Genomic DNA, 55063 nt, shown 5'->3' with positions numbered 1-55063 from the left:
GGTTGCGGCAGCGACTCCTGCGCGTGCAAGTCGGACGGGTGATTGGCGGCCTGCTCAAAGGAGAAAGCTCGGCAGACAAGGACCAGCGGACACGGCCACTATCGCATGCCGCGTACCCCCCTGGCTCGGTTCGCCAGATCTCGCAGACATCCCTTGGAAGGGGGCAAGCTGCCCAACACGCAACGATGGAATAGGGTGGAGCGCCGAGTTTACGCGGCACCCTGGCAAGCCAGGCTTATGGCTATTGACATATTGGGACGACATTCACGGGCACATCCCGTAGCCGCAGGCTAAAGCCTGTGGCTACAGATGCCAACTAAAGGATGCCAACTCATTCTGTCAATAGCCTTCAGCCTCGCCACGGAGAACCGGTAATCCACTCGCCGTGTTTCTTACCATCCGGGGTTCACCATCGCCTACAATAAAGTCCACATTGCGCGACGAAAGGAAATCTCGGCGCGTCGTACTCAGGTGACCTCATGTCCATAGCGCCAACCCCTTCCAAACTCGAAGAGATGATCCGCATGCTCGACCAAGCCGTCAAGGGCTCCGGCGAGACCGGCTGCTGCCTGCGCGTTAAAGAGGTGCTCGAGCACATCGTCGCCACTGGCGAGTCGTTTCTGGATCCTCACTTCTTGGAGCCTGTCCCCGGCCGCTACGCCCGCCGGCTGGTTCACAAGGACCCCGACGGCGCCTACACGGTGCTCGCGATGGTGTGGGGCGAAGGCCAGGGCACACCCCTGCATGACCACGCCGGCAAGTGGTGCTGTGAGATCGTCTATCAGGGCCGCATCAAGGTCGTGCAGTACGACCTAACAACGGACATTGAGGCGCCCGTGCTCACCTTTGACCAGCAAGGCACGATCTATGCCGGCGTTGGCGAAGCTGGAGCGCTGATTCCGCCGTTCGAGTACCACAGCATCGAGAACGCAACGGAGAACGGCGCCGCAGTCACCATTCACGTCTACGCCGGCGAGCTGACCTGGTGCCATACCTTCCACCCGGTCGATGGCGGCTTCAGGATGGAGCGCCGCGAGCTCTGCTACACGGATTGACCCACCTGAGCCCAATGCCACACGTGCGGGGGGCCCGCGCACCAGGGGTTGCTCAACGCCGCCCTACGCCCGGATCGTTTCGCCGAACTCCTCGAACACCGGCAAGTACATCTGCCAATCCTCGTTCGTTCGCGCCCGCAGGTAGACCGGAAGCGAAAGATATGGCACGAAGTGCGGCCGCTTGGGCCGCTTGTGCAGCGGCATATGAGCCTGAGAAGGCGTCTTGTCGCCCTTTTTCAGGTTGCACTTGCGGCAGCATGCCACCAGGTTGTCCCAGGTGTGCGGCCCGCCAGCCCATCGAGGCACGACGTGGTCGATCGTCAGGTCCTTGTGCCGAACGCCGCAATACTGGCATGTGTAGTTGTCGCGCGCCAGCACCGAATGCCGCGAGAGCCGAAGCTCAGGCATCGGCCGCTTCACCGGGTAGCGCATCTTCAGCACGCTGGGCGCCCTAACTCCGCCGCGCGTCGTTTGAACGGGAACTTCGCGCGGGTGCACGACTTCTGCCTTGCCGAGCAGCATCAACGCCATGGCGCGCCGAATGTTGCACACATTCAGCGGCTCATAGTTATGGTTCAACAGCAAGACCTCCAAACTCGTCACGCGCTCACTTCCCTACCATTATCCTTCGCCCCTAAAGCGAAACAGCCCGCACGCATACGCGCGCGGGCTGCCCCGGGGGCGGTCCCATTGGCGCGTATGATCGTGTCCGCCCACGTGGGCGGATGGCACAGATATCTTGACGGCGCTCGTTTCGTCATGGCGAAGCAGATTCGGTGGGCTCAAACAAGCCCATCGACTCTATGGACGTGCCTCGAACCGAAAAAGCACGAGGCGTTCCGTTCAGTTTACGCTAAGAAGTGATCTCAAACCAACTCCGATCGGTTTCAAAGAGCCGAACTCGCTCCAACTTGGCAGGAATCTGGCCGTCGAGCGCCCTCCAAATCTCCGCCGCGACGACCTCGGAGGTGGTGATCTTGCCCTGGAATTCCGGAAGGTCTGAGTTCAAGTGGTGATGGTCGTAGCGCTCGACCACCCGCTCGTTCACGGCCGCGTCCAGCGCCATGAGGTCCACCATCATGCCGGTCCGCTCGTCCAAGTCGCCGCTGACCGTCACCTCCAGTTTGTAGTTGTGGCCGTGCCCGCTGGGGTTGGCGCACTTTCCATAGAGCTCCAGGTTTCGCTCGGCAGAAAGGCCTTCGGCATACAGGCGGTGCGAGGCCGCGAATTCGTAGGTCCGGGTCAAGGTCATCGTTTCACTTCCATCTTGATTGCTCCACTCCCCCCAGAGTTCGGGAGTCTCCACAAGGCGCAGTTGAACCAAATGGACTCCGTCATTCAACTCGGCAAGGATTACGTCCCGAAAGTGGAGCAACAGGTGCTCCAGCGTCGGCGGCCGGTTCGCAAACGATGGGACTTCGTCGTTGATGCTCTTCTGATCGAACTTGGCGACGATGCAGTCATCGAGCATGGCGTCGAGGGTCTTGATGTTCACCACCATGCCCGTCGTTGGGTCCACCTGGCCCTCAAATCCGGCCTCGAGCACGTAGTTGTGGCCGTGGTTGTGGGGCGAAGCCCACCTGCCGAACAGGGACCTGTTGCCCTGCTCGTCGAGGCCCCGCAACCAATAGCGGTGCCCCGATGAAAACCCGACCTTCCTGACCAAACGAACGCGCATATGAGTGGACCCAAGGTACCCGCACAGGGCTAAACTTGCCTGAAATGGGCGGGGAACTGACGGCATCGAAGGCAAAGCGCGTTGCGTTGGCGCTCGCGATGCTCCATGCCGTGCTCGCTCTGATCTACGCCGCGATCACCCCTTACTGTACGCCTGGAGTCACCAATGGGCAGCGACTACCGGACATCGGCGCGCCGGACGAATATGCCCATGCAGCCTTCGTGAGGCACCTTTCCCAGGGAAGGGGGCTGCCAGTGCTGCGGCCCGGATATCAGGCGGACGTACCGAATTACGAGAGCCACCAGCCGCCGCTCTTCTATGCGCTGGATGCAGTGTGGGGTCGCATGCTTGGAGTCAGCGACCCCATGGACCCCAGCTCCGGGCTGAAGATGCGCTCGCTGAATGCCCTCTTCGGGGCACTGACGGTTTTCGGCGTGTTCTGGCTTGCGCTCTGGACTCTGGGGTCCAATTCGACAGCGCTCCTTGCGGCGGCGCTTGTCGCACTCCTACCGATGCTCTGCGCGCTCGATGGCGCGCTCAGCAATGACCCGCTCTCGATCTGCCTGGCGACTTGGATCTTGGCTCTGACGGCGCGGTGGCGAGTTCAACTAACGACTCCTCGATTGCTCGGGCTCGGAGCGCTCCTCGGCCTCGCGCTTCTCACCAAGTCGTCGGGACTGCTTCTCTTTCCTGTGGTCTTCCTCGCTTTGCTCTCGGTGAAGCCAGCCGCAAGCGAATCCTCGAAATGGCCCAAACGCCTCGCGATTGCCGGTGTTGCCCCCGCGCTGGGCTCGCTTGTCGCGTTGCCCTGGCTCCTTCGCAACCAGACCCTCTACGGCGACCTCCTGGGGCTCAAGGCGTTCCACGCGACATTCGAACGGCAGGTCGATCCTCAGGCGGTCTTCTCGGGTCTGCGCCCGTTTGGGCACTGGGTCTACGTCCTCAGTGCCGGCACGCTCCAGTCCTCGGTCGGCGAGTTCGGATACATGGACATCCACCTTCCCTACGAAGTCTATGTGCCGCTGTTTCTCTTGCTCGTCGTCGGGCTCGTGGCGGGGGTCTTTTCTAGCTTGAGGCACCTCGACAGGCCCACTTGGCTGGTGTGGCTCCTCTACTCCGCCTTGCTGCTTGCTGGCTATGTGTCCTATAACCTATGGCAGGTTCAGCCCCAAGCGCGGTATCTCTTCCCTGCCATTGGGATCCTTGCCATTTGGATCGTCCTGGGGCTTCAGAGGGTTCATAAGAGGCTGCCGATGGTGCTGATTGCCGGCCTTGCGATCGCCAACGTCTTTGCCCTCGGCATTCTGCCAACGGCCTTTGCGGCAAGGGTGGAGGCTGCGAGGACCCTTCAGTAGGCCGAACGGGCGGAAAGGAGCTAGCGAGGTGATGGCCGCATCGAGCCCTGCCAGGCCCAACGGGCCGAAAGGATAAAGCGAAGGGCTTCGCCCTGGATTCCGTCTAGTACCAAATCCTCCCAAGCTCTGAAAGGGCGCAAAGCGACACCCGGTCAAACATAGACGATCAGGGTTTTCTTCAACCCACCTTCGCTTCTTTCTTAAAGCACTCGTCCGATTGCCCGGGATACGCTTCAAGCAGGCGCTCTTTGTTGTAGATAAAGTCCTCTACCTTGTAGTCGGCAAGCTCAAAATCCTGTCGGAGCACGATCGCCCCCGTCGGGCAGGCCTCCTGGCAATAGCCGCAGAAGATGCACCGGAGCATATTGATTTCGTATCGGACCGCATAGCGCTCACCCGGAGAAAACCGCGCTGCGTCGGTGTTTTCGGCAGCCACCACGTTGATGCACTTGGCAGGACAGGCGCCCGCGCACAGCGAGCAGCCAATGCACTTCTCAAGGCCGTCCTCATGCTTGGTCAGGAAGTGGCGCCAGCGGGTGCGCTCGGGCAGATCGCGCTTTTCCTCTGGGTAGCCGATGGTTACCTTTTCGTGGCGTAGGCGCTTGCCAGTGATCTTCATGCCCTTAACGATGGGCATCACGATGTCCTTCCAAATGCCTACAGACATGGCGCCTCCTGGGAAAGGAGAAATGAGTGACGGTGGCTAGAATGGCTGGGAGGGTGTGAATCGTCCAGATCAACTCTCACATTTCTTACAACTTTCACAACGCTCACCATTCTCACCAAGTCCCCTCTTCTCACGCTTCCACCTCTTCCAGGGTCCTCGGAGTCAGTTCGACCAGCCTCAGCTCGCTCATCGAGCTGTGCTGCTGCTTCTTGATCTTCTCTTGAAGCTTCAGCACGCCATAGATCAGCGCATCCGGCGAGGGCGGACATCCGGGCACATAAACGTCCACGGGTACCACCTGGTCGGCACCCTGCACGATCGCGTAGTTGTTATAGACGCCGCCGGAACTCGCACAGGCGCCCATACTGATGACCCACTTGGGCTCGGGCATCTGGTCATAAATCTGCCGAAGAACCGGCGCCATCTTTTTGCTGAGCCTGCCCGCGATGATCATCACGTCGGCCTGTCTTGGAGTCGCTCGAAAGGCTTCGGAGCCGAACCGCGCCAGGTCAAATCTCGCCGCAACCGTGCTCATCATTTCGATTGCGCAGCAGGCGAGGCCGAAGGTCAGCGGCCAAAGGGCGTTGGCCCTTGCTTGTTTGATGAGCAGATCGACGCTGGTCACGACGACATTGCCCCCGCGCTCGGCGCCGCCGATGGGGGGTGAGGAACTGTCGTGAAGAACGAGGGTTTCAACGCGTTTTGGCATGCGGACTCCGAATCTGGATTCTACCGTCTCGTACGTTGGAAAGGACTAAGCCGAGGGAAACGGTGGTTTTCAGGTTTTCGGGTTGTCAGGTTTTCAGGTGTTCAGGTTGTCAGGACGGAGATTCCCGACTTGATGCTGCTGGTACTTCTGAAACTGGACGTCGTTTCTCAGTGTGCCCTCGAAAAGCAAGACGTCGGAGATCTCACAAATGGCCGTCCCACCTCAAGGCCCGAATCCCTGCAACCTCAAACACCCGAAAACCTGAACACCTGAAAACCCGACAACCTGCTCACCAAGACACCACTGAACATGCTCTCCCAGGTACCCTTTCCCCGCTCAATGCGCACGGCCGATTGGACGCGACGCATCTTTCTACAAGATGAGGCCGGCGGACTTCACGTCCGCCCCACGGAAGGGGTCACGGAGTGGGCATCGCTCACGGAAGAGGCCCGTCCGGCGTTGCTTGCCGCCTCTTACCTGCAGAAGCCCCGGAAGGTCCTCGTCGTCACCTCCAACTACGATCGATGCCTGCGCTGGCAGTCCAAGCTTCAGCTTTGCGGAGTCCCTGAGATCGACATCCACCAGCTTCCCAGCGGTCTCTCGGCGCTCTTTGAGGACGCCAACCCCGAGCACTTCGCGCTTTCCGACCGAATCGGCGCGATTGAGGCCTTGGCCGCCGATGCGCCCTGCGTCGTGATCACGACGGCGGTTGCCGTGCTTGAGCGCACCCTGCCCAAGTCCATCCTTCAAGAGGCGTTTGTCGAGCTCAAACCCGGGATGTCCACCGAACCCGAAAAGCTCGTCAGGCGCTTGGCGCGGTTGGGCTACGAGCGCCAAGAACCGGTGCGCCAGCCGGGCCACTTCAGCCGTCGAGGCGGCATCCTGGACCTCTTCGCCATGGGGCGTGATTTGCCGATCCGCATCGAGTTCTTTGGCGACGAGATCGAGAGCATTCGGCAGTTCGACCCGACCTCGCAGCGTTCTGTCGGGGCGATTCCGGCCCTGCGGCTCGCGCCCTCGCGTGAAACGCTCTACCCGAAGGACATCGCGGAGTTCGGCGCGCTGATGCGGCACGCCCTCGAACAGGAAGCGCCGAACCTCTCCGCCGAGGCCGGCAAGAACCTGGAGGAACTGGTTGAGAGCGACATCGAGGCGCTGGGAAAGAAGGTGTACTTCGATCGCCTGGATCTCTATCGTCCGTGGATCCACCCGGATGCCCAAGGCGCCGTTCACCTGCTCGAGGAAACCGATCTGCTGGTGCTCGAGGAGCCCTCGGAACTCGACGCGTTTGGCGCTCGCGGTTTCGAGGAATTGGGGCAAGCGCTGGATGCCAGGACCGATCGTGGCGAGATCCTGCGTAGTTTCGCCAACGATTTCATGGAGCCGGTTGAGAGTCTCGGAGCGTTCTCGAATGTGCTGGCGCTCACCTCGATGAACGACACTCCGGACTGGCTGGAAGTTGAACACCGTCGGGATTGGGGTTCGGCGAGCCTGCAGGCCTACCGCGGCAATCCAAGCGCCCTGGCCCAGACCCTCAAGAACTGGAAGAAAGAACAACTGTTCTGCATCATCTGCACCGACCAGCCCAATCGGGCCAAGTCAGTTCTTGGCGGAGCAGACGTGTTTCCGGTGGAGCTTCCCTCGCAAGCGGACCCGTCTGACAAGTCCGACAGGTCCGACAAGTCAAACAGGTCAATCGGAGCCGCTAAGCCCACTCTCCCCCCCGGCTTCTACCTTTCCCACGGAAACCTCGCGGGCGGGTTCGTCTTCCCCGAACAAAAGGTCGCCTTTCTCACCGACGCGGAGATTTTCGGCGTCGGCCGGCTCCGGCTGCCTCAAAAGCGCTTCCTTGAAGGCGCACCGATCGCCACCCTGCTCGACCTCAAACCGGGCGACTATGTCGTGCACATCCAGTTCGGCATCGGCATCTATCGCGGCCTCGCCAAGCGAGAGGTGGACGGCGTCGAGAAGGAGTTCCTCTACATCGAGTACGAAGCGCCGGACAAGCTCTTCGTTCCTGCAGACCAGCTCGACCGCGTCCAGAAGTACCTCAACCCCGGCGACGCCCACCCCAAGCTCAACCGTCTCCGGGGCCAGGAATGGCAAAGAACCATCTCCAAGGCCAAGGAGAATGCCCGGGCCTTTGCCGCGGACCTGGTGAAGCTGTACGCCCAGCGGACCCTCATCCAGCGCAGGCCTTACGGCCCGGACACGCCCTGGCAGGGCGAACTGGAGTCAACGTTCCCATGGGTCGAGACGCCGAGCCAGCTTCTCGCCGTGCAGCAGGTGAAATGCGACCTAAGAAATGACTTTCCGATGGACCGCCTGGTCTGCGGCGACGTGGGGTTCGGCAAAACCGAAGTGGCGATCCGAGCGGCCTTCAAGGTCGTCCAAGAGGGCCGGCAAGTTTCTGTACTCTGCCCCACGACCATCCTCTCAGAGCAGCATTTTCGCAACTTCGAGGAGCGCATGGGGCCTTTTGGAACCAAGATCGGCTTACTCAACCGCTTTGTCAAGAGCTCCCGGCGCTGCGAGACCTTAAAGGAAGCCGAAGCCGGCAAGCTCGACATCCTCATTGGAACCCATGCCGTGCTCAGCGAGGGCGTCAAATTCAGGGAGCTTGGCCTGCTCGTCGTGGACGAGGAACAGAAATTTGGCGTGAAGCAGAAGGAGCAGATCAAGAAGCTCAAGACCGCCGTCGATGTACTCACGCTCTCCGCGACCCCCATCCCGCGCACCCTCAGCATGGCCTTGATGGACATCCGGCAGATGTCGCTCATCAACGACCCACCGCCGGGCCGGCTGCCGATTCGCACTTTCCTGCGGACCTACAGCCACGAAGTGGTCCGGGAGGCGATTCTGCGAGAACTCTCGCGAGGCGGCCAGACGTTCTTCGTCTACAACCGGGTCGAGGGCATCTATCACGTCGCCGAACGCCTGCGAAAACTGGTGCCCACCGCTCGCATCGCCGTTGGCCATGGCCAAATGCACGAGCACGAGCTCGAGCAGGTGATGATGGCCTTCATCCACGGCGAAGTGGACGTGCTCGTCAGCACCACAATCGTAGAGAGCGGCCTGGACATTTCCAATGTCAACACGCTCATCGTCGAGAATGCCGATCGCTTTGGGCTGTCGCAGCTCTATCAGCTCAGGGGGCGCGTGGGTCGCTCGGACCGCCAGGCTTACGCCTACTTCCTCTACCAGTCCAACCGTGAAATCTCGGATCAGGCACTTCAGAGGCTCCAGGCGCTGCAGGAGTTCACCGCTTTGGGTTCGGGCTATTCGCTCGCCTTTCGGGACCTTCAGATTCGCGGCGCGGGCGACCTTTTGGGCGCCAAACAGCATGGCGCGATGGCGACGGTCGGCTACGAGCTCTACACGCAACTCATCCAGGAGGCGGTGGCTCAGCACAAAGCGTCTCTCCTTGGTTCGCTTCAGGCCACCCGTGGGGCAGACGCTCAGTCTGCCATCGACGATGCTGAGGCCATGGCAGCCCAGATGGAGCCTTTGCCGCTACTCGATCTGCCCGTGCCCGCGCTCCTTCCAGACTCCTACATCACCGACCAGGCCCAGCGGCTCTACTACTACCAGCGCCTGATGGCAAGCAAGGACGAGGCCTCGCTCACCGAGGCTCAAGGCGAGATCGAAGACCGCTATGGGCACCCGCCCGAGCCCGCCCGAAACGCCTTTGACGTCATGCGGCTCAGAATGACGATGCGGCGTCTGGGGATATCAAAGATCGACGGCCACGACGGGCGCCTGTCGGTTGGCTTCAAGGACCGGCAAAAGGTGCCCCCAATGGCGCTCTCACTTCTCGGCAAAAGGAACCGGGAGTGCTATCTGACCCGAGATAGCCTCATCTGGCCCGTTACCGGAAGCGCGATCACAGCCACTGAGCGGATGCTGAACGCCTACGAGCGCTGCCTCGACGAGGTCCGCGAGGCGGCGAAGCACGATTAGGCCACGTCCCACTGTCCGCTCGGCCAGACTCGACCGGACGGCCTAACGAAGCGAAGGCCAACGCCCTGGTGCATCGCTCACCGACGAAACAGCCTCTCCAAAACGAATTGGGGACGCCGAATCGGCGTCCCCAATGCTCAAGCTTAAGCCTGACTGCCCCTAGTCGTAGCTGGGCTTCTTCAGCCAGGACTTCGGCACCGGCTTCACACCGCTGGAAACCGCCGCAAACTCGGGACTCTTCAAGACCTTCGTCGAAACGAGCATCTTCACGATGCCGCTCTCGGTCTTCACGCGTACGACCTGCAGGTTCGGCAACTGCGTACGGTTCTTCTTCGGAGCCCGGAACTTCCACGCGCCCGAGTGCCTATGGCGAATGTGCTTCGCACTGTTGCCTTTCTTTCCGCTGACTTGACAAATTCTGGCCATGACTCAATTCCTATCGGACGCTCCCGGCGCGAGCCTCATAGGATACTCGCTGGGCCCCCGCGTTCGCAAGGTGCCGTCCGGACTATTGATCGCCTCTTACTTGGCGGCTTTCCCCTTGGCAGCCTTCTTCGGCTTCTCCGCCACTGGTGCCTCGACCTCGGCCTCCACCACGGCGCTGGCATCCGACTCGACTTCGATCGGGGCCTCGAATTCGGCTACGGCCGCCACTTCCACAGGGAATTCCACCTCGACTTCGGGCTCCGCAACCGCGACGGGCTCCTCTTCCACCTTCGCCTTCGCTCTGGATGCGGCTCGCTTCTTGGTGGTCGAGCCCATCTCGACACCGACGGCCCCATCGGAGAAGTTGGCCTTCACCTTGATCCTCCTGGCCAACTCGCCGCCGCTGATGGTGTTCCAGTTCGCTCGCTCCAGCGCCCACTGCCAACCAATGTCGGTCGGGGAATAGACAAACTCGACGCCGCCTTGCAGCAGCTCGCTGAGGGTGGCCTGAAGGTCCTTCCGCTCCTTCAGTCTGGCCTCTCCCGCGCTGTAATTCGGCGAAAGCCCCACGTTCAACTGCACGGGCTCCTCCTCCGGGCTGGTCTTGGTCTTCTTGACCGGCTCGGCGCTCTCCTGAATCTGGTCGATCTCGGTCACGAGCGCCTTGGTCAGCTTGTCGTAGTCTTCGGGCCAGCGGTATTGGTTCCCGTCGTAAAGCGCCACCGCATGTCGGCCCGTGAGCACGAGGGCAGAGGCGAGCAGCGCCACATCGGTCGGGCGCATTTTCGGATAGGTCTTGCGGACCTGTTCGACGGCAGCTTCAAGCTTGGTCAGATGGCAAGTAAACAAACTTCGGGACTCCCTGCGGCGCTCGATATGGGTCCGGCGAGAAGCGCCGGAAGTTGCGCCATAATCGCATAGTTTACCCGTTAGGAGGCTAATCCGTGAATCCTAAGCTCTGGACCTTGGCGCTTCTCGCGCTTCTTCTCTCCCTTTTCGTGGCCGGCTGTTCCTCTGGGAGCGGCGACACGGCGTCCGGCACCGGCCCTGCCGATGGAGGCGCCAAGAAGCTCAAAGTCGGCATCGTGTTCGACAAAGGCGGACGCGGCGACAAGTCCTTCAACGACAGCGCCTGGAGGGGCATCGAGCGCGCGAAAAACGAGCTCGGGATCGAAGAGGCAATGGTCGAGAGCAAAGCCGACAACGAATATGAAGGCAACCTGACCGCCATGGCCGACAAGGGCTGCGACCTGGTCTTCGCGATCGGCTACGCGATGAAGGACGCCGTATCGGCGGTCGCCAAGAACTACCCCAAGATCAAATTCGCGCTGGTGGATGACGTGGCGGCGGGCGACAACGTCCGTTCCCTCACCTTCAAGGAGGAAGAAGGCAGCTTCCTGGTCGGTTATCTTGCCGGCCTGATGACGACCTCGAACAAGGTGGGCTTTGTGGGCGGCATGCAGTCGGACCTGATCACCAAGTTCTATGCGGGCTACGTCGCAGGTGTCAAGACTGCCAATCCTGCCGCCGAGGTTCTGCCGGCCAAGTACACGGGTAACTGGGACAACCCCGACACCGCCAAGGTCGCGGCAAACGTGCTCTTCGGGGGTGGCGCGGACGTGGTCTATCACGCTGCGGGCAAGGCTGGGCTCGGCGTGATCAACGCGGCCCAGGACAACAAGAAGTACGCCATCGGCGTGGATAGCGATCAGGACGACCTCGCACAGGGCTTCGTGCTCACCAGCATGATCAAACGCGTGGACGAGTCGGTCTTCAAGACGATCCAAGACCTCAAGGACGGCAAATTCACGAACGGCCAGATGGTCTTTGGGCTCAAGGACGGCGGCGTCGGCACTTCAGAGATGAAGTTCACGAAGGACAAGATCGGCAAAGAGAAGCTGGATAAGCTCGCCAAGGTCAGCGACGACATCAAGTCGGGGACCCTGGTGGTACCCGCCACGCAGAAAGAACTCGAAGCCTACTTGGCGACGGCCAAGTAGGGCGTAGCCCACCGGCGCCCACGTGATGCACAGCGACAGGATTGCGGTCTGGCTTGATACCGACCCGGGGTCGGACATCGATGATGCGCTGGCACTGGCCTACCTCCTGGCTCAGCCACGTTGCGAGCTGCTTGGAGTGTCCACCGTCAGCGGCGACACGCGCAAGCGCGCTGCGATCGTTCGTCACTTGTGCAATCTGGCCGGGCGCGGGGATGTGCCCGTTCTGGCCGGGCTCTCCAAACCGCTGGGTTCCGGGCCTGGCCAACCGGAAGTGCCCCACTTCGAAGCCTTGCCCCCTTCTGCGAAGGGGATGGAACCAGACGCCGAGGACGCTGTTGACGGGCTGTATCGGCGGCTATCGGAGCGCCCCGGCGAGGTGACCCTGCTTGCTATCGGCCCGATGACCAATGTCGGCACTCTCTTTCAACGTTATCCCGACGCGCCCAGACTGCTTAAGGAAATCGTGCTCATGTGCGGGGCGTTCCGCTCACGGATGGATCGGGAAGTGCCCGAGGTAGAGCACAACGTTCGATGCGATCCCGATGCGGCAAGGGCCCTCTTCGAGCGGGCAACCGAAGGGTCCATCCATGCGGTGGGGCTCGACGTCACGCTCGATTGCCGGCTCTCGGAGGCGGAGTGCCGGGCTCGGTTCGCAGCCGGTGGCCCGTTGCTGCAAGCGACCCTGGAGATGGCAGAGGTCTGGTTCAGGGGCGCGCCTCAGATCATCTTTCACGACCCCTTGGCTGCCGCCTTGCTGTTCGCACCGCAAGTTGGGGAGTTCGGACGCGGTGACGTTTCCGTGGATGTTGGGGGGGCGCAATGGCCCGGCAAGACCCATTGGACGCGCAATCCGAAAGGGCGGCAATTCGTGGCAGATGACGTGAACCCACACGCCTTCTTCACCCACTATTTCGAAACGGTGGGGGGCTAAACTCGATGCCAATGGAGCCAGGCAAACGGGTTTTCAGCGAGCAAGAGGTCTCCGAGATCATTCGCCGGGCGGCAGAGCTTCAAGAGGGGTCCGCCAGTTCGTCCTCGGAGTATCGGCCCGGCGTGACGCGGCAGGAGCTTGAGCGTGCCGCCGCCGAGGTTGGGGTCTCGCCCCAGTTCTTGCAGCAAGCCATCCAGGAAAAGCTCGCAGGCGTGCAGCAGGGTCAGGCTGGGGGACTTGCCCCGGAAGTGGAACGCGTCGTGGAAGGCGAACTCGATCCTGCCGATTACGACGTGGTCGTCGAGCAACTCCCCTTGAGAAGCTCGCGCAAGTTCCCGGTGAGCCAGATCGGGCGGAGCATGCAGGCGCGCGCCATGACCGGTTCAGGGCTGGCAAGCGTGTCGCTTCACTCGCGAAACGGACGCACAAGGATCCGGGTCAAGCCAGTTCTGGTATTCGAGGCGTTGGGCTCGTTCTATCCTGCGTTCTTACTGTCCATCATTGCAGGTGCACCGATGGCCGACGCCGGACATGGCGCATTGGCTGCGGGAATCGTGGCTGCTGCGTGGACTCTGGCCACCGCCGGGTTTTTCACATGGACCCGCAAGTCCCGCACGAACGCGACAAAGCTCGCGGATCGGATCGAGGCGATCGTCGCGGAAGAACTTGAGAATCAAGCGCGAAAGAGGCTGGAGACTGCAACGCCGGCCACCGCAACGAAAGTGGAAGAACGGCTTCAGACAGGACTGAGCGGCGAGTAACGCGTGCAAGGCCGGGCCACATGGCTCCTCCATTGCGGAGTCAGGGCGGCCCCGCGATGGCATATCCAGGTGCCTTTCGCCGCAGACAGTTCTTTGTTCACCGTCTCACCGACTCGCCCCTCACCCACTCTCTGTCTCAGTGCCCGACGGAGCCCTGCCTATTCACGACCCTAAACGAGTCGGCGGCCTTCACCAGCGCCCAGTCGCCCTGCTTCTTGACCACTTGCGCCTGACCCACGACGCTTCCCTTGCCCAATGGCACCCAGATCGGCTTGTTCGCAAAGCGAGCCGGGACGTTGAACACGTAGGAGTCGGGCTCCTCGGAGGCTAGAACGATCGCTTTGGGGTAGTCCGCCGCCGAGGTTGAGCCGGTCAGCTTGATCGAGCGTGCAAAGACGTTTGCCGGCAGCGTGGACTCGGCGTACAGCGCCAACCCCATGTAAGCGTCCATTCCCCTCTGTCCAGTCTTTGAGAGCTCCGAGCGGTCGGGGCCGTTGAGCGCGGCGACGTCGGCGAGGGGATCCACCTTCTGCTTGACGTACTTGTCCAGGTCGGCCAGCGAGGCGCCCATCGCGTCCACTTCCTTCAGCTTGCCGCCGGCCATCAGGTCGCGTAGCCACCGGAGGTAAAGGCGCTCGCCCAAGTACCCGTTTGCCCAGTCCTCGGGCTGAACGAACCCTCCGATCGTCGGCAGCGTGGCGTGGCCGTACTCGTGCGCCACTTCCCTCGCCATCTCCAGAGGATCGGAAAACGACGGGATCGCATAGATGTAGATGGTGTTGACCTTCTTTGGCGCCCCTTCGGGCGTCGTCTCTTGACGGTCTTCGGCAATGAGCTGTTCCCCGCCTGCCTTGCCGCCGAACGCCAGGTAGACGTCGATGATCCCGAAGTTCAGGTTCGGGTTGTGGTCCATCTTGAGCCGGCGGTAGTTCAAGTCCCAGAGGCGCATCATCATCCGAACCACCTGCTCGGCAACGTCGCCGACCTCGCGGCGCTGCTGCTCGAACACGCGCACCCTTGGCCTGAAGCTCTGCGAACCTTCTGGCTTAGCCAGCCCAGGGAAACCCCATTCGTACTCCCAGCTCCATTTGGGGCAAAGCTTGGCTCGGCTCAGCCGCTCGCCGGGCACCTGGATTTGCGTGCGCGGCTCGCCGCCATCGAAGTTCGGCAGGCCGAGGACCTTGGTGTCCTGGTCTTGCTGCGCTGGCGTGAGGGCCGGGGCAGCGCCCGCCCAGGCCACCGAGAGCAAAGCTGAAGCCAACCACCCCACCATCGCTCAGTGCCCCTCGTTTTCGAGGTACCTCTCTGCCTCGATCGCCGCCATGCAGCCCGTTCCCGCGGCCGTGATGGCCTGCCGGAACACATGATCCATCACGTCGCCACAGGCAAAAACGCCCGGAATCTTGGTCTTGGTAGACCAAGACGACGTGCTCAAGTATCCGAGTTCATCCATATCGAGTTGGCCCTTGAAGAGCTCGCTGTTCGGCTTGTGCCCGATCGCCACAAAGACGCCGTCGATCGGCATCTCTTGGGTCGAGCCGTCCAGGGTGCTCCTTACCCTTACGCCGGTTACTCGTTTGACGGGTTCCACCACCCCCATGATTTCGTCGATTTCGGTGTTCAGCAGAAAGTCGATCTTGGGGTTCGCCGCGGCGCGGTCCTGCATGATCTTGCTGGCCCGAAAACCCTCCCTGCGGTGCACGATCGTGACCCGCGAGCAGAACCGAGTCAGGAAGTTCGCCTCCTCCATGGCCGTATCGCCACCTCCCACCACGAAAACGTGCTTTTCCCGGTAGAAAGCCCCATCGCAGGTGGCGCAGGCGCTAACACCGTAGCCGCCGAACTCCTGCTCGCCCTTCGCGCCGATCCACTTGGCCTCCGCGCCGGTCGCGATGATCACCGTCCGGCCCAGGTAAAGCTCGTCGTCGCACCAGACCTTGAACGGCCTCGCCGAAAGGTCCACCTTGGTCACCAATTTCCACTGGACGGCCGCGCCAAAACGCGTAGCCTGCCGCTCGAAGAGGGGCATGAGGTCCGGGCCCATGATGCCGTCGGGAAAACCCGGGTAGTTCTCGACCTCTGTAGTGATGGTGAGCTGGCCACCGGGCTGTAGACCCGCGAATACGATCGGGGCCAGGTTGGCCCTGGCGGTGTAAAGGGCGGCGGTGTAGCCCGCTGGGCCCGAGCCGACGATGAGCACGTTATGAACGGTTTGAGTCGATTCCATGTTGACCTTTGCGACCTTCTACGTGGGAAAGAACGAAGGGTTCCGGTACCGGAAGGGGAAGCTGGGCTATTGGGTGCACACCCGCCCGGATTGCCAGAATTGTGCCGCGATGCGATGATTGATACCCTGAATAGGCGGGAAAAGGCGTATAGTGAAGATCGGGATGGGAACTGAGGCTCCGAGCGCGCCCGCCGAACCGGTGGGCGTCTATACGGTGATCATGGCGACGGTCGAGCAAATGGCGTCGATCGCTTGGCAGAAACTCGGCCTTCAGCCGGACTTTCTGACCGGCAGAATCCACAAGGATCTGAGCGAAGCCAAGGTCGCGATCGACATCACCACCCACCTGGCATCTTTTCTAGAGCCGAAACTGGATGAGGAGGATAAACGTCGTCTTCATAACCTCATCCGTGACCTTCGAACCAACTTCGTCCAGCAAAGCAAGGAGACCACAACGGCATGATCAAACCCCAGACCGTTGGTACTGGATCGCGCAGCCACTCGAAGAGAGACGAGGCTGCTCTACACGCGGGCCGGCTTAGCCGACGCCTCGCGGATGCGGCCGCCGAAGCGGAGTCGGCCATCTGCCAGGTCGTCGAGACCGATCCGCAGACCACGCAGTCGGTGGCGCTATCTCGCTTTGCCGACGCTTTCGGGGCGTTTCTTGAGACAATCCAGGAATCTGGGCGCTACGGCCCCACCGCCGAGCTCTCGGCGAAGTACGACGTGCTCCGCGAAGAGCTCTCCAACGACTATCCTGCCCTTCAGCCCGCGTTGGCGGCGCGAGTGGACCCGCTCGAGGAGCGTCGGGCACTTTCGTTCGACTTTCATGGGCTATGGAGCGACCCGTTCGAAACCCTCCTCGCAACCGAGAGTCTGGGTGAAGCTCTTGACAGGCCCTCCAGGCTTACGGCGCGAGAGGCCCTCCGGGCCGTCAAGGCCATCGAAAAGCTCTGGGAAGCATCGGAAGGCCTGAGTCACGACTGACCGAGATGCGACAGACCTTTCGGAAGGCCGACTTTCGATCACTCGAAGCTACGTGGAACACATTCTATCCGCCCCGATACCGGGTGGATGCCGAGGCCATCGAACGGCATACGGTAGGGTGCCAGCTCTTTGATTGGGGCGCTTCCATGATCGATTCCGTCGAGAACCGGGCGCTCGCCTTAGTTGCGATCAAGAGATCGGCGACCCCAAAGTGCTTCGCCGGCATGGACCCGGACCAGGCTCACCTGAGCGCCGTGGCCTACTTGGACCCCTCGGATGGCGTCGATCTCTTTGCCGACGTGAAGCGGACCCTCAAGAACCGGGGGTTCACCAAGATCGTGGTCGGGCAGGACATCGACCACTTTTTTTCGGGGTGCCCAGACGACTGCTGCAACCTCAAGAGCTTCCTAATGATCGAGGGTTTTGAAGAGGGCGGCGAAAACGTGGACCTGGAACGAGACCTTGGGGACTACGTGCCCCCCGCGGGCAGCTTGGACCCTCTTGGCGCATGGCCCGGCAGCGATTTGCCAGCCATGGATAGGCCCTCTGTAGCTGAGATGAGGCCCAAAGACCGTGAAATGCTTTTAGCCTTCCTCCACAGAGAGTTTCCTGGACGCTGGACCCACGACACGATGTCCAAACTGGAGCGCGAGGCGTGCACGGACTTTGTGTATCTGCTGTGGGTCGATGGCAAGGTGGAGGGATTCGCGTCCACCCAGAACTGGACCCATGTGTCGCCATGCTGCGGAGCGGTCTGGCACCTGGACCTGGGCGAGCACTGGGGCGCACTGGGCCCGATCGGAGTTTCGGCATCGGTGCGAGGCCGGGGCCTTGGCAATGCCCTCCTCGGAGCGGCTCTCCAGGGCCTGCACCTGCGAGGAGTCCGTCGGACCATCATCGACTGGACAGGCCTGGTGGACTTCTATGGCGGCCACGGGTTCGAAGTCGCCCGCCGGCACAGGTCCTACGAGTTGGCTCTCTAAACCCCTTCGTCGTTTGGCTCGTTAATGAGGAGCGGGGTTGGGGGTGGAGACCCGGCCCCGGAAGTAAGTGGCTCGTCTAAAACTCCACGACCCCCACAGAGAAACCCTTTGGGCCTGTGCCGCAGACGACCCCACTAGCTGACAAATCGCCGTTCGCTAGAACCTAACGACGCTCCCTCTTTCGCGGCCCTCTCCCAGGCTCATCGCCTCGAGGTAGCAGCCAAAATCGCTCCTCATCACCAGATAGATCGGATACCGAGTGTCCACGGTCAGCGTACTTGGGGACGCCTGGCCGCCACCGCCTCGGCTTCGCGCTCGCTGAGCCAACTGCTCGTTTGTGGGCGCTTCCTCAAGCAAAGCCAGTCGCTCCTGGATCAGCCTCGTTTGCTGGGGACCGAGCGCGAATCGCGTTGATGCCCCCTGCTCCCGGAACGCCTCGGATAGCTGGTAGTCGGAGACAAGATTCAGCGCAGCCTGCACCAGTCGGGCATCGCTTGCCTGCCTCCTGGACAGGTCCTTCCCTTCTCGTGAGTCCAGGAACGCCCTGACCGTGGCCTTTGCGCGGGTGCGAAATTCGATGGGTTCGAAGTCGAGTCGATATTCCGATTTGCTGGCAGACAGCCTCGCGCCGGCGACCTTAGCCACATAGTTCAGGAACTCGACCTCGGGAAGGTCCTTGATCGCGGCCATCATCGGAAGGTCTCTATAGACCCAGTGGACGCTGATCGGCCGCGAGAACATGGCTGATTGAAGCGCCCCAACAGTGATGCACTTGCCCTTCTCCGTGGCGAGCGTGACCACGCCATCTTTGAGGGCCTCCTCCGGAAACGGAGCGGGGCTATAGCCCGATGGCTTTGGGCCGATTATGGGTGGAGCAAACAGATGCCGCGAGATCTTGCCGGGATGGACCGCCAATCGCGTGCCGCCTGCCACCTTGAGGCCCGTCGCGGCCTTGACCGCGTCGGCCAGCTGGTCTGGCTTGCCGGGATCGAGTCTGAGCGCTGGATATTGAACGCGTTCGAATGCGCAGACGATGGCGCTCGACTTTCCGGCCTTCGCCAATGATTCGGCAAGAGCCGTGGCGTCGCCGCCCGGAAACTCGGCTGCCTGAAGCAGTGCTGCTGCGAGGCAAAGGGTGGTCATCATAGCCTCCGGCATCCGTTTGGACGCCCACAAGCCATGACGCGTTGGTGCTCAGGCCGTTTCGGTTGCCGTAGAAGACCTAAAGGGGCCAAGCTCGCGTCGCGCTGCGAGGCGTATACTATACATTGTTGTCATGATTGCCCGAATCGTCCAAGCCATCAAGCGAACCCCACCGCCCAACCCGGCGGTTCCCGCGGCGCTGATGGAGTCGGTCAAGGAGGCGATGCGCGACGTCCAGGCATACGCACGGTCGCACGGCGGCCGCATCGACCTGGTCTCGGTGGATGAGCACGGCACGGTGCGGGTCAAGTTCCGAGGCGCCTGTGCGGGCTGCCCGATGTCTTCGGTGACCTTGCGTCTTGGCGTCGAGGAGCGCCTAAAAGCCCTTGCGCCCGGTGTCCGCGAGGTTATCGCGGTCTAGTTTCGAAGTTCACCGGCACTTCCTCGCTCGCCCTCAATCACCCTTCTTTTTGCCAGTTCATGTAGGGGCTCCATTCGGAGCTGGGCGTGTGCGTGAGCTCGGCGAGCCGCGCCAAAAACAGCCCGACTGCATCGCCAAACTCGTGCGGCGTCAGGGTCTGGCTCCCCGAAGTGGCCAATGGGCTAACCTTGCCTACAAAGCCCCACTTGATCAGGATTTCAAGCTGCTTGCGCGCCGCCGTGCCCGCTTTCAAGCTCAGCAGCTTCTTATCGTAGGAAATCATCGGCGGGGTGAACTTGAACTTGCCCTTGCAGAGGGTGAAAACGCGCCCCATCTCGGAGGCTATCGCGTCGGTCTTCGCCGCAGAGGACCCTCCAGCGACCCGCGCCGGAGTTTTCTTCGATTTCAGGATCACCCGCTGCACGGCGGTCTCGACCTTCAGGAACACGTCGGAGAACTCGTCGCGCGAGATCGGCTTGGCGTCCAACGGCCCCGATCCCGTACCCTCCTTGTGGGCAAACTTCCCCGTCTGAAGCCCGTCTTGGGCTGGTTGAGCAAGGTTTAGCCCAGACGTCCCGCCTGGGATGCCCAGGCTGAAAGAAAGGAATCCAGAGAACTGAATGCCCCGTCCCTCAACAGTCCCGAGCGGAGTTCCCCAAGCCGTCCCAAACGCGATCAGCGCCGTTGCCAAGATCAAGAGAATTCGCATGGTGCACTTGGTCGCCGCGCCCCGCAGGAGGGCCGGCCCCGTATTTATTATGGGCATTCCCTATCAAGACGTCACTCGGGCCCTAAATGGTACTGACGGCGCCGCTGTTTCGAATGTCGTCCAGACCCTCAAGCGCGCGCCCGGTGCCGATGGCGACGCAATGGAGCGCGTTCTCTGCGACCCGAACCGGAATATCGGTGACGCTCTGCAGCAGGCGGTCGAGCCCCCGAAGCAACGCCCCTCCCCCAGTCAAGGTGATTCCGCGCTCGATGATGTCGCTCGCGAGTTCTGGGGGTGTTTCTTCCAGCACCGCGCAGAGCTTTTCGGCGATCTGCCGCACCGGCTCCAGGAGCGCTTCACGGACCTCGTCGCTGGTGACCTCGACGGTCTTGGGAAGACCGGCAACCAAGTCTCGGCCCCGGACCTCCATCCTCAGCTCCTGCTGGAGCGGATAGGCCGAGCCGATCTTGATCTTGATCTCCTCCGCCGTCGGCTCGCCGATCATCAGGTTGTAGGCGTTGCGGACATGCTTAATGATCGCCTCGTCCATTTTGTTGCCGCCAATCCGAATGGACTGAGAGAGCACCAAGCCCCCCAGGCTGATCACGGCGATGTCGGTGGTGCCGCCGCCGATGTCGACCACCATGTTGCCGCCCGCGCTGGCGATCGGAAGCCCCGCCCCAAACGCCGCCGCCATCGGCTCTTCAATGGTCATCGCCTGGCCCGCGCCGGCCTCCTGGGCAGCCTGGATGACGGCACGCCGCTCGACGTTGGTCACCCCGCTGGGCACGCAGATGAGCACCGTTGGCTTGAAGATCATCCTTCGCCCGCAGACCTTCCTCAAGAGGAATTCGAGCATCTTGAGGGTCGTGGTGTAGTCGGCGATGACGCCATCCTTCAGTGGGCGGATCGCCTGGATGTTGCAGGGAGTTCTGCCGATCATGTCGCGCGACGCGACGCCGACCTCAAGCACCTTGCCGTTTTGCACGTTGATGGCGACGACCGTGGGTTCTTGCAGCACAATGCCCTTGCCGCGTCGGTAAACGAGGATGTTGGCCGTGCCGAGGTCGATGCCGATTTCGGGAGCAAGCTTCAAGGGCGCTCGTGCATTATGTCGTATCTGTGCCGCGCTCGGCGTTGGCGCGGCTCAGCGCCCTTTCGAGACCCTCTCGAGCCACCGCTTCGCAAGCCTCCATCGCCCGGTCCAACACGTCGTTTAAGCGACCGATCTCGTCCCTTCCGAACCTGCCCAAGACGTGGTCGATCTTGTCGTCCTCGGGCTTGCCGATGCCTATCCTCAGCCGTGGATACTGGTCCGACTGGAGGTACTGCTGGATGGACTTGTGTCCGTTGTGCCCAGCGCTGCCGCCCTTGGGTTTGAGCTGAATCCTCCCGAAAGGAAGGTCCACCTCGTCAGCGATGATGAGGACACGCTCGGGGGTGAGTTGGTACTGGCGCATGAGCGGGGCCACCGCTCGCCCGCTAAGGTTCATGAAGGTCATCGGCTTGGCAAGCGCCACGCCGGCGCCGCCGATCGTTCCGGTCCCAAAAAGGGCCTGATGCTTGGCCCATTTGACCTTGATGTGGTGCTTCTCGGCGAGGCGGTCAATGACCTCGAAGCCGACGTTGTGCCGCGTGCCCGCATACTCGGGGCCCGGGTTGCCCAGCCCAACGATGAGCCACTCGACCGGGCCTTCGAAGACCTTTTTCCTCCTGAGAAACACGGGGAGAGGATACTCGGACGGCAGTAAGATGAAGGTCGCGGGTCGGGGGCCCCTTCCCGCAATCCGAAATCCGCAATCCGAAACCGATAGGCCGCGGGTCGCGGGCAATCTGTTGGGTAGACAATGAACTTAGAAGAACAGATCGAAGCGTATCTTGCCAGTCAGCCGGAACCGAAGCAGAGCGACATGCGGGCGCTGCACCAACTCACGCTCGAGACCTCGCCGGGATGCCGGCTGTGGTTCAGCGACGGCAAGAACAGCGAGGGCAAGGTCGTCTCCAACCCCAACATCGGCTACGGGGCGTACACCATCCGGTACGCGGATGGGACCACCAAGGAGTTCTTCCGGATCGGCCTTAGCGCCAACACGTCCGGCATCTCGGTCTACGTCATGGGTCTGGCGGACAAGACCACCCTCGCCACCACCTTCGGGAAGACGATCGGCAAGGCAAGCGTGACCGGCTACTGCATCAAGTTCAAGGCGGTAAAAGACATCGACGTTGATGTCCTTCAGGCGGCGATCCGATTTGGGTTTGATGCTGAGAGTGGATAGAAGTGGATTTGGGTGCTGCCCCAAACTTGCTTTGGGGCAAGCTACGCACGCCTGATGAGACCTCTTCCGGGGGCAAGCCCGGGCCGTTCTTAACGCCCCATTCCTTGGGGACTCGGTGTGGCGCGGCGCCCTCGAGGAGCAGCGGACAAGGAGGTGCTGAGGCAGGCAAAGCCAGCCGGCCACGGGATCGAGGGTCCAATCGCCGTACTATAATTAAGGCTCCTGGTGAAAAGCCCATGCTGTATAGAGTCTTCGCTATCGCCACGTTTTTTGCCGCTTTTCTGACGATCTGCCTTCCCGCGCTAATTCAAAAGCCGCCGCAGGCCGGCAAGTACGTCGTCGAAGACGCGGGCAAGAAGCTCGTGCTCACTCTAAGCCCCCACAAGGGCGGCAACTTCACGGTAACGGGCACGTTCAGGGACGATGATGGCGAGTGGCCGGTTAAGGGTGTGCTCTACAAGAGGACTCTGAATCTGAAGGCCACCTACAAGAAGAGCTACTCAATCGAGGGCAAATCGATCAAGGCCGATGGCCATGTAAACGGGCACTGGAGCGCCAAGGACGGGGTGCTCGTGATCGCCTTCGCCCAGAAGAACCTTGTGGCCGCGCCAGTCAAGAACGCGGGGGACAAGCCGAAGGAGCCCAAAAAGCCGGAGGACAAAAAGCTCGACCTCAGCGGGAAGTGGGACATCACGCTGGGCTATAAGAACCAGAGCAACAGCTACACGATGAATCTGAGCCTCTCGGGGGACCGGCTTTTCGGCAGTTACAGCTTCCAAGGCGGCTCGATCACGGGAAAACTCGACGGCTTGACCGCGACGGGCACATGGTCCAATGCCTCGCAGAGGAATTCTGGCGGGTTTGTTTGGACGTTCTCCGCAGACGGAAAGAGCTTCACCGGGAGCTACACGATCTCGGACTCGAAGGATGAGTCTTACAATTGGAGCGGCCGGAAGAGACTAGAGTAGATCACCCTCGCAAGCTGGGAAGCCACCCAAGTCAAGGGGTCACCCTAGGTTTGCCACACGTCCGCGATTTGCCCGTCGCCGTTTCCGCTCGAGGATACTCGCGAGGGGCAGGCGGCAATTGGGTCTTCGTATTTGGCTTCCGAAAAGGCTCTTGAGTGCTCCAATCACATCACCCTTAAGAAGCCGCGCTGATGTGCTGCAGTGTAACCCCACCGCGACCACGCGGTGGGCCGACTTCCACGCGCGCCGAGTCTTAGGACCCTCCGCGTGGGCGCGGTGGGGTTACAAGTCCGGACGCGCATGAACATATTGACGCCGCATCTAGTGGGTGGAGCCACCCGTAGTCTGGGAGGGAGAAGACATCCTGCGCGCGACACGGCAGAGGAGACTCGCCCTGCCATGGTTTTCTGCCCAGCAACCGTATCAGACTTCCGCGTGCGAGCCTCAATGAGTGCATGAAAGCTCGCACGATGGCTCTATCGCTCTCGTTGATCGCTCTCTCGGGTTTTGCTTCCGCGCAGACGGTCACCGACATTGTCCCTAGAGACCCCACTCGCTCCGGTCTGGTCAGGCTCTACGGTTCCAACTTTGGCGACTGGCCCACGAACCAGCGCTTTCTCGTCCAGCTCACCGGGGCGCGCAATTCCGGGAGGATTGCCATGCCGGTTCACATCGCGAGCTGGCGGCCAAACCTCGTCGAGTTCTACATCCCCGATCGTGCCGCAATTCAGCCCACGGGCCTCTTCATGGGCACGCCGAGCGGCAACCGGTTCCTCGGCACACTCTCGATCCGAAGCAGGACCGGGCTCAACGGGCGGCTGAAATGGCGCTTCCAGGCAGCGGACCAGTACATCTCGACGCGGCCCGCGATCGGCCCGGACGGAACCGTTTACGCCATCGGCAACTTCGGCCACCTTTACGCCCTGACTCCCGACGGTGGGCTGAAATGGGTGTGGTCCAGGGGCGCTGACGGCGCCGTTGACGTCGGCCCGGATGGGACGATCTATTGCGCGGGCGGGGGCGGCATCCAGGCCCTCCGGCCCGACGGGACCCTCAAATGGCTCTACGTCCTCAAGTCGGCGATCCTCGCCGGTCCCAGCGTTGGCCCCGATGGCAACATCTACGCCGCCGACAACTCCCGATGGAATCCCGTTCCCACCGGCGCGGTGGTCCTTAGCCCAACCGGGCAGGAGCTCTGGACAGGCGGCGTCTTTTACGAGCGCGGCGGGCCGCATCAGACCGAGGTTCAGTTCGACCAGAACCGGGCGTACATCTGGTCGAGGGGAGACACCGCCACCGGCGCGGTCGGCGGTCTGCACGCGATCCACCTCGGCGGTGGGCTGGACTGGCTCAACCCTGACATCGTCGGCTTGCAGCCCAGCGGCTATGCGACCGGCGGGGTCGTGGCTCATGGGACCTCCACCACCCAGCGCATGGCCACCGGCGGCAATCCGGTGTGGTCGTTCAACCTTTGGGATATCGGAGGCTCGCAGCCCCAGGGCGACGTGGTATCCGCCCCGGCTGGAGGCGCCTTCTTCCTGACCGCGAACACCCGGCTCAATGCTCTCAACGCGAACGGGACGCTCCGATTCTCCAACCCGCTTGGCGGAGTCGTCAGCAACCTGACGCGCAGCCCCAGCGCCGCCACGCTGCTGGTCCAGAGGGCGTCAAACTTCGGCCAGCCCTTCCGGATCGAGGCCTACAGCGCGTCATCCGGGGGCTTCCTCTGGGCGAGCGAGTCCCTTCCCATCGAGTTCGGGATGTCGATTGCGGTCTACAACCGGATGAAGTACTCGGCGGACGGCTCGACGGTTTTCTTTGGCACCGCCGGCCCCTACACATCGCAGTTCGAAGCCCATTGCTATGTCTATGGGATGAGCGCGCTCTAGGCGCAGGGAAATCGGGCTGACGGCCGTGCCGTCAGCCCGATTTCGTTGTGGGGGAGGGTAGCCGGGGGTCAGGGGCTCTTCCAGCAAAGCCGGCAGGGGCGATTGGTCCTCACTTCCGGCTTTGGCGATAAGTCACGCCTCAACGGTGATCAATTCTGAAACCGCTGTCAAAGTGCCTGCGGCCTGCCGAACGAGGGTGCTGCCCCAAACTTGCTTTGGGGCAAGCTACGCACGTCCGGGAGCCTGTCCTGGACAAAGTCCCCTATCCGTCCGTCCGGTGACTCCTTCCGCCTATGGCAGCACAAAAGTATAGCCGCCTAGAGCGCGGACGACGCCGACGAGTTCTTCCGGAGCGGAGCGCTCAGATTTGGCATCGATGATCTGCAAAGACGCTCGGACTCGAGCGTCTTCAAAGGGCCTGATAAGCTCGAGGGCTTGGGCAGCGTCTTCAGCAATAACCCAATAAAGGGCCGTGAACTTGGGAATGGATCCGCCGGGTTCCAGGGGCTCGCACCAAGTGCCGCCAATCCGGACACGCCAGAGCTTGGCGGTGGCTGATCGTGTGCTGCCGATTTCCCGGATGATTTCGGCCACGTCAGCCGATTTGTCAATGGCAATCGCTTTCCAAGCCGCAGCTTGTGCGCCGTTTCGGTCATCCATCTTGAGCAAGGTCTTGGCTCTGAGAGCAAGGAGGGACGCCTCGACCTTGGGGCGGTCCGAGACGCTCAGGGCGAGTCCTTCGTCGACGGCCTGAAGGGCTTCGCCGGTGCGTTCTAGGCTCAGAAGGCAATGCGCCCTAACCAGCTCGACGGAACTCGGGTCAGGTTCGGCCGTTCCGGGTGGGATTAGGTTGAGCTTGAGGATGGCGGCCTGGTATTCCTTTCTTCGCCAAAGCACGACCGCCACGTTCAGGTCTGCGAGGGCACGTTCTCCATGTGGACCCGAAGCGGATTTCTCAAAGGCATAGATCGCTTCGTCATAACGGCCGGTCTCTGAATAGAACTCACCAAGATAGGACCAAAGGATGGGAACCGCGGGGTGCTTGCGTGTGGCGCTCTCCAAAGTCCTGATGGCCTTTCTCCGTTTCCCTTCCTGCCAATAGGCCCTGGCGGCAATCTCGAACTCGCCGGTATAGCCAATGGAGTGGAGTTTACGCGCGACCACGTGCGCTCGTTTGAAGTTAAGTGTTTCTAGCGCCTCATGGCCCTCATCAAGCAAGCGCTCGGCCTCTTGCTTATTGGCGCTTGCTGGTTTGCGGAAACGGAGCACGTTCTATTGTGGTAGTAAAACCGAGATTTGGAGGCGAGGCGCGCATGACACTTGAGAAGTCGACTGTCGCCCATACAGGGCTGGATCGCAAATGGCTATCCGGACCCAGGCCTTCAGCCTTCGCTTTCAACTTACGGCCCGTTGGTCCCCCGGTAACGACTGCCGAAACGGTTTCTACTCCAACCTGACTGCCAAGAGCTTCTTTGCGGCGATGGAGCGCCGTTCAGCGGAGCCTTGCAGGCCCATCCAATCCAGTTCAATATGGGCCAGGAGTTCGCAAATCTGCTCTTGAGAGCACCCGTCCATTAGGCGTCGAATGACCAAGGGCGCATAGTTCGTGTACTCGTCATAGGCATCCGGCTCTTCCCTGACGTCGAGGGGATCCCAGTCCTCAAGGAGGATTCGATCGACTTCAAGGAGAATCCGGCGGTACTCAGCCCTATCCATTACTCCCCCCGCAACCTCACCCCCAACAACTTCTGCGCCTTCGCTGACACCTAGCCAGAGGTCTCCTCAAGTCGGGTCAAGTCGAGGAGATCTTGTGGCCGTCCGGCAGCACGCTTTGAAGCCAAGAGGCCCTCGCGTGAGACAAATGAGGCATCAACTCCTCCAATGTCCACCGTAGTTCTCCGTTCCCAAGCCCGATCAAATTCGATCCCGGAGATTTGATTGAGGATGTCAATTCTCGATGGCGGACGGTCAATGGAAATCATCTTGTTCGGCTTGGCAAGCTCTGCCGCCGCTTCATCGGACATCGGGAAGCCAAAGGCCTCGAGCGCTTTTCGGAGGGCCTCGACGTCTTCCGCCTGGGTGCTGATGGCAAGGTCGAGGTCCTTCGTGTACCGGGGCTCGGTGTAGAGCATGACGGCGTAGCCGCCAACAATCAGGTACCTAGCGCCGTATTGATTCAACAACGACAGGAGATCTTAGAAGTCGGAGTTCATCGGGATTCCCGCCCTTGATCGTGACCGAATCGAGCACCATTTGCCAAGCGGCGTCGAAGATGGCGGTTGACCCCTGGGCTTGCCAAAAGGCGACATCGAAGCTCCGGCCATCGTCGCCGATGGCCCGCGCCTGATACCACCATTCGCCCTCGCGCTTCATCATGGTAACAAGTTTAGCCTACACTCCCCTCCAAGCTCACCCCCAAACAGCTTCTGCGCCTCGACCGCGACCTCCATCGGCGGCTCGCCGAATGCCTCTTTGCAGAAGCCGGAGACGATCATGTTCACCGCGTCTCTTGAGAAACCATCCCGCAAGCAGTAGATTGCGTTTCAAAGGATACTTATTCTCTTGTACTTCCCAGCTCGAGCGAGTAGGGCGGCCTCCCGGACAAATCCCAGTCTGCTCTGCTCGCATGTTTCGAGAAATCGACCGACAGCGGGGCCGCTCCACCCGGCGCATGCAATCGCAAGAAAGTACCAGTCGCCTTCATCGCGGTTGGGAGCAATACTCAGAATGCTGGCTGCTATTTCTTCAGTGAATCTCATCTTCAGCATCGCAGTTGCGCACGTTGCGCCGGACTTCACTAGCCAGTGATAGTTGCTGCGCAGGATTGCCAAGATTGGCTCTGGATCGTTATCGTCTTTTCGTGCAAGCCGCACGATTGACATACCGGCAGCCGAAAGCTCTAGCGTTTTCCGTTCCGGGTCCGAAGCAATCTCAAGAATTCGCGATAGCGCTGGCCTGTAATCGCACTCTCCCAAAGCTCTTAAGAGCTGGTATTGAGTCTCCCAAGTGACCTTCTTGCGGATTTCAGCCTCAAGAGCATCGAGTAATGCAGGCCCAGCTTCGGGCAATCCGACCTTGCGAAGTTTGATTGCAGCTGAACGGCGTTTTGCGGTTTGGGAACACTTGAGCCCCTCTATCAAGGCATGGAATTCAGACTCTTCCACAGCTTCCGCCCCCGATGCTATCCTACGCTGCCTTCAAGCGAAACGCCAAGCAGCTTCTGCGCCTCAACCGCGAACTCCATGGGAAGCTCTCTGAACACTTCCTTACAGAATCCACTCACGATCATGTTCACCGCGTCTTCGGTGGGGATGCCGCGCTGGTTGCAGTAGAAGATCTGGTCTTCGCCGATCTTGCTGGTGCTGGCCTCGTGCTCGACCGTCGCCGTCGGGTTCTTGACCTCGATATACGGGAAGGTGTGCGCGCCGCACTTGTCGCCCATGAGCATGCTGTCGCACTGGCTGTAGTTGCGGGCGTTGTCCGCGCCGGGCTGGATGCGCACCTGGCCGCGATAGGTGTTCTGGCCGAAGCCCGCCGAGATGCCCTTGCTCACGATGGTCGACTTCGTGTTCTTGCCGATGTGCACCATCTTGGTGCCGGTGTCGGCCTGCTGGAAGTTGGCCGTGAGCGCGACGCTGTAGAACTCGCCGATGCTGTCGTCGCCGATCAGCAGCACGCTGGGGTATTTCCAGGTGACGGCGCTGCCGGTCTCGACCTGGGTCCAGGTGATCTTGCTCCCTTTGCCGGCGCACTTGCCGCGCTTGGTGACGAAGTTGTAGATGCCGCCTTTGCCGGTCTTGGGGTCGCCGGGGTACCAGTTCTGGACGGTGCTGTACTTAACGGTGGCGTCCTTCAGGGCGACCAGTTCGACGACCGCCGCATGAAGCTGGTTCTCGTCGCGCATGGGGGCGGTGCAGCCCTCCAGGTAGCTGACATAGGCGCCTTCGTCGGCGACGATGAGCGTGCGCTCGAACTGGCCGGTCTGCTCGGCGTTGATGCGGAAATAGGTGCTGAGCTCCATCGGGCAGCGCACGCCTTTGGGGATGTAGACGAAGCTGCCGTCGGAGAAGACCGCCGAGTTGAGCGTGGCGAAGAAGTTGTCGGAGTAGGGGACGACCGAGCCCAAGTACTCGCGCACCAGGTCGCCGTGCTCGCGGACGGCTTCGGACATGCTGCAGAAGATGATGCCGAGCTCTCCGAGCTTGGCTTTGAAGGTGGTGGCGACGGAGACTGAGTCGAACACGGCATCGACGGCGATTTGTTGGGGGGGCGATTGGCGAGAGGCGAGAGGCGAATCGGTTCCGGCATCGCCTCTCGCCTCTCGCGTCTCGCCATCTCGTGCATCCGCGGGCGCGTGGCCTTCGGCGGCGCCTTTGACGTTGAGCAGCACCTCGACCTCTTTGAGCGGGATGCCCAGCTTCTCGAAGGTGCGGAGCAGTTCGGGGTCGGCTTCGTCGAGGCTGTTCAGGACGGGCTTCTTCTTCGGCGCGGCGTAATAGCGGATCGCCTGCAGGTCGGGCTTCTCGTACTTGACGTTGTGCCAATTCGGCTCCGTCATGGTGAGGAAGTGCCGGTAGCTCTTCAGGCGGAAGTCGAGCATCCATTCGGGCTCGCCCTTGATTTGGGAGATTCTCCTGACGACGTCCTCGTTCAGGCCCGGCTCGAACCTGTCGGTTTCGATGTCCGTGCTGAAGCCCCATTTGTACTCGCGGTTCGCGAACTGCTCCAGCAGGGCATCGTCTTCCGATTTCGGATTTTGGATTTCGGATTTCGGATTGCCGGAATCAGTCTGTAAGTTGGGGCTGAGGGTGTCTTGGTCCAACATAGGGTTCCTTGCCGCTACTTCCTACGAAAGGCGCGTGGGAAAGTTGACGGCAAAGTATACAAAAAAGTATGGATGGGTGATTTTGGCGGCTACCTCATCATGAGCCGGACCAAATTGCGCACGTTGATCCTCCCGCCGAGCCGGTTCTGATAGGCCGCGTTCGACGTGTTGATGTTGTCCGTGCACGATCTTAGCACCGTGCGGAGCTGCTTGGGCGTCTTGGGAGACCTCACTGGCGCCGCATTCGCCAACGCTCCGGTGATGATCGGAGCGGCAAAAGAGGTTCCCGACCAGATCCCCATCGTGCCGTCCCACCAGGTGCTCAATAAGCCTGTCGCGGGGGCGGCCACGTCGGCCGTATCGTCCCAGTTGCTGAAGGGGGCCTTGTGGTCGTCGGGCAGGAGGCCGGAGACACAGATCACCCTATCGTAGGCAGCCGGAAAGAGCGAATCCTGGAGCCCGTTGTTGCCGATCGGCGCCACCACCTGCAGGTTGTAGCTCTCTGCCCATTCCAAGACGTCGCTCAGGGCGGCGATCTCTTGAAGCGACCCCAGGCTGATGTTGGCCAACCGCGCGCCGTTCTGCACGGCAAAGCATAGGCCCTTGATCAGCCGCCAACCCGTCGCGATGCCGTCGCTATCGGCCACTCGGACGATGATCAGCTTGGCTTGGGGGGCCAGAAGATCGATCAGGCCCGTCACCATCGTCCCATGCCCGAGCATTTCGTCGGGAGTTCCGTTGCCGTTCGAGTCCACGTTCCAAGGCATGTCGTGGGGCAGGTTGCCATCGTTCACATAATTCGCCGACGCGATGACGTTAGTCCAAAGGCGGGGCTGCAGCGGAGACAGGCCGTTATCGAGCACGGCCACGCGCATCATGGAGCGGTCGATGTTGCGGCTGGAAGCGTAACGAATCTGGCGCAAGAAGTTGTTGTTTCGGGCGTAGAGCGCAGTCCGGTCGGCGACCGCCGCAACGGTGCTGCCGCCGCCGGCGCCGGTGTTCTCGGGAGAGTCCGCCTCCCCGTCGTCCTCGGCCCAGACCACTCTCGGATCCGTCCGGATGAGGTGCTCAGCCTGTTCGGAAGTCATCCCGTCCGGGGCATCGTAGAGCACGAAAGGGGACGGGCTGGTCGTGTCGAGCAGGGTCATCCCATAGTCGGTGGCAAGCTGTGCGGGATCGGCGCCCACTACGAGCCTGCAGATGACGTGGCCCTGGCCCCAAGACAAAGATGCGGCAAGGCCGGCGGCAAGGACGAAGCCCAGCCGGGCGACCCCCCGAAAGTTGATGCGATTCATCGATAGCCTCCAAACATCACCCAGCACCCCCAAAAATACGGATGCGGGTTTCTAGTCCTGCAGCGTCGGCGCGCCTCGGCGAGCGCGTCCACCAATGTTCGGCCTTCAACGAGGCCCTCATAGTAGTCCTTCATGAACTCTTTCGCGGTCCGGTCATCTACCGGCCATGAAGTTGCCAAAACCGACGACGCCCCGCGCGCCAAAAAGGCGCGCGCAATTCCGTCTGGCTCTGTAGTATTTACGATTGAAAGGCTCCCCGTATCGCAAGCCGACAGGCAAATGTGCCTGACCTGCAAAGGGGACCTGGCAATGTCGTCGGCAAGAAGCGGACCATCGGGAAACGAAAGCAGCGAAAACATCGGGTTTTCCACGTTCAGCCCCGCATGGCTCGCCAAGTGGATGAGGTCCCACGGGCCTTCCTCCATGCAGGCTCTGACCTCCGCGAGGGTGCGCGCGACCCGTGCGCCGGGAAACAGCGCGTGGACGTGCTCGGCCTCCTCGCGGATGTGGGGCAAATGGGACGACTCGCCGGCCCAGATCGCCACCCGCGCGTCCTTGTTCAGCACGGCGCCTACCTCGTTGCCGAGGAATCCGGCGTTGGGCAGGAGGACCGGCTCGACGGCGCATTCCTCCGCGTTGAGCACCGCTTGCCAGGGAACCTGCCAGAGCGCGGCGTCCGGAGAGATCGCCAAGGCTCCCACAAGGCTGGGGATCGACAGCCCGAGACTCGATTTCATAGCCCTGAGCGAGGCCACCGCTTGACGCTCCTTCGCCTTCGGGTCCGCCATGGGCGCCAAGAGGTCAAAACGCAGCCACTTGAGGTCATTCTTGAGGCTTTCGGCTGAGCACCCCAGCCTTCTGAGTCTGCGGTTACAGATGCTGAAGAGGCTCTCGCGAGTCTGGATCAAGATCGTCGTGGGCGAATCGGTCTCCACGAGTGGGGCGCCGCTCGCCGCGCTGAGGGCATCTCGCCGCACCTCTGCCCACCTGCGGCGCAAAGCATGAACTGCTCGCTGGCCGATGACGGCGCGGCGTTCGAGCCCCGGAGTTCCCTCCGATGCGAACTGGCGCAGCTCTTGGCGAAGTTCATCGAGCCGCCGGACCAGGTCTTCTCGCTGACGGACGTTTCTACCTGAGAGAATTTCGTCGACGAGCGCGGCAGAGCGCGTGGAGCGTATGACCGAGACAACGCGCTCGATCCGCTTGGGAGTCGGATTGGCCAAAAGCAGTTCGATGTACTCCGATAGGGCGCCGGCCTTATCCTTGAGAAAGGCAGCGCGCGAGAGGGTGGAAGAGGTCAGCAGGCGGGCTTCGATGATCGAGCGCACCATGCGCGCGAAGTGCGCCTCGGCGCTTCGGCCGGAGGTCGATTTTGCCGCCAGCCAATGAACCCGCCATTCCAGATGGACGTAGCCGTTCCTTGCGATGAGCCTTTTGGCGTGCTGCAGTGGCGCCCCGCTATCTTGGCGCGAAGCGATCAGGCACTCGGCGAGCGTCAGCTCGGCCTCAGCGAGGTGGACCTTTGAACCCGTGGTTCGAAGCTCGGCCACCGCGGCGCTTGCGGCTTCGAGCGCGCGAGCCGTGAATCCCCTGGCGCAAAGGAGCCTTGCCAGGCGCGATAGGGCTGCGGCGGCCCAGGTCCGGTTGCCGACCTCGAGGTAGGCGACCCTGGCGCGGCGATAGAACGCCGATGGCTGGCGTTTGAACTCGAGCAGTTCTGCGGCGGCGCCGAGACCCATCAGGCAGTTGGCCCGGTTCAACAGGGCATCCACGTTTCGGAAGATCTTGAGCGCCTCTCGAAAGCAGTCGGCCGCCTCGGAGGCTAGGTTTAGGGCGAGATAGGCGTGGCCCGCGAACTCGAAGCAGCGGCCCTTCTCAAAGGGTTCGGCGTCGAGCTGCGCCCGCGCTTCGAGCAGCAGATCGAGCGCCTCGTCGTGCCGCCCGGTCAGGTGCAGGGCCTGGGCGTTGTTGAGGCTCGCCAGAAGGGAGTGGTGATCCGCGCCCAAGGCTCCAAAATCAGCTGCGGCAGCCTGGGCCCAACGAAGGGCCTCGCGGGGACTGCCCCCAAAGAGGTGGCTCGTGGAGAGCCCGAGTTTCGCCGCAGCGGCTTCACTGTCCAGCCCCGCCGCCTCAAGTTCGGGCGCCGCCTGCTCCAGCCATGAGCGCGCCTCCCGGTAGCGGTCCTGCCAGAGCAGGGCGTTGCCCGTGTTCAGCTTGACCCGTGCAGCCAGGGCGGTTTCCCCTAGGTCGGACAGTTCGCTTGAGAGCCTTCTCCCAAGGCGTACCGCCGTTGCGACTTTCCCGGCCCTGCCCAGACTGTCCACGGCGCCCGTCTGGAACGCATACCGGTCGGGGAGGCGCTTGGTAGCCTGTCCCGCCTGTCGAAAGGCAGAGGCGCTTTCGACCCACTTGCCTTGGAGCCGAAGGAAAACGGCCTTGGTTCGGAGGGCATAGGAGCGGTCGTCGCCATGCGAGACAAACTCGGGCCAAAAAGAGGCCAGTTCGCGAGCTCGCCTTACGTCCGAACCTAGCAGACCGGCGACCGATCGGAACGCGGCCTCGTTGATCCCTGTGACCGGTCCGGCGGCCCGCAGGGCGGCTCTCTTCTTGGGCCGGCTGGCATCGCTCTCCAGCAACCTAATCAGGCTCGGCGTGTCCAAGAGCGGCCTCCAGCGCCGACGGGATCTGCACGGAGCCCGAATCCAGATCGAGAATCAGGCCCGTCTGCTTGAGCGTCGCTGCGCGAAAGGAAAAGCGGCCATCCCGGGCGGCGAGTCTGCGGCCATTCTGCGTCACCTGGAGAACCTCGCCATCGAACTCTCCGAGCACGTCCCATCGATCTCCTACCGGCGAGAACATCATGCGCACTTTGCACGCCTCGGACTCGAAGACCATCTGGAAGCTCTCCGTGACCGCCGAGCGAACGGCTTGCGGCTGCAGCGAGCAGTAAGCGAGCCTAGCGAGAAGCCCAGACCGCGACGCCGTCGGCATGATGGCCTTGGCTCGCCCGATGGCTTCATGGGAAGCAGAATGCATGGGCGTCTTGAGCGCCCTGCCAATCTTGCGAAACTGAAGAATGCGTGCGTCCTCGCTCGGGCCCTCGATTCCCATGAGCGCTTCATCGACTACTTGTTCAAGCCCCTTGTCTTTCATCGTCTTGACAACTCCATTGGGAAGAAGTCAGCACCTTCGCTCAGTGATTCAAGTTTCATCGAAAAAACCGCGATTCTCCAGGATCTTTCGGAGTCGCTCAAGGCACCGGGCACGCTGAGGGCCGATCGAACCCATGGGGATCCCGAGTAGCACCGAGATGTCTTGATAGGAGAGATCATCTTCAGAGAACACCGCCATGAGCAATTTCTGGCATTCGAGTTTCAGTTCAAGCAATGCAGTCCTCACATGAAGGGCGGTGTCTGCCCGTTCGGCTTCTTCGGCCGCAGAAGCCTCTTCGTCGGCGAGGAGTTGGTCTAGGCCAAGGTCGGGGCGATCGATCGGTAGGGTCTGGCAATGCTTCGATCTTCTTAGGCGCAGCGCCTCGCGGGAGGCGGTGGTCGCAAGCCAACGCGGCAGGGCCCAGCCGGATTCCACCCGGTCAAGAGAGCGATGCAACGCCAAAAAGGTGGTTTGGAAGACGTCTTCTGCGTCGTCGTCGGAGAGGCCCGCTCTCTTGGCAACGGAATACACATGGGCCTGCAGCGCATCGACAAGCGACGCCCATGCTTGCGCGTCACCCCGTTTGCACTTTTGGAGGATTCGGTCCAAATCCTCAAGTCCGCCTGAATTGGCCATTTGATGTGTCGAGTGTATCATGGCGCGCTCGGCGCCCCTCTTGTTCCGATGTACCACCCGCAGAGATGCGGGGGTGCCTTCGAAAGAGGTAAGAGACTATGAAACTTATGCTGACTTTGGTGGCCATGATTTCCGTGGCTGCATTCGCCCTTGGGTTCGCGCAAGGATCGCGTACACAGCTGTTTGCTTCCCTGTCCGGTGTGGGCAAAGGCAAGGCCGTCTACAAAGTGGATGCCCGAGGAGCCCGCGTTCAGGCCGAGATTCAGATTGGCGGTGAGAACCTGCCGGCCAACACTGACTATGTGGTGGTAGCCGGCGACGCTGAATGGAACGTCACGACAGACGCCTTTGGCCGCTTCAAGATCGCCCAACGCTATTCCGGCAACAATCGGCCGAACATCACCGCTGGCACGGCGGCAAGCGTCATGACGCTCGATGGGAACGTCGTTCAGACCGGTATTTTCATCCCTCGCTAGCTCGGAAGAGCACCAATCACCCTCACCGGCCGCCGTCGTCCGCTCTTGAATCTTGGAGTTGGGCGCGGCGGCTCCTCTGTACTCCATGCACTCCATGCAAGAGCGCGTTGCGCTTCGGCTCGGTTGACGCGAGCGATTTCGGCGTGAGATGGAGGGTGGCATCAAACTGAGGGTCCAAGTATCCTATTCCGCATGACGCCGCTTGCGGGCATCGACGCCCGAACCTCAGTCCTGCTCCCTCGTGATACCAATCAGGCCCTGGGCATCGGCCAGTTTGCGGTTGATTTCCTCGCGGGCAAACTCGGTCCGGGGCCCTCAAACACAGTCCTGGAGCGCACGCGCATGTTTCATGCGGACGCCTTTCTCTGCGGGACTTCGGCGCTGGCACTAAAAACTAACGCTCCGACGCTCTTGCGCGAGGAGGCACTCGAATACCCGGACCCGGACGGCGCGACGGTCTTCGGTTCTTCCGTGAAGGTGAAGGCTGAGAAGGCGGTGGTGGCCAACAGTTCGGCCGTTCGCGAATGGGATTCGAACGGAACAAACTTCGGCTACCGGCCCGAGCTTGGGCACACCGCCGGCGAGTTTGGACACAACGACTTCTATCCCGTCGTGATCGCAGCTTGCCAGCAGCGCGGGCTCGACGGTGCGACGGCTTTGAGAGCGATGGTCTTGCTCGACGAGATCCGGGGCAGGCTCGCCGAGGTCTTCAGCCTAAAGACCTACAAGCTGGACCATGTTGTCCACGGCGCGATCGCTTCGGCAGCGACCTACGGCGCATTGATGGGCGCCACGCCGGAGCAAATCGAGAGCGCCATCGGCCAGTTTCTAGCGCACTACATCCCGTGGCGGGCGATCCGGGCGGGGAAGCAGCTCAGCGACAGCAAGGGCGCTTCGGCAGCGATCAGTTCCGAGGCGGCGGTGCTCTGCATGAAGAGGGCGATGAAGGGGTTTGTGGGGCCGAGGGACGTCTTTAGGAACCCCGAGGCGATCTTTCGGTATTTCGAGCCCACGACCGAGGGGAAGGAGAGGTGGAAAGAGCAGGGGGAAAGCCCATTCGACCTGGTGCTCTCGCACAGCGGAGACGATTTCGCGGTGATGGGGATGCACTTCAAGCTGGGGCTCTATGAGCACCAGTCGGCGGGAGCGCTGCAGGGACTCTTGGAACTGCTGCTAGCTCATCCGGAACTCGTCGGACAGGTCGGACTGATCGAGGAGATCAAGATCCTGGCTTATGAGCCCGCGTTTGGCATCATCGGAAACCCGGCCAAGATGGACCCGAAGACCCGACAGAGCGCGGACCATTCGATGGCCTATATCGTGGCAACGATGCTGAGAAAGGCTCTCGAACGGCCCACGGAAGTTTTGAAGGCGGCTTCGACAGATGACCTCTGGAAGCTGCTGATGCTCTCTCCCTACGACTACAAGCCCGACGCGGCCGCTGTATTCCACCCCGTGACCCGGGAGATCATGTCGAAGATCAAGTTCGAGCATGGCGGACCGGAGTACGACGCCAAGTACCCTGAAGGGATCCCGACGTCGCTTTCCATTTCGCTTGAGCCAGGCGGCGGGGATGGAGCGCGGCCGAGGTCCGGCGCAGATTCCGGTTTGGTCATGTTCCCCGCGGGACATGCGAGGAACTCCTCGGCCGATCTGGGCTCGATCCTGAAGTCCAAGTTCGAGATGCTGGGGGCAATTGCGTTTGAAGACGCGTCCGTAGCCGACGCAGTGCAGGATCGCCTGAGCCGCTTGGGGGCCCTTTCGCGGGCAGAGCTGGCGTCGATCTATGAATGCGATATTGCGGATCGGCCAGGTTACGAGTAATGGCGCAGGAGCGTTCCGATCCGCAAACCGTCAATCGCTATCCGCTAACCCTCTGACAACAGCCTCACTTCCGCAGGCTCGTCCTCCTCGATCGTGGGGAACCTGCCGACCCCTTCATCCGCGAAGAAGTTGTCGTTCAGGTCGTCGTTGGCGGTCGAGACCTCGCCGATGATCACTTCGTCGCTTGCAGGCTCAAACGCGTGGTAGATCCCTGGCACGAGCGTGACCCTTTCGCCCGCCTCAAGCACTATCCTCTCTCCGGGGCGGCAGGTTCTGGGCTGGGCGTTGACATTCACCGAGAAGTCCCCGGAATGGCTTTCACGCGGGTGCCCGGGCCAGACCGTTATCGCCAATTCACCCCACCGGCAGATGATGTCTTCCTTCTTCACCTTGTGGGTGTGTGCCAGGCAGACCATTCCGCGCCGCTGATACATGAGCTTCTCGCAGTATTCGGGCTCTTCGGCAAGGTTGATAAGCAGGAGGCCCTTGCTCCAAACGTCGCCCATCCCGAAGTCGCAGACGTCCCACCTCGGCTGTGGAGGGAGGGCCCAGCCGTGGGCCTCAAAGCAGGCCCTGGCCTGACGGGCGAGCAGGTTGATGTCGGAGCGCTTCATGGTCTGAGCTTACTTGGTGCGCCCAGGGAGACCGCTGAGGAGCTTAGCCACTAGGGTCTGTCCATTCGGGGTCTGGAATTCCCTACCGGACACGGGTACAGTTCCCGGATGCTTCTCCGGATCCTCCCGCTCCTAGCCGTGCTGTCCGTGTTCGGTGCGTGCCGCCCAAGCCCCGATCCAAGTTCGCCGCTGGCTGAGCCTGAGCCCTCCAAGGACCAATCGGCAAACGTGACCCGCATGTTCAACGAGAACTGCTCGGGCTGCCACGGGCAAGACATGCAGGGCGGTGGCGCAGGAACCAAGTCCTTGGTCAGCCGCGACAAGTTCGATCAGAAGTGGGACAAGCAGTTCTTCGATACGATCAAGAACGGCAAGCCGGACATGGGCATGCCGGCCTTTGGCGGCAGCCTTTCCGATGAAGCGGTGTGGGCACTCGTCGTCCACGTGCGCGAGCTCCAGCTATCCGGCTTGCGTGCCAAAGAGGGCGACCCCAAGCCCGATTCCTCGGGGGCCTATGCCTCGAAGCTTCACAAGTTCAAGATGGTGGACGTCGTCACCTCGGGCCTGAGCACTCCCTGGTCCCTCGATTTCCTGCCGGACGGCCGGATGCTCGTCACCAACCGCCCGGGCGGTGTCTTGGTCGTCGACAGAACCGGAAAGTCGTCGCAAAGGGTGGAGGGCACACCGCCTGCAGTCGAGATCGGCCAGGGCGGCCAAATGGAGGTGGCGGTTCATCCCGACTATGCGAAGAACGGCTGGATCTACCTGTCGTTCTGCGATCCTGCCAAGAGCGGCGGGGGCGGCATGACGAAGGTCGTGCGCGGCAAGATCGACTTCTCGGGTGGCGCCCCCAAGTGGATGGACAACCAGACCATCTACGAAGCCGACCAGAAATATTACAGCGGAGCAGGCATCCACTTCGGCAGCAAGATCGTGTTCGACGGCAGGGGCCACGTGTTCATCTCCGTCGGAGAGCGGGGCACGAATATGAGGGTCCAGGACCTCGAAACCCCCTACGGCAAGATCATGCGCGTGAACGAGGATGGGAGCATCCCCGACGATAACCCCTGGCCCAAGAGCCCGGCATGGACCTACGGCCACCGCAACCCCCAGGGCCTGACGATCGACCTGGAGGGCAACGTCTGGGACACCGAGCACGCACCGAGGGGAGGCGATGAGCTCAACATGCTCCAGCGCGGCGCCAACTATGGCTGGCCCGTGGTGTGCTTTGGCATCAACTACAACGACACGCCTTTCCGGGTGCCGTGGCCCAAACCCGACCAGAAGATCGCCATGCCGGCCTTTCGATGGCTTCCTTCCTGCGCGGCGAGCGGCCTCGACACCATTCGTGGCACGGCTTTCCCCAATTGGAAGGGGGACCTGATCGCGGGTGGGCTGGCCGGCAGCAATGTGGACCGAATCCGGGTCAAGGGCGGGCAGCTCGTCGAGAAGGAAGAGCTTCTTCACGGCATTGGGCGCGTTAGGGACATCGCGGTCGCAGCCGATGGCGCGATCTATCTGGTGATCAACGGACCGGACAAAGTCGTCAAGCTCGTTCCTGCGGGATAATTCGGCATATGGTGAGCGTGCGCCAGGCGACGGTAGCCGACGCGCAGGCGATCGCAGATATCTCCGTCGCCTGCTGGCGATGGGCCTACGCGCATATTATCCGGCCGGAGCACATGGCCGCGCTTGAAGCGGTGCGACGGGCTGATCGCACCCGAGAGAAGCTGTCTCGGGGCGAGACGATCTTCGTAGCAGAAACAGACAACGGAGTCGTGGGGTTTGCCGTGCTTCAGGAACCCTGCAGTTGGGCCGGCGCCGACTATGAGGTTTCTGGACTCTATGTTCACCCTTCAGCCGCTCGTGGCGGTATTGGCCGGGCCCTGGTTGCTCGAGCTGCCACATACGGGCTGAAGCAAGGGCATGCGACGCTCGGAATCCACACCTTGCGAGACAATTCGATCGGGCGGGCGTTCTATGAGCGAATCGGCGGCACGCTTGTCTGCAAGGACACGTGGACCTTTCAGGGTGTGGATTACCCGGCCGTCTGGTATCTGTTCGACGACTTGGGGATTCTCTCAGGCGCGTAGTCCGCCGCATGTGGCTCCCATGTCTGGGGCTCTCCGACGAGGCAAAGACCCTTTGGCTCAAGGTCCCGATGGTGGCTGGTGTTCGCGCAGCTCGGTGTGTTCGGACCTCAGCATCGCGTACACCAGCGTGTCGCGCCGTTCGCCGTCGACGTCCTTCATGTTCGAGCGCAGGGTGCCTTCCAGCTTCATGCCGCACTTCTCGGCGACCCGGGCACTGGCCCCATTGCGCGGGTCGCAGCGCCACTCGATGCGTTCCCAGGGCCACTCCGAGAAGCCCCAGTCCAGCATGGATTCGAGCACGCGCGTGCCCAAGCCCTTGCCGGAGAGGTCTTCCCGAATCCACATGCCAATCTCCGCGATGCCGTTGGAGACCGGGGCACCCCGGAGGTGGAAGCCCGTGCCGCCTGCGAGTTTGCCGTCCAGCCAAATCCCGACGGTGAAATCGGTGCCCGCTAAGTAGGCTGCGCCGAGCCGGCGCGCCGTCTCTTCGCCCCGCTCGGCCGAGTACTGCTCGTCCGCCCACGGCAGCCACGGGCGTAGGTGGTGGTGAGAGCCCGAGATCGCTTGCCCCAATTCGGGTCCGTCGCCCGGACGATAGGGCCTGAGGAGGAGTCCGCTGCGCTCGAAGGACATTGGGGCGAGAAAGGGGGTGTGGGGATTCATTTCAAGTCAGGCTAGCTTGACCCAATCCAGCGATCGAAGTCTCGAATCCGCCGTCGCAAGCTCGGCCCCCAACGCAAACGCTGTTGCCGCGATGATCCGGTCGGCAGGGTCGCTATGTTTGAAATCCAAGGACCTGCTCAGCACGGCGATATCACCGGTCAACGGCGCCTCGTTGAACCCAGCTTCTGCGATCAGGCCCCGAATCGTCTTTCCGACGCTCTGGCCTGAGATCGCGATGCTTCCCCTTTCTGCAAGGAGGATTGACTCCCAGATGCAGACCGTTGGAACAAAAACGGCTCCGGGTTCGGCCCGCAGCTTCTCGCGAAGCGTAGCCTGAAGTTGGGGGTTGTCGAGGGCATACCAGAGGAAAATGTGGGTGTCCAGTACGATCATCGAAGCGCATCCCAAGGTTCTTCGAGAGGGGATAGGATGTCGCCGGTGATTCTTAGCCGACCTTTCGCAAATCCTGGCTTGGCCGGAGCCTTCGCGTGATCTTCGGCGGGCCCCAGTTCGGCGACGACCTTGCCCCTCTTGGTGACCTGGATCCGTTCACCGGTCATCTTGACCCGGTCGAGCAACTGAAGGCATCTCGCCTTGAACTCGGTTGCTGTGACGATCATGGGTATAGCATACCATAATGACCAGTCATGACGACTGGTCAAATAGACCCGGAACTCTCGTGGGAATCCCAAAGCTTGGCTTACCGGCTGCGTTCCGGGTAACTTCCCGTTCGGCGATTACGGAGAATCACCTATGCACAACACAAAACGGATTTTGGTGGCTACGGCGCTGCTCGCCTCGGCGATGGCTTTCGGCCAGGAGGCCAAGCAGATTGGCGCCTTGGTCAGGTTCGGCAATTTCAGGCCCAGCGAGCTTCAGGCCAAGAACGAGGGCAAGCAATGGCCCGTGTTCGGCGTCCAGTTCAACCTCGGCAAGCAGCGTACGGGCGCGAATGGCAACTCGAGCGGGCTCGCCATTTCCATCGACGGCTATTCGAAGGGCAGCCTCACCGGAATTCCGGTGATGGTCAACCAGGTCTCCGCCAACAAGGGCGTCATCCTCTCTGCCGGCTTGGGAGTCTCCTTCAACCGTGAGGCCAGACCCACGCTCAGCGGCCTCGAAAAGAAGAGCAGAATCCAGTTGGCCTATGGCTTTGGCGCGGGCTATGACCTAGCGAAGTACAAAATCCCCGGCGTCCTTGAGATCCGATACTTTGGGAACGGATACAGCACCTTGCAGGGGTTTTCGATCGGTGTTGGGCTCAGGTTTTAGGAGGTTGCGGTGAAGCGCTTGGAAGCGATTGTTCGCGTCAACAAGCTGGAAGCAGTCAAGGAAGCGCTGGAGGACATGGGGCTGCGCGGCTTGACCGTAGAGCAGGTGCGCGGCTACGGGCGCCAGCTCGGAAGGACCGACAAATATCGGGGAAGCACCTATGCCGTCAACCTGCTGCCCAAGGTCAAGGTGGTCGTTGTGCTTTCCGACGAGCATTTGGAGGAGGCCATCGAGGCGATCACCCGGGCCACGCACACCGGCGAGATCGGCGACGGAAAGATGTTCGTCAGTGACGTTGAAGAGGTCATCCGCATTCGGACCGGCGAGCGGGGCGAAGCCGCGCTGAGCTGATCGTGGGCCGCTGGCAGAACTTTCAGATCTGGCGGGGCAAACTGCCCCATTGGCGCGCCGACGACGTGACGTACTACGTCACCTTCCGCCACTCGCGCCCGCTCGACGAGGGGGAGCGGCGGCTCCTGATGCGACAGCTCCTGCGCCCGGAAGGCAAGAAGTGGGACCTTCTGATCCTCTGCATCCTGCCGGAGACGACCGAACTGATGTTTCGAGTGCGTGAAGCGGGCTCCGGCAGGCCCTACGAGTTGAGCGACATCGTGGAGAAGGCCAAGACAAAATCTGGCGCCGCTATCGTCAAGGCGACCGGCGAGCGCTATCCGCCCTTTTATCACGAGAGCTTCGACCGCATCGTCCGAGACGACGCTGAACTGGAGGAGAAGTGGAGCGCGATCCTCGAGTCGCCGGTTCAGGCCGAGCTCTGCGAAGACCCCGAGGATTGGGACGGGCTGTACGTGGCGCTGGAAGGAGGGCGGTGGGCAGTTGAAGGATGACGGTTTGCGGTTAGGGGTGGGTGTGAAGGGAGCGCGGGGTTCACCCCGCCTATTTTGGGTGAGCGGGCTTCAGCCCGCGATCCCCCTGGGGCGCCCCTGTGGCTCCGACTTAGCTGGCTCATGACGGAAGAGAACCAAGGTTGGCGGCGGGCTGTCATTCCGAGCGAAGCGAGGAATCTGATTGCAGCGCGGATTGCCCGAAGGTAGATTACGGGCGGGCCGGGAACACCAGCCATCGTGAGTGGCGCCAGCCAGAAGATCCCTCGCTTCGCTCGGGATCACAGCGCCACTCATCCATCACCGCAAATAGACCTATCGCAACCTGCATCGAACCTGGTATTCTTTTCCCCGTTACGATTCCACGTCTTCTGCCTTCGAGCTTGCATCGGCCTTCGGCCTGTTCTTGACTCTCACAGCACCGGACATCTAAATCGGAACAGAACACCGGGAATGGTCCCGGTAAACGGAGGCCAAATTGGCAACAAAAACACTTTACGTAGGCAACTTGCCGTATTCCACGAACGAGCAGTCTCTGACTGAAGCCTTCGGCGCATACGGCGCGACGAACGCACGCGTCATCGAGGGCCGAGGTTTCGGCTTCGTCGACGTCGAAGCGGACCAGATGGACGCGGCTATCGAAGCCATGCACGGCGCGCAGCTTGGCGGCCGAACCCTGACCGTAAACGAAGCTCGACCCAAGGGTGAGGGCGGCGGCGGTGGCGGCGGCGGACGCAGCTATGGCGGCGGCGGTGGCGGCTACGGTGGCGGAGGCGGCGGCGGCCGCAGCGGAGGCTATGGCGGCGGTGGCGGCTACGGTGGCGGAGGCGGCGGTGGCCGCGGAGGCCGTGGCGGCGGCGGTGGTGGCGGAAAGCGCCGCGACTGGTAATCGGAGTCATCAGATTTCAAGAAGGGCCTGGACTAAAGTCCAGGCCCTTCTTGCCTTATTGGGTCCGAACAACGGAGGATTGATGGAGAATAGACCCCAATGGAGATTCCCGCCGCAGCGGTGGTGTTTGTCAAGGCGTTCGCCATGCTCAAGAGCAGCACGTACCCCTACGTGGCCACTGACCTCCTTGAGCAGAAACCTGCGAGCAAGGACCGGTTTCTTTGGTTGATGCGAGACACACCCGGCCGCAAACACGCCCGGAAAGCCGAAGTCATCACCTACGGCGTTTCGCCGCAAGAGGTTGCCGATGCAGTAAGGGACTGGCGCGTCGGCTGGCATTTCCTGGGTGTGATGCACGAGTCGGAGAGTTTTGAGAAGGTCAAAGTTGAGTTCAAAGCGAGCGGCTACCGGTCTTTGGCCACCGAGTGGCTCTTCGTCCATGACCTGTCTTCGCTTCCTTCATATCGAAGCTCCATTCCCGTCGAGTGTGTTGAATCTCGCGCGGATGCCGAGCGCTTGAATAGGCTCGCGGGCGGAAGGGTCCTGCGTCCCGCCGACTTTGAGGAGCAGGGCGTTAGCTTCCGGCAGTACGTGATGGCGGACGACGTGGATGTTTTTGGGAAGGTGCGCAGCGTTGCCGTGGGTGAGGACGCCTGGGTTTCGGACCTCTGGGTACGGCCCATCTATCGTGGGAGAGGCTATGGAAAGGCACTGATGGCGCGGATGCTGGGAGACGACAAGGAAGCTGGGGTTCGCCACAGCGTGCTGCTGGCCAGCAAAGACGGGGCCAGGATCTATCCCGTTCTTGGCTACAGACAGCTTGCGGTGATGCAGATGTTTTGCCCCAAGCAAAGGTGAAGCACCTCTCCAGAGTGGAGGGGATCCACGAACGAGGAGAACCATGGGATTGGGTTCACCGTGCGTACGGGTGGTGAGAACCGCGAGGATTGTGATTCTGGCGGGAGTTGTGAGTGTGGACCTCAGACCTTTGGCCCCGGACCTCTCACCTCCACCCGCGACCCCCGAACTACATAACCCAATGTGAGAAATCCGCCGCCGCAGTCTTGACGGCGATCTCGCGGAGCACTTCCATGTCCACGTCCTCGAACTTGCGAAAGTTGAGACAGCTCTTGCCGACGTCGGCCTTCGGCAGCCGTTTGGCATAGGCCTCGGCCATATAGCCGCCGTCCATCCCCGCGCATGTGGCGAACATGATCGAGTTCTTGTTGCTCGCCAACCCCAGCTTGAACCAGATGCCCGAGCACTTCTTGCTCTTTCCTTGGTAGGGGAATTGCCCGAAGCCAATCTTCCCGGCCACCATCCAGGGCTCCAAGTCTGGCGCAGCCTCGCGCACCATGTCATAGATCGCCTGGATATGCGACCTTCGCGGTTCCTCGAGCCCGGCAATATACTCTTCAGGGGTTGCAGCGACGTTTGGCATGGGCGCAATGTACCTTGAAGGACCCAATGGCGAGCTCTGAATGTTGAAGACCGCAAGCCGCTCGCCGATCCGCGCCAGGGCGCCACAAGCGGCAAGGACTCTGGCGCAATCTTCCCTCTTAATTCGAGAAATCGCTGGCATCGCCAGATGCGTGGAGCAAACTGGGCTGTCGCCACAGGCCGAAGCACTGAACGGCCACCCACCGGCCTCTCTGCCAAAGATACGGCAAGAGTCGCCGTAGGACTGGTTTTCAGCCTGCCTATCGTCCCGTCGGGAGTTGCGGCATAATCTCAGGTCATGGAAGTCCTCGTGGATGCTCAATCCGTCATGCAGCGATTTGAGGACTTGCTCGCGTGCGCCTGCGGTGGCCCTTTCGAGATCGACCTCAGTGCGTCAGAGGCGCATTGTAGCGAGTGTTCGCGGCGCTATCGATTTGCGGACGGGGTCTTTGCGCCGGTGGTCGATGAGCCCGAGAGGGCCGAGGGCCATGATGTCCAGCTCGATGAAGAGCGATGCCGCGACCGCCAGGCGAAATTCTACGATGCGGGCATTGCCGTGAGCCTATCGAGCGGGGTCGAGGCAAGCAAGATTCGCAAGGCGCTCAGTTCACAGCCTTTTGATCGGGTGATTGAAATCGGCTGCGGAACTGGGCGGTTCACCGTGGACCTGGCCCGGCGCGCCAACCGCGTCGTTGCGGTTGACCGATCGGTGGGTTCGCTTCAAGTTTGCCGGGGCAAGCTGCAGGAAGCCGGCCTGGCCGACCGCGTGCTGCTCGTTCATTCGGACGTCCTGCAGTTGCCGGTAAAGCCGCGCGCGTTCGACCTTGCCTTGATGGCCCAGGTCCTTCAGCACCTCCCCTCCGCGAGCTTGCGGAGCCAGGCGCTCGAATCGATCGCGCAGACTTTGGAGCCTGGCGGGCGGTTCATCCTGTCCGCCTATGAGTGGCGGCGCATCCATCCCTATCTGATACATAAGGAAGGATTCCACCGGGGCGGCATCTACTACCGGCGGTTTACCCGCGACGAGCTTCGGGCGCTCCTCTCGGAGCAGTTCGACGTCGTGTCGATCGAGTCTTGCCTGGGAAAGCTCTTGCTGGCGCAGGTGAGCAGGTAACGACTGGGTAAGCCGGGTGAAGCAACCGGAGGAACGCTATTGCATCTGGCCGATCGCTCGGCTCATTGAATACTGCTTCCTTCCTCGGCGGTAAAGCGCCTGGAAAAGCACCGCAAGACCCCAGCAGTATGCGGCACTCTCCAACCAGTCCATATAGGGCCGGATCGCATCCTCGAAAGGGAACATCGCGGGCCGGCGTACATGATTCTCCCCAGGCGAGAGGTCAGGCCCGAAGTACTCGGCAGCCAAAAGAACGAGGATCACCGCGATCTCGCCGAAGTAGGCGCGCCAGTCGTCCTTGACCATCCCCCACGCGCAAGCCAGTGCGAGAATCGCCCAAGCCGTGGCATAAGCCGTGAACGGATAGTGCGCAACAGGAGACGTGAGGTCAGGATGAAGAAACCCGAGCGTCGCCCCGATCGGCGTATAGATGAGCAAGAGGCCGAGGATTGCTTGGACCGATACGCCAATGGCGCCAAGCCAACCGAGCCACGGAGACGACTTCTTGAGCCAGACGATCAATGCTGCATAGGCTGCGATGAAAGCTATGCCGGTCTCGTGGTCGGCCCATTGCCGCCACGACAACGGATACATCAAGAGGCTCGCCAACACCGGGCCAACAAACGTCAGGCCGAGAAACAGGATCAGAAACGCGCGGACTGGGCTTGCGAGCGCAAGCTCGATCTGGAGTATCGCAATCGTGGTCAAGCGTCTCAAGGCCGGCTCTTTCGTGCATTATGCATCGCGTCGCAGAACAGGGCCTTGTCGCCGTTCTTGGAGGTAGGCCGGCCTCATACAATAAGGCCGGCCTACTCCTCCGATGCAACCTGCGCCGTCATCTGCGTCCTCAGTTGAGGAGCCATGTTCCGTGCGACCTCGAACAGGCTTCCCGATCTTCCGCCCCTTAGCCATTCGGCAGCCGACGCCACCGCCAGTTCCTTCAGGTAGGCGAACGAGAACCCGTCGGTCGCCTTTGCCAAGACGGCAAGCTCCGGCGCGTTCGGGCGGACCTCCGCCGGCAGACGGCCGAAGAGCCTCCTCAACAGCAAGCGCCGCTCGGGCACGGCGGGAGGACCGAACTCGATCACGCGATCAAACCGCGAGGGCCGGTTTCGGATCGCCGGATCGAGCTGCTCCGGATGGTTCGTGGTCGCCAGCACCAGCACGCCGCTGAGCGGCTCGGTGCCGTCCAGCGCGTTCAGCACGGATGAAAGCAGCTCCTTTCGGATCAGCGAGTCGATGTCCTCCAGCACGAGCACGCACGGCGCCATCTCGCGCACCTTGTCGAACACCTCCTGCACGTCCTCGGGGTCCTCGCCGAAGCTCTTGACCACGAGCCGGGGCACGGGCAGCCGGTTCAGGATCGCGCGGATCAGGAACGTCTTGCCGTTGCCGGGCGGGCCGGCGAGCAGCAAGCCCCGCTTCCACGGCACGCCGAGCAGGTCGTAGTCGGCCTTCGCCTGGAAGAACCCGACGGTCTGGTCTTCGATCGCCTTGCGCAGGTCCTTGGGCAAGACCATGTCCGGCCAGTGCGAATCGCGGATCGCGCGGTCCATGGACTCCGATTCGTGCCACCAGCCCGCGTACACGTGCGTCGCAGGCGAGCGCTCGGTGGTGTAGCCGAACACGGCCTTCATGAACGCCTCGACTTGGTCCTCGGGGCCGACGATCCAGTGCACCCAGCCGCACTCCGATCGCAGCGTGCGGAGCACCTGGAACTTCTCGCCCAGCCACTCCACCTCGATCCACGAGGTGAGCAATTTTCGCTTCAGCCGCCGCTCTTCGCCTTCCCACTTCGAGAAGAACTGAGGCGTCATACGGTGGACGAGCGTCGCCTCGCCTGCGCCGTACTTCACGAAGCCGTCCACGTCGAAGCTCTCGTAGCTCTCGACCACGGCCTGACCTGGAAACAGCTCGTTAAGCCGCCTCGAAACCATGTAGGTCATCGTGCGGTCGTTAAAGGCCATTGCGTTCTCGAAGAACGAGGTCAGGTTTTCCATGTGCATGCAGGGTTTAGGTGGTCAGGTGCTCAGGTGTTGGGTCAATGGGTGATTGGGTTGTTGGGTCGCAGGTCGCAGGTCACAGGTCACAGGTCGAGAGACCCGTGCACAATCAGCAATCCGCAATCCGAAATCCGCAATCCGTAATCGAGTTGTCGTTCGGGCGCAAGAACGCCCGTGAAAAAGTGAATCGGGTCTGGCAGGGGGGATCGTTCGGCCTATCGGCCGGCGAAGGATCGCATATAGGATCGTGCCAGAAGGTGTCGCATATGACGGATCGTGATTATGGCTGACAGAGGCGTTGCGGTGTCAAGACTGGGCCTGACCGGATTCAAGCGCTTTTTCCCTTTGATGGGCCAGCAGCTCTTTGGCCGCATCGAGCACCATGGACCGTGCCTCGTCGACCGTCTCACCCTCGGAGATGGCGCCCGAGAGTTCCGGGATATAGGCGGTGAATCCGCCCTCCTCTGCCGGTTCATAGATGATCGTAAACGGCTTTCGCATCGAACTCATTGTATCACGACCGGCTAAAGGTACCCTTCTCCCTTCGAGATGGTGCCCGCCATGCAGAAAATCACCTCGGGGTTCGGCTCGGAGCCGGATCCATCGAAGCCGTGGGATGAGTGGGTGGAGTAGGTCCGAGCGCTAGCTTGTATACTCTCCGACGATGCCCGACACGCCGCTGTGGACGCCCACGCCGGAAGCCATCGAGTACGCCCGGATCACTGCATTTACGTGCGAACTTGAGAGGCGCTCTGGGGAGGTGCTCGGGGACTACTCCGCCCTCCATAAGTACTCCGTCGAGCACAAGGGCGACTTTTGGTCCGCGGTTTGGGACTTCTGCGAGGTGATTGCCTCCACCGACAAAGGCGTGCCGGTCAGCGATGAAGAACAAATGCCCGGCGCGCGGTTCTTCCCCGACGCGCGGCTCAACTACGCCGAGAACCTGCTCCGGGACCCGGATGACCGCGAGGCGATCGACTTCTGGGGCGAGGGCCAGGTGCGGTCGCGGCTGACCCGACGACAACTCTACGATCACGTGTCCCAGCTTGTTCAAGCGTTTCAGAAGTGGGGCATGAAAGAGGGCGACCGGGTCGCCGCGATCCTTCACAACGGCCCGGAAGCGGTCGTCGGCCTGCTGGCCGCTTCGAGCATCGGTGCGGTGTGGTCCTCCTGTTCGCCGGATTTTGGGGTGCAGGGCATCCTGGACCGGTTCGGGCAGATCGAGCCGAAGATCCTGATCGTCTGCGACGGCTACTTCTATGGCGGCAAGCGCCACGACGTGATGCAAAAGCTGCCCGAGGTGCTGCGCGGACTGCCGACGGTCGAGCGGGTGGTGGTGGTGGAGTATGGGGGCTCAGTCCAGTCCGACCTTTCCGATATGTCTGACTTGTCTGACTTGTGCGGCCCGCCCGACTTGACAGACTCGTCCGACAAGTCCCACGAAGCCAGTACAAGGATCGTTGAGATCTGGTCGAAAGTGCTCTCTACCTTCACACCTCGCCCCATCCGTTTCGCCCAACTCCCGTTTAACCATCCTCTCTATATCCTGTATTCCTCTGGCACCACGGGCGTGCCGAAGTGTATCGTCCACGGCGCGGGCGGCTCGCTTTTGCAGCATCTCAAAGAGCACCAGCTTCATTGCGACATCCGCAAGGGCGACCGCGTGTTCTACTTCACCACATGCGGCTGGATGATGTGGAATTGGCTGACCTCGGCGCTCGCGAGCGAAGCCGTGCTGATCCTCTACGACGGATCGCCGTTCTTCCCGGACGGCAACGTGCTCTTTAGCCTTGCCGATGCCGAGAGCATGACCCTTTTTGGGACCAGCGCCAAGTACATCGCTTCGGTCGAAAAGGCGGGCCTGAAGCCGATGGAGACCCATGACCTTTCTTCAGTGCGAACGATGACCTCTACGGGGTCGCCCCTCGCACCGGAGAGCTTCGAGTACGTGTATCGCGCAATTAAGAGAGACATCCATCTGGCGAGCATCTCTGGAGGTACCGACATCGTGAGCTGCTTTATGCTCGGCAACCCAACACTGCCGGTCTGGAAAGGTGAGATTCAGTGCCTTGGTCTGGGGATGGACGTCGACGTTGTGGAGGAGACAGGCGCCTCGATCCGCGGCGAGAAGGGCGAACTGGTTTGCCGCAGCCCTTTCCCCTCGATGCCGCTAGGCTTCTGGAACGACCCGGACGGCAAGAAATACCAGGCCGCCTATTTCGAGCATTTCCCAGGGCTTTGGCGCCACGGCGATTGGGCGGAGATCACCGGGCATGGCGGTGTGGTCATGCACGGCAGATCGGACTCCGTGCTAAACCCCGGGGGCGTTAGGATCGGCACCTCCGAGATCTATCGCCAGGTCGAACAACTCGATGAGATCGTCGAGGCGCTCGTGGTCGGGCAGCAATGGCAGGGCGACGAGCGCGTCGTGCTGTTCGTGCGCCTGCGCGAAGGTGTTTCGCTATCGGAGGACCTCATCGCGAAAATCAAGAGCCAGATTCGGAAGAACACGACGCCCCGCCACGTCCCTGCGATCGTCGTTCAGGTCTCCGACATCCCGCGCACGCGCAGCGGGAAGATCGTCGAACTCGCCGTGCGCGAGGTGATCCACGGGAGACCCGTGAAGAACGTCGAAGCGATCGCAAATCCGGAGGCGCTTGACGCGTTCCAAAGCATCGCTCAAGGCCGGCTCCGAGACTGAGCTTACTTTACATCGCAGTAAGGTTAGTCACATTGCACACTTGAGAGGACAATTCCCTATTGATTCGCCTTACCCAGTCACTTTGCCGGGTACCGAATCCCGAGCATCCTATCCCTGAGTGCAGGCAAAGGATTGCTTGATTGAAAGGAGCTAAAACATGAAGTACGTGACACTTGTTGCGCTTGTCGGGCTGTCTGCATTGTCCCTTGCTGACGCCCAGTTCATTGATTTCGAGTCCTACCCAACTGGCCCGATCGCCAACGGCTACAACGGATGGCAGATCACGAACCCCGGATGGGATCAGGGCGTTATCAATACGGGAGCGATTAGCGGCAGTCAAAGCTGGCACATCAGCAATGCCGTGGGCTCGGGCTCCTACGGAGACCAGCCCTACACGCCCGCACTCACCAATGCCGTCAGCGAAACGGGCCCATTCCAGTACTTCGAAGCAAGCTGGAAATGGATGCCACTCGCGGGAGGAGTCTCCACCGAGGGGATCACTGTCAGCATTGACAATGGTACCGGCCAACGAGGCAATTACATCCGCATGGAAAACCAGGGTGGTCTGGACACGAGTTGGAGCATATACGCCTACGACTACGACGGCACCAACTTCTATTTGACCTATCTGGCTACAAACGTCAACGCTGGGACGGTCATCGACATGAAGTTCGACATGACCTTTAACCCTGGGCTTCAGAACGACGTATGGCGCATCTGGATGAACAGCTCCCTTGTTTACACGGGTACCGGATGGGAGGACTTCTTTGTCGACGGTGCGGGCGCTTACGGTTCCTACCCAGTCACCTATGACCGATTGCTGATACGCGCGGGCGGAGGCCAAGCTCCGGGTGCCGCGGGCATGTTGTTCGACGACATCAGCTACCAATCACTGGTGCCTGAACCGGCGTCCTTAGCGGTCCTTGGCCTGGGCGCGGCCGTGGTCCTGCGCCGCCGCCGATAGGCCGAAGGGTCGAAAACCCTGATGGCGGTTGGCCGGCAATCACTTATGCGCCGGCCAACCTTGCCCCTTCGAACACGCTGCTAATCGGGGCTATAGGACGCCCTCCAAGGGCTCAAATCGTCGGAAGGCCATGTTCCAGGGCGTTGCCCCTCGCTGAGTTAGGACGGTTCTGCGGACCTACGCCTCACACTCCGCTCCCTGACTCCTGGCATAGGCGCCAAAGGTCTTTGCCCAATTCCATCTTTGGGCGTCCGAAGGATGCTCCATCGAACAACCCAACCCACCACAACTAGAACTCCTTCGCCTCTGCAAAAGCCTCTTCCACCAAATCGGATACCCCCAGCCTGGCTCCCCAGTCCCTGACGTAAGCGCGGTCGAAGTCCGGTCCCTGAACCTCGATGACCCCCACCAGGTCGTTCCACTGCCGGTCGCTTACCCGGTTGCCCAGCTCGTACCAAAGGAGCTTCTCGATCACGATGTCTTCCTGCGTCAGGCAAGGCGCCCAAATGCCCGGAAGAAGCTCAATTCGGCTCGCCCTTTCGATTTCGGATTCAGCCAATTCCGGGAACCGGCCCAAAAAGACGTCTACCTTGAACAGTTCTTCTCGATGGAACAGTTGAAACGAACGCATTGGATCTTGTCCAGTGAGCGCCATTTCAACGTCCTTGGACGTCACCTCAAACTCCACTTCGATGGCCTCGATGAACCGATTCCGTTGCGGCTGCGATAGCTCCACCAAGACGTCAATGTCGTTTGTTTGCCGGGGAACGCCGCGGGCGCCACTTGCATAGGAGCCGCCCACGGCAAACCGAATCTGGAGCCGATCAAGCACTCCGAATAGCTCCCGAAAAACGCGTTCAGGGTTCATTGGGCTTTACGTGAGCTTTGGCGCGCCTGGCCATCGCTAGGCGGTGAATGTCGTCCCCCATGGAACTGAGCTTGAACACCAACTGAGCTTTCTTGCTTGGACTCATGGCTCTTGCCCTTAGCACCATCCGCCGATGAGCCCATTCCTTGGTGTCCAGGAGGTCCGTGCGCCGCATGATGGGATTATGGCCTGAGCGCGACGCAAGGAGTAAGGCAGAACGGCGGCAACGATGCGGCCCCCTATCCGCTTACAACCCGCAAAGCCCGGCCATCTCCCAACCTCGACCGTTCGGCTTGGAACCCGATCAAATGGCTCTCCATGGATTCGCCGAGGTTGGAGGAGAGCAGATTCGGGTCGTGCCGGGCGACAGCTTGCGTGAAATCGCGTACGAGCCTCAGGTCGCCGCCGCCGTGGCCGGAGAGATCGCGGTAGTGTCTGTTCACGTCCCACTGGATCCGGGTGCGATTCTCGAAGTCAAACACATCCAGAACGTTTTCGTCGCCCACGATATCGCCCTTCGTTCCCATGACCCGCGTCCGGCGGCCGGCGTAGCTGGTCATCGCCTCCATGCTGAAGGCGGCGGTCGCTCCGCCCGCGAACTCCATGTTCACCAACTGGTGGTCTGCAACGTCGTTGTCCGCCTGAAAGACGCAGCGACCGATATGCACCTTCCGCAATTGCTCCAGAATCGCTTGATCGGAGCGGTCGCGCGAGATGATGTGATGGGTACTCCAGAGCTTCTCCTTCACATACACCCGGCCTGCGTGATAGATGCATGTCGCCTCGTGCGGACACCCGGCGAGGCACATCCTGGGCGCGCCCTTTGGCGCGTTTTCTTTCCTGAACCACCGCAAACCGCCCAATGAGGAGACCCGCGTGCAGGGCTTCCCTACCAGCCATCGGATGATGTCGAGGTCGTGGCAGCTCTTGGACAGGAGCGACGGATTCGATGCCCGCGAGTTGTGCCAAGGGCCGCGGACGAAGCTATGGGCGAAATGCAGGTAGTGAATGGGCTCCAAGTGCTGAATGCTCACGACGTCGCCGATGACGCCTTGGCTGATGGCCGCGTGCATCTGCACGAAGTAGGGTGCATACCTCAGAACGTGGCAGACCCCGACGATGCGGCCCTTCTTGTTCGCCAGCTCCAGGATGTCCTGGCATTGGCGCCAGGTCTGTGCGATTGGCTTCTCCAGGAGCACGTCGTAACCCATCTCAAGCGCGCGCAGCGTGGGCTTGTAGTGCAGGTTGTCCGGCATCGAGATGACAACGACGTCGGCGAACTTGGGCCGATCGAAGACGTGCTCCCAAGTGGAAAACCGAAGGCCGTCGGGCAGGTTGTGGATACGTGCGGCGGCCTCATTGCGATAGTCAATCGGCTCGGCAACACCCACGACCTTCCACTCGCCCGGCAGTTGCGCCTGCATGCTCCCGTAATAGCCTCCTCGGCCCCCATATCCGCAGATGATCGCGGTTACCGGTGAAACAAGCGCTTTGTACTCGAAGCTCTTCGGTCCGGGAAGCTCGCCCTGGACCCTATTGAAAGCCAGTAGCTCTTTCGGAACAAGGCTCGCCGCGCCAAGAGCAGAGGCGGAGGCAAGAAATTGGCGGCGAGAGGATTGGTTCATACTGCTTTGCTTCGTGCTGCAGGAGGTCGTACCCTCCTGGATTGTGCCCATTTAGGACCACATTGGCCCAACGCTCAGGATCAAACTGCCGTCCCAAATGGCCAGGGCACTCAGGCTCGGAAAAACCACGTCTTCCCTTGAAGGAGAGGTCGGTGACCTTCGGCGAACCGTGTGACAGAGGCAGGCGCCGCCCGTACGAAGTGGCTTTGGCCTTGGGGAACCCACAAGAAAGAGACGTGCGTCACAATGGGTTGACGTGTCCGAACATCAACGCCGGCTTGCGGCGATCGTCGTCACAGACATCGTGGGCTTTAGCGCCATGGCGCAGCGAGATGAGCCATCGGCACTGGAACTGCTTCGTCGCCATGCGGAGATCGTCGAGCCACTGTTCGCTGCCCATTTCGGTCGAATCGTGAAGTCGCTGGGCGACGGCTACCTCGTCGAGTTCTCAAGCGCACTGGAAGCCGTGGCTTGCGCGGCGGCTATCCAGCAGGACGTGATAACCCGAAACGGGTTGGAATCCGATTCCTCAAAACGTTTCAGCGTACGCATTGGGATTCACTTGGGTGACATCGAGCACGTGGAAGGCGACATCCTCGGCGATGGAGTGAACCTCGCGTC

General features: G+C 61.4%; 60 protein-coding genes (2 of these 60 cut by a window edge). 27 read left to right on the top strand and 33 right to left on the bottom strand.

Translation table 11 applies throughout. From position 1 onward, the window contains the following. Window positions 1-42 carry the end of a zinc ribbon domain-containing protein gene (locus HZC36_07055; GenBank protein MBI5706734.1) on the top strand. Its footprint begins 216 nt before the window's first position, so the window shows 42 of its 258 coding nt (coding positions 217-258); the start codon falls outside the window, past its left edge; the stop codon is at window positions 40-42. Window positions 43-479: 437 nt separating this feature from the next. Continuing rightward, the gene (locus tag HZC36_07050) at window positions 480-1055 is read left to right on the top strand and encodes a cysteine dioxygenase family protein (GenBank protein MBI5706733.1); all 576 of its coding nucleotides are present in this window, start codon (window positions 480-482) and stop codon (window positions 1053-1055) included. A gap of 63 nt (window positions 1056-1118) precedes the next feature. Here HZC36_07050 and HZC36_07045 read toward each other — a convergent pair whose 3' ends face one another. Together HZC36_07045 and HZC36_07040 are read right to left on the bottom strand one after the other, a co-directional pair. Then, window positions 1119-1586, bottom strand: coding sequence for an HNH endonuclease (locus HZC36_07045; protein ID MBI5706732.1), 468 nt, complete (start codon window positions 1584-1586; stop codon window positions 1119-1121). Window positions 1587-1908: 322 nt separating this feature from the next. Then, on the bottom strand, window positions 1909-2733 hold the full coding sequence (locus tag HZC36_07040) for a 6-carboxytetrahydropterin synthase (protein MBI5706731.1): 825 nt from the start codon (window positions 2731-2733) through the stop codon (window positions 1909-1911). 44 nt (window positions 2734-2777) lie between these two features. Between HZC36_07040 and HZC36_07035 the strand changes: the two genes are divergently transcribed. Beyond that, window positions 2778-4088, top strand: a complete 1311-nt coding sequence (locus HZC36_07035) for a phospholipid carrier-dependent glycosyltransferase (GenBank protein MBI5706730.1) — start codon at window positions 2778-2780, stop codon at window positions 4086-4088. A 178-nt stretch (window positions 4089-4266) separates the two neighbouring features. On the opposite strand, the gene HZC36_07030 is transcribed toward HZC36_07035, so the two are convergent. Together HZC36_07030 and HZC36_07025 are read right to left on the bottom strand one after the other, a co-directional pair. Next, complete coding sequence (locus tag HZC36_07030; GenBank protein MBI5706729.1) at window positions 4267-4755, bottom strand: NADH-quinone oxidoreductase subunit I; 489 nt, start codon at window positions 4753-4755, stop codon at window positions 4267-4269. A 130-nt stretch (window positions 4756-4885) separates the two neighbouring features. Further along, window positions 4886-5464, bottom strand: a complete 579-nt coding sequence (locus HZC36_07025; GenBank protein MBI5706728.1) for an NADH-quinone oxidoreductase subunit B — start codon at window positions 5462-5464, stop codon at window positions 4886-4888. Between the two features lie 339 nt (window positions 5465-5803). On the opposite strand from HZC36_07025, the gene mfd reads away from it, so the two are divergent. Then, the gene (gene mfd, locus HZC36_07020; GenBank protein MBI5706727.1) at window positions 5804-9424 is read left to right on the top strand and encodes a transcription-repair coupling factor; all 3621 of its coding nucleotides are present in this window, start codon (window positions 5804-5806) and stop codon (window positions 9422-9424) included. A gap of 159 nt (window positions 9425-9583) precedes the next feature. Here mfd and HZC36_07015 read toward each other — a convergent pair whose 3' ends face one another. Together HZC36_07015 and HZC36_07010 are read right to left on the bottom strand one after the other, a co-directional pair. Continuing rightward, a complete protein-coding gene (locus HZC36_07015; GenBank protein ID MBI5706726.1) occupies window positions 9584-9850 on the bottom strand; it encodes a hypothetical protein in 267 nt (88 codons plus the stop codon). Between the two features lie 96 nt (window positions 9851-9946). Further along, window positions 9947-10699: a hypothetical protein gene (locus HZC36_07010; protein MBI5706725.1), complete on the bottom strand. Its 753-nt coding sequence runs from the start codon at window positions 10697-10699 to the stop codon at window positions 9947-9949. Window positions 10700-10794: 95 nt separating this feature from the next. On the opposite strand from HZC36_07010, the gene HZC36_07005 reads away from it, so the two are divergent. Genes HZC36_07005 through HZC36_06995 form a run of 3 tightly spaced genes read left to right on the top strand, consistent with a single transcriptional unit; the run spans window position 10795 to window position 13542 of the window. After that, the gene (locus HZC36_07005; protein MBI5706724.1) at window positions 10795-11850 is read left to right on the top strand and encodes a BMP family ABC transporter substrate-binding protein; all 1056 of its coding nucleotides are present in this window, start codon (window positions 10795-10797) and stop codon (window positions 11848-11850) included. Window positions 11851-11875: 25 nt separating this feature from the next. Continuing rightward, the gene (locus HZC36_07000; GenBank protein ID MBI5706723.1) at window positions 11876-12781 is read left to right on the top strand and encodes a nucleoside hydrolase; all 906 of its coding nucleotides are present in this window, start codon (window positions 11876-11878) and stop codon (window positions 12779-12781) included. 11 nt (window positions 12782-12792) lie between these two features. After that, on the top strand, window positions 12793-13542 hold the full coding sequence (locus HZC36_06995; protein ID MBI5706722.1) for a hypothetical protein: 750 nt from the start codon (window positions 12793-12795) through the stop codon (window positions 13540-13542). A gap of 136 nt (window positions 13543-13678) precedes the next feature. Here the strand turns inward: HZC36_06995 and HZC36_06990 are convergent, their stop codons facing one another. Together HZC36_06990 and trxB are read right to left on the bottom strand one after the other, a co-directional pair. Then, window positions 13679-14803, bottom strand: coding sequence for a hypothetical protein (locus HZC36_06990; protein MBI5706721.1), 1125 nt, complete (start codon window positions 14801-14803; stop codon window positions 13679-13681). Between the two features lie 15 nt (window positions 14804-14818). Further along, entirely contained in the window at window positions 14819-15769 is a 951-nt protein-coding gene (gene trxB / locus HZC36_06985) for a thioredoxin-disulfide reductase (GenBank protein MBI5706720.1), read from the bottom strand. 163 nt (window positions 15770-15932) lie between these two features. On the opposite strand from trxB, the gene HZC36_06980 reads away from it, so the two are divergent. Genes HZC36_06980 through HZC36_06970 form a run of 3 tightly spaced genes read left to right on the top strand, consistent with a single transcriptional unit; the run spans window position 15933 to window position 17739 of the window. After that, window positions 15933-16232: a DUF1844 domain-containing protein gene (locus tag HZC36_06980; protein MBI5706719.1), complete on the top strand. Its 300-nt coding sequence runs from the start codon at window positions 15933-15935 to the stop codon at window positions 16230-16232. Next, window positions 16229-16756, top strand: coding sequence for a hypothetical protein (locus HZC36_06975; protein MBI5706718.1), 528 nt, complete (start codon window positions 16229-16231; stop codon window positions 16754-16756). Before HZC36_06980 ends, HZC36_06975 begins: the two co-directional genes overlap by 4 nt. Before the next feature lie 5 nt (window positions 16757-16761). Then, complete coding sequence (locus tag HZC36_06970) at window positions 16762-17739, top strand: GNAT family N-acetyltransferase (protein ID MBI5706717.1); 978 nt, start codon at window positions 16762-16764, stop codon at window positions 17737-17739. 156 nt (window positions 17740-17895) lie between these two features. On the opposite strand, the gene HZC36_06965 is transcribed toward HZC36_06970, so the two are convergent. After that, complete coding sequence (locus HZC36_06965; protein MBI5706716.1) at window positions 17896-18885, bottom strand: hypothetical protein; 990 nt, start codon at window positions 18883-18885, stop codon at window positions 17896-17898. A 199-nt stretch (window positions 18886-19084) separates the two neighbouring features. Between HZC36_06965 and HZC36_06960 the strand changes: the two genes are divergently transcribed. Further along, a complete protein-coding gene (locus HZC36_06960; protein MBI5706715.1) occupies window positions 19085-19303 on the top strand; it encodes a NifU family protein in 219 nt (72 codons plus the stop codon). A 37-nt stretch (window positions 19304-19340) separates the two neighbouring features. On the opposite strand, the gene HZC36_06955 is transcribed toward HZC36_06960, so the two are convergent. From HZC36_06955 to HZC36_06945, 3 genes are all read right to left on the bottom strand, one after another. Next, window positions 19341-20012: a hypothetical protein gene (locus tag HZC36_06955; GenBank protein MBI5706714.1), complete on the bottom strand. Its 672-nt coding sequence runs from the start codon at window positions 20010-20012 to the stop codon at window positions 19341-19343. Between the two features lie 82 nt (window positions 20013-20094). Next, window positions 20095-21108 (bottom strand): rod shape-determining protein, encoded by a 1014-nt coding sequence (locus HZC36_06950; GenBank protein ID MBI5706713.1) that lies wholly within the window; start codon window positions 21106-21108, stop codon window positions 20095-20097. Window positions 21109-21121: 13 nt separating this feature from the next. Next, the gene (locus tag HZC36_06945; protein MBI5706712.1) at window positions 21122-21736 is read right to left on the bottom strand and encodes an aminoacyl-tRNA hydrolase; all 615 of its coding nucleotides are present in this window, start codon (window positions 21734-21736) and stop codon (window positions 21122-21124) included. Window positions 21737-21859: 123 nt separating this feature from the next. On the opposite strand from HZC36_06945, the gene HZC36_06940 reads away from it, so the two are divergent. From HZC36_06940 to HZC36_06930, 3 genes are all read left to right on the top strand, one after another. After that, a complete protein-coding gene (locus HZC36_06940) occupies window positions 21860-22288 on the top strand; it encodes a DUF1801 domain-containing protein (GenBank protein MBI5706711.1) in 429 nt (142 codons plus the stop codon). Window positions 22289-22524: 236 nt separating this feature from the next. Next, a complete protein-coding gene (locus HZC36_06935; protein ID MBI5706710.1) occupies window positions 22525-23256 on the top strand; it encodes a hypothetical protein in 732 nt (243 codons plus the stop codon). 455 nt (window positions 23257-23711) lie between these two features. After that, window positions 23712-25145, top strand: coding sequence for a PQQ-like beta-propeller repeat protein (locus HZC36_06930; protein ID MBI5706709.1), 1434 nt, complete (start codon window positions 23712-23714; stop codon window positions 25143-25145). 291 nt (window positions 25146-25436) lie between these two features. Here HZC36_06930 and HZC36_06925 read toward each other — a convergent pair whose 3' ends face one another. From HZC36_06925 to HZC36_06880, 10 genes are all read right to left on the bottom strand, one after another. Then, entirely contained in the window at window positions 25437-26414 is a 978-nt protein-coding gene (locus HZC36_06925) for a tetratricopeptide repeat protein (GenBank protein MBI5706708.1), read from the bottom strand. 174 nt (window positions 26415-26588) lie between these two features. Then, complete coding sequence (locus tag HZC36_06920; protein MBI5706707.1) at window positions 26589-26861, bottom strand: hypothetical protein; 273 nt, start codon at window positions 26859-26861, stop codon at window positions 26589-26591. A 50-nt stretch (window positions 26862-26911) separates the two neighbouring features. Beyond that, window positions 26912-27328 carry a nucleotidyltransferase gene (locus HZC36_06915; protein MBI5706706.1) on the bottom strand — a complete coding sequence of 139 codons (417 nt, stop codon included), beginning with the start codon at window positions 27326-27328 and terminating at the stop codon, window positions 26912-26914. Further along, window positions 27306-27521 (bottom strand): hypothetical protein, encoded by a 216-nt coding sequence (locus tag HZC36_06910; GenBank protein MBI5706705.1) that lies wholly within the window; start codon window positions 27519-27521, stop codon window positions 27306-27308. Before HZC36_06910 ends, HZC36_06915 begins: the two co-directional genes overlap by 23 nt. 167 nt (window positions 27522-27688) lie before the next feature. Next, the gene (locus HZC36_06905; GenBank protein MBI5706704.1) at window positions 27689-28309 is read right to left on the bottom strand and encodes a hypothetical protein; all 621 of its coding nucleotides are present in this window, start codon (window positions 28307-28309) and stop codon (window positions 27689-27691) included. Window positions 28310-28326: 17 nt separating this feature from the next. Further along, the gene (gene sufB / locus HZC36_06900) at window positions 28327-29970 is read right to left on the bottom strand and encodes a Fe-S cluster assembly protein SufB (protein MBI5706703.1); all 1644 of its coding nucleotides are present in this window, start codon (window positions 29968-29970) and stop codon (window positions 28327-28329) included. An 89-nt stretch (window positions 29971-30059) separates the two neighbouring features. Further along, window positions 30060-31265: a S8 family serine peptidase gene (locus HZC36_06895; protein MBI5706702.1), complete on the bottom strand. Its 1206-nt coding sequence runs from the start codon at window positions 31263-31265 to the stop codon at window positions 30060-30062. Then, window positions 31262-33925, bottom strand: a complete 2664-nt coding sequence (locus HZC36_06890; GenBank protein MBI5706701.1) for a CHAT domain-containing protein — start codon at window positions 33923-33925, stop codon at window positions 31262-31264. Before HZC36_06890 ends, HZC36_06895 begins: the two co-directional genes overlap by 4 nt. Further along, window positions 33903-34418, bottom strand: a complete 516-nt coding sequence (locus HZC36_06885; protein ID MBI5706700.1) for a hypothetical protein — start codon at window positions 34416-34418, stop codon at window positions 33903-33905. The genes HZC36_06890 and HZC36_06885 overlap by 23 nt, the downstream gene beginning before the upstream one ends. Before the next feature lie 48 nt (window positions 34419-34466). Then, entirely contained in the window at window positions 34467-35054 is a 588-nt protein-coding gene (locus HZC36_06880) for a sigma-70 family RNA polymerase sigma factor (protein MBI5706699.1), read from the bottom strand. 98 nt (window positions 35055-35152) lie between these two features. Between HZC36_06880 and HZC36_06875 the strand changes: the two genes are divergently transcribed. Next, the gene (locus HZC36_06875) at window positions 35153-35530 is read left to right on the top strand and encodes a hypothetical protein (GenBank protein ID MBI5706698.1); all 378 of its coding nucleotides are present in this window, start codon (window positions 35153-35155) and stop codon (window positions 35528-35530) included. Between the two features lie 192 nt (window positions 35531-35722). Then, window positions 35723-37354, top strand: a complete 1632-nt coding sequence (locus tag HZC36_06870; GenBank protein MBI5706697.1) for an MmgE/PrpD family protein — start codon at window positions 35723-35725, stop codon at window positions 37352-37354. 44 nt (window positions 37355-37398) lie between these two features. On the opposite strand, the gene HZC36_06865 is transcribed toward HZC36_06870, so the two are convergent. After that, the gene (locus tag HZC36_06865; protein ID MBI5706696.1) at window positions 37399-37968 is read right to left on the bottom strand and encodes a D-lyxose/D-mannose family sugar isomerase; all 570 of its coding nucleotides are present in this window, start codon (window positions 37966-37968) and stop codon (window positions 37399-37401) included. A gap of 108 nt (window positions 37969-38076) precedes the next feature. Between HZC36_06865 and HZC36_06860 the strand changes: the two genes are divergently transcribed. Together HZC36_06860 and HZC36_06855 are read left to right on the top strand one after the other, a co-directional pair. Beyond that, a complete protein-coding gene (locus tag HZC36_06860) occupies window positions 38077-39537 on the top strand; it encodes a PQQ-dependent sugar dehydrogenase (GenBank protein MBI5706695.1) in 1461 nt (486 codons plus the stop codon). A gap of 8 nt (window positions 39538-39545) precedes the next feature. Further along, entirely contained in the window at window positions 39546-40061 is a 516-nt protein-coding gene (locus tag HZC36_06855) for a GNAT family N-acetyltransferase (GenBank protein MBI5706694.1), read from the top strand. Between the two features lie 57 nt (window positions 40062-40118). Here HZC36_06855 and HZC36_06850 read toward each other — a convergent pair whose 3' ends face one another. The 3 genes from HZC36_06850 to HZC36_06840 are packed head-to-tail and all read right to left on the bottom strand — an operon-like array spanning window position 40119 to window position 41344. After that, window positions 40119-40724, bottom strand: a complete 606-nt coding sequence (locus HZC36_06850; protein MBI5706693.1) for a GNAT family N-acetyltransferase — start codon at window positions 40722-40724, stop codon at window positions 40119-40121. A gap of 6 nt (window positions 40725-40730) precedes the next feature. After that, window positions 40731-41117 carry a type II toxin-antitoxin system VapC family toxin gene (locus HZC36_06845; GenBank protein MBI5706692.1) on the bottom strand — a complete coding sequence of 129 codons (387 nt, stop codon included), beginning with the start codon at window positions 41115-41117 and terminating at the stop codon, window positions 40731-40733. Further along, window positions 41114-41344 (bottom strand): type II toxin-antitoxin system prevent-host-death family antitoxin, encoded by a 231-nt coding sequence (locus HZC36_06840; GenBank protein ID MBI5706691.1) that lies wholly within the window; start codon window positions 41342-41344, stop codon window positions 41114-41116. The genes HZC36_06845 and HZC36_06840 overlap by 4 nt, the downstream gene beginning before the upstream one ends. Before the next feature lie 133 nt (window positions 41345-41477). On the opposite strand from HZC36_06840, the gene HZC36_06835 reads away from it, so the two are divergent. The 5 genes from HZC36_06835 to HZC36_06815 all read left to right on the top strand — a co-directional run bounded on the left by HZC36_06835 (window position 41478) and on the right by HZC36_06815 (window position 44585). After that, window positions 41478-41996 carry a hypothetical protein gene (locus HZC36_06835; protein MBI5706690.1) on the top strand — a complete coding sequence of 173 codons (519 nt, stop codon included), beginning with the start codon at window positions 41478-41480 and terminating at the stop codon, window positions 41994-41996. Between the two features lie 9 nt (window positions 41997-42005). Further along, window positions 42006-42347, top strand: coding sequence for a P-II family nitrogen regulator (locus HZC36_06830; protein MBI5706689.1), 342 nt, complete (start codon window positions 42006-42008; stop codon window positions 42345-42347). A 2-nt stretch (window positions 42348-42349) separates the two neighbouring features. Further along, a complete protein-coding gene (locus HZC36_06825) occupies window positions 42350-42841 on the top strand; it encodes a hypothetical protein (protein MBI5706688.1) in 492 nt (163 codons plus the stop codon). A 475-nt stretch (window positions 42842-43316) separates the two neighbouring features. Further along, complete coding sequence (locus HZC36_06820) at window positions 43317-43727, top strand: RNA-binding protein (protein MBI5706687.1); 411 nt, start codon at window positions 43317-43319, stop codon at window positions 43725-43727. A 99-nt stretch (window positions 43728-43826) separates the two neighbouring features. Further along, the gene (locus HZC36_06815; GenBank protein ID MBI5706686.1) at window positions 43827-44585 is read left to right on the top strand and encodes a GNAT family N-acetyltransferase; all 759 of its coding nucleotides are present in this window, start codon (window positions 43827-43829) and stop codon (window positions 44583-44585) included. Between the two features lie 169 nt (window positions 44586-44754). Here the strand turns inward: HZC36_06815 and HZC36_06810 are convergent, their stop codons facing one another. Further along, on the bottom strand, window positions 44755-45168 hold the full coding sequence (locus tag HZC36_06810) for a DUF1801 domain-containing protein (GenBank protein MBI5706685.1): 414 nt from the start codon (window positions 45166-45168) through the stop codon (window positions 44755-44757). 297 nt (window positions 45169-45465) lie between these two features. Here HZC36_06810 and HZC36_06805 point away from each other — a divergent pair, with 297 nt between their 5' ends. After that, on the top strand, window positions 45466-46281 hold the full coding sequence (locus tag HZC36_06805; GenBank protein ID MBI5706684.1) for a class I SAM-dependent methyltransferase: 816 nt from the start codon (window positions 45466-45468) through the stop codon (window positions 46279-46281). A gap of 36 nt (window positions 46282-46317) precedes the next feature. On the opposite strand, the gene HZC36_06800 is transcribed toward HZC36_06805, so the two are convergent. From HZC36_06800 to HZC36_06790, 3 genes are all read right to left on the bottom strand, one after another. Beyond that, a complete protein-coding gene (locus HZC36_06800; protein MBI5706683.1) occupies window positions 46318-46998 on the bottom strand; it encodes a hypothetical protein in 681 nt (226 codons plus the stop codon). Window positions 46999-47090: 92 nt separating this feature from the next. Beyond that, window positions 47091-48281 (bottom strand): AAA family ATPase, encoded by a 1191-nt coding sequence (locus HZC36_06795; protein MBI5706682.1) that lies wholly within the window; start codon window positions 48279-48281, stop codon window positions 47091-47093. Between the two features lie 309 nt (window positions 48282-48590). Then, window positions 48591-48785, bottom strand: a complete 195-nt coding sequence (locus HZC36_06790; GenBank protein ID MBI5706681.1) for a type II toxin-antitoxin system HicB family antitoxin — start codon at window positions 48783-48785, stop codon at window positions 48591-48593. Window positions 48786-48948: 163 nt separating this feature from the next. On the opposite strand from HZC36_06790, the gene HZC36_06785 reads away from it, so the two are divergent. Both HZC36_06785 and HZC36_06780 read left to right on the top strand, forming a co-directional pair. Beyond that, window positions 48949-50985, top strand: a complete 2037-nt coding sequence (locus HZC36_06785; protein MBI5706680.1) for an acetoacetate--CoA ligase — start codon at window positions 48949-48951, stop codon at window positions 50983-50985. Between the two features lie 157 nt (window positions 50986-51142). Continuing rightward, window positions 51143-51949 carry a PEP-CTERM sorting domain-containing protein gene (locus HZC36_06780; GenBank protein MBI5706679.1) on the top strand — a complete coding sequence of 269 codons (807 nt, stop codon included), beginning with the start codon at window positions 51143-51145 and terminating at the stop codon, window positions 51947-51949. Window positions 51950-52238: 289 nt separating this feature from the next. Here HZC36_06780 and HZC36_06775 read toward each other — a convergent pair whose 3' ends face one another. From HZC36_06775 to HZC36_06765, 3 genes are all read right to left on the bottom strand, one after another. Then, entirely contained in the window at window positions 52239-52781 is a 543-nt protein-coding gene (locus tag HZC36_06775) for a hypothetical protein (protein ID MBI5706678.1), read from the bottom strand. Between the two features lie 25 nt (window positions 52782-52806). Further along, on the bottom strand, window positions 52807-52992 hold the full coding sequence (locus HZC36_06770; GenBank protein ID MBI5706677.1) for a hypothetical protein: 186 nt from the start codon (window positions 52990-52992) through the stop codon (window positions 52807-52809). Between the two features lie 64 nt (window positions 52993-53056). Beyond that, window positions 53057-54442 (bottom strand): Gfo/Idh/MocA family oxidoreductase, encoded by a 1386-nt coding sequence (locus tag HZC36_06765; protein MBI5706676.1) that lies wholly within the window; start codon window positions 54440-54442, stop codon window positions 53057-53059. A gap of 256 nt (window positions 54443-54698) precedes the next feature. Between HZC36_06765 and HZC36_06760 the strand changes: the two genes are divergently transcribed. Further along, window positions 54699-55063: the beginning of a tetratricopeptide repeat protein gene (locus HZC36_06760; GenBank protein MBI5706675.1), read on the top strand. 1531 nt of this gene lie beyond the right edge of the window; the window shows 365 of its 1896 coding nt (coding positions 1-365); its start codon is at window positions 54699-54701; the stop codon falls past the right edge of the window.

This window comes from Armatimonadota bacterium (genome assembly GCA_016223145.1).
Taxonomy (GTDB): domain Bacteria; phylum Armatimonadota; class Fimbriimonadia; order Fimbriimonadales; family Fimbriimonadaceae; genus Nitrosymbiomonas.
Note: the sequence above shows the minus strand (reverse complement) of the source record. Positions and strands in the feature narration are given on the sequence as shown.

Excerpts from the sequence above, each read along its gene's own strand:
- HZC36_07050 (MBI5706733.1), top strand. The coding sequence starts at position 480 with ATGTCCATAGCGCCAACCCCTTCCAAACTCGAAGAGATGATCCGCATG.
- HZC36_07045 (MBI5706732.1), bottom strand. The coding sequence starts at position 1,586 with ATGGCGTTGATGCTGCTCGGCAAGGCAGAAGTCGTGCACCCGCGCGAA.
- HZC36_07040 (MBI5706731.1), bottom strand. The coding sequence starts at position 2,733 with ATGCGCGTTCGTTTGGTCAGGAAGGTCGGGTTTTCATCGGGGCACCGC.
- HZC36_07035 (MBI5706730.1), top strand. The coding sequence starts at position 2,778 with ATGGGCGGGGAACTGACGGCATCGAAGGCAAAGCGCGTTGCGTTGGCG.
- HZC36_07030 (MBI5706729.1), bottom strand. The coding sequence starts at position 4,755 with ATGTCTGTAGGCATTTGGAAGGACATCGTGATGCCCATCGTTAAGGGC.
- HZC36_07025 (MBI5706728.1), bottom strand. The coding sequence starts at position 5,464 with ATGCCAAAACGCGTTGAAACCCTCGTTCTTCACGACAGTTCCTCACCC.
- mfd (MBI5706727.1), top strand. The coding sequence starts at position 5,804 with ATGCGCACGGCCGATTGGACGCGACGCATCTTTCTACAAGATGAGGCC.
- HZC36_07015 (MBI5706726.1), bottom strand. The coding sequence starts at position 9,850 with ATGGCCAGAATTTGTCAAGTCAGCGGAAAGAAAGGCAACAGTGCGAAG.
- HZC36_07000 (MBI5706723.1), top strand. The coding sequence starts at position 11,876 with ATGCACAGCGACAGGATTGCGGTCTGGCTTGATACCGACCCGGGGTCG.
- HZC36_06995 (MBI5706722.1), top strand. The coding sequence starts at position 12,793 with ATGGAGCCAGGCAAACGGGTTTTCAGCGAGCAAGAGGTCTCCGAGATC.
- trxB (MBI5706720.1), bottom strand. The coding sequence starts at position 15,769 with ATGGAATCGACTCAAACCGTTCATAACGTGCTCATCGTCGGCTCGGGC.
- HZC36_06980 (MBI5706719.1), top strand. The coding sequence starts at position 15,933 with ATGGGAACTGAGGCTCCGAGCGCGCCCGCCGAACCGGTGGGCGTCTAT.
- HZC36_06975 (MBI5706718.1), top strand. The coding sequence starts at position 16,229 with ATGATCAAACCCCAGACCGTTGGTACTGGATCGCGCAGCCACTCGAAG.
- HZC36_06970 (MBI5706717.1), top strand. The coding sequence starts at position 16,762 with ATGCGACAGACCTTTCGGAAGGCCGACTTTCGATCACTCGAAGCTACG.
- HZC36_06965 (MBI5706716.1), bottom strand. The coding sequence starts at position 18,885 with ATGATGACCACCCTTTGCCTCGCAGCAGCACTGCTTCAGGCAGCCGAG.
- HZC36_06960 (MBI5706715.1), top strand. The coding sequence starts at position 19,085 with ATGGAGTCGGTCAAGGAGGCGATGCGCGACGTCCAGGCATACGCACGG.
- HZC36_06955 (MBI5706714.1), bottom strand. The coding sequence starts at position 20,012 with ATGCGAATTCTCTTGATCTTGGCAACGGCGCTGATCGCGTTTGGGACG.
- HZC36_06940 (MBI5706711.1), top strand. The coding sequence starts at position 21,860 with ATGAACTTAGAAGAACAGATCGAAGCGTATCTTGCCAGTCAGCCGGAA.
- HZC36_06935 (MBI5706710.1), top strand. The coding sequence starts at position 22,525 with ATGCTGTATAGAGTCTTCGCTATCGCCACGTTTTTTGCCGCTTTTCTG.
- HZC36_06930 (MBI5706709.1), top strand. The coding sequence starts at position 23,712 with ATGAAAGCTCGCACGATGGCTCTATCGCTCTCGTTGATCGCTCTCTCG.
- HZC36_06920 (MBI5706707.1), bottom strand. The coding sequence starts at position 26,861 with ATGGATAGGGCTGAGTACCGCCGGATTCTCCTTGAAGTCGATCGAATC.
- HZC36_06910 (MBI5706705.1), bottom strand. The coding sequence starts at position 27,521 with ATGATGAAGCGCGAGGGCGAATGGTGGTATCAGGCGCGGGCCATCGGC.
- sufB (MBI5706703.1), bottom strand. The coding sequence starts at position 29,970 with ATGTTGGACCAAGACACCCTCAGCCCCAACTTACAGACTGATTCCGGC.
- HZC36_06895 (MBI5706702.1), bottom strand. The coding sequence starts at position 31,265 with ATGAATCGCATCAACTTTCGGGGGGTCGCCCGGCTGGGCTTCGTCCTT.
- HZC36_06885 (MBI5706700.1), bottom strand. The coding sequence starts at position 34,418 with ATGAAAGACAAGGGGCTTGAACAAGTAGTCGATGAAGCGCTCATGGGA.
- HZC36_06880 (MBI5706699.1), bottom strand. The coding sequence starts at position 35,054 with ATGGCCAATTCAGGCGGACTTGAGGATTTGGACCGAATCCTCCAAAAG.
- HZC36_06875 (MBI5706698.1), top strand. The coding sequence starts at position 35,153 with ATGAAACTTATGCTGACTTTGGTGGCCATGATTTCCGTGGCTGCATTC.
- HZC36_06870 (MBI5706697.1), top strand. The coding sequence starts at position 35,723 with ATGACGCCGCTTGCGGGCATCGACGCCCGAACCTCAGTCCTGCTCCCT.
- HZC36_06865 (MBI5706696.1), bottom strand. The coding sequence starts at position 37,968 with ATGAAGCGCTCCGACATCAACCTGCTCGCCCGTCAGGCCAGGGCCTGC.
- HZC36_06860 (MBI5706695.1), top strand. The coding sequence starts at position 38,077 with ATGCTTCTCCGGATCCTCCCGCTCCTAGCCGTGCTGTCCGTGTTCGGT.
- HZC36_06855 (MBI5706694.1), top strand. The coding sequence starts at position 39,546 with ATGGTGAGCGTGCGCCAGGCGACGGTAGCCGACGCGCAGGCGATCGCA.
- HZC36_06850 (MBI5706693.1), bottom strand. The coding sequence starts at position 40,724 with ATGAATCCCCACACCCCCTTTCTCGCCCCAATGTCCTTCGAGCGCAGC.
- HZC36_06845 (MBI5706692.1), bottom strand. The coding sequence starts at position 41,117 with ATGATCGTACTGGACACCCACATTTTCCTCTGGTATGCCCTCGACAAC.
- HZC36_06840 (MBI5706691.1), bottom strand. The coding sequence starts at position 41,344 with ATGATCGTCACAGCAACCGAGTTCAAGGCGAGATGCCTTCAGTTGCTC.
- HZC36_06835 (MBI5706690.1), top strand. The coding sequence starts at position 41,478 with ATGCACAACACAAAACGGATTTTGGTGGCTACGGCGCTGCTCGCCTCG.
- HZC36_06815 (MBI5706686.1), top strand. The coding sequence starts at position 43,827 with ATGGAGATTCCCGCCGCAGCGGTGGTGTTTGTCAAGGCGTTCGCCATG.
- HZC36_06810 (MBI5706685.1), bottom strand. The coding sequence starts at position 45,168 with ATGCCAAACGTCGCTGCAACCCCTGAAGAGTATATTGCCGGGCTCGAG.
- HZC36_06805 (MBI5706684.1), top strand. The coding sequence starts at position 45,466 with ATGGAAGTCCTCGTGGATGCTCAATCCGTCATGCAGCGATTTGAGGAC.
- HZC36_06795 (MBI5706682.1), bottom strand. The coding sequence starts at position 48,281 with ATGGAAAACCTGACCTCGTTCTTCGAGAACGCAATGGCCTTTAACGAC.
- HZC36_06790 (MBI5706681.1), bottom strand. The coding sequence starts at position 48,785 with ATGCGAAAGCCGTTTACGATCATCTATGAACCGGCAGAGGAGGGCGGA.
- HZC36_06785 (MBI5706680.1), top strand. The coding sequence starts at position 48,949 with ATGCCCGACACGCCGCTGTGGACGCCCACGCCGGAAGCCATCGAGTAC.
- HZC36_06780 (MBI5706679.1), top strand. The coding sequence starts at position 51,143 with ATGAAGTACGTGACACTTGTTGCGCTTGTCGGGCTGTCTGCATTGTCC.
- HZC36_06770 (MBI5706677.1), bottom strand. The coding sequence starts at position 52,992 with ATGCGGCGCACGGACCTCCTGGACACCAAGGAATGGGCTCATCGGCGG.
- HZC36_06765 (MBI5706676.1), bottom strand. The coding sequence starts at position 54,442 with ATGAACCAATCCTCTCGCCGCCAATTTCTTGCCTCCGCCTCTGCTCTT.